This is a genomic window from Mariniphaga sp. (assembly GCF_041687215.1).
Classification (GTDB): Bacteria; Bacteroidota; Bacteroidia; order Bacteroidales; family Prolixibacteraceae; genus Mariniphaga.
In genome coordinates, this window is sequence record NZ_JAWLCI010000022.1 from 1 (window position 1) to 57671 (window position 57671).

Annotated in this window: 53 protein-coding genes and 1 tRNA gene (1 of these 54 running past the window's edge); 17 read left to right on the forward strand and 37 right to left on the reverse strand. The window is 39.0% G+C overall.

Translation table 11 applies throughout. The features are described 5' to 3' along the window. Positions 1 to 394 (forward strand): response regulator transcription factor (locus ACESMA_RS09605; protein ID WP_372948586.1); only part of this gene is annotated, 394 nt, incomplete at its 5' end. Positions 395 to 453: 59 nt separating this feature from the next. Here ACESMA_RS09605 and ACESMA_RS09610 read toward each other — a convergent pair. The 17 genes from ACESMA_RS09610 to ACESMA_RS09690 form a co-directional block, all read right to left on the reverse strand. Further along, entirely contained in the window at positions 454 to 2280 is a 1827-nt protein-coding gene (locus ACESMA_RS09610) for a hypothetical protein (protein ID WP_372948587.1), read from the reverse strand. Between the two features lie 193 nt (positions 2281 to 2473). Continuing rightward, on the reverse strand, positions 2474 to 3430 hold the full coding sequence (locus tag ACESMA_RS09615) for an MlaD family protein (RefSeq protein WP_372948588.1): 957 nt from the start codon (positions 3428 to 3430) through the stop codon (positions 2474 to 2476). A 4-nt stretch (positions 3431 to 3434) separates the two neighbouring features. Next, on the reverse strand, positions 3435 to 4214 hold the full coding sequence (locus tag ACESMA_RS09620; RefSeq protein ID WP_372948589.1) for an ABC transporter ATP-binding protein: 780 nt from the start codon (positions 4212 to 4214) through the stop codon (positions 3435 to 3437). A gap of 12 nt (positions 4215 to 4226) precedes the next feature. Further along, complete coding sequence (locus ACESMA_RS09625; protein WP_372948590.1) at positions 4227 to 5075, reverse strand: MlaE family ABC transporter permease; 849 nt, start codon at positions 5073 to 5075, stop codon at positions 4227 to 4229. A 118-nt stretch (positions 5076 to 5193) separates the two neighbouring features. Next, positions 5194 to 6063, reverse strand: coding sequence for an RNA polymerase sigma factor RpoD/SigA (locus ACESMA_RS09630; RefSeq protein ID WP_372948591.1), 870 nt, complete (start codon positions 6061 to 6063; stop codon positions 5194 to 5196). Positions 6064 to 6073: 10 nt separating this feature from the next. After that, a complete protein-coding gene (locus tag ACESMA_RS09635) occupies positions 6074 to 6463 on the reverse strand; it encodes a hypothetical protein (protein ID WP_372948592.1) in 390 nt (129 codons plus the stop codon). A 5-nt stretch (positions 6464 to 6468) separates the two neighbouring features. Next, positions 6469 to 6810 (reverse strand): phage holin family protein, encoded by a 342-nt coding sequence (locus tag ACESMA_RS09640; protein WP_372948593.1) that lies wholly within the window; start codon positions 6808 to 6810, stop codon positions 6469 to 6471. Between the two features lie 12 nt (positions 6811 to 6822). After that, on the reverse strand, positions 6823 to 7158 hold the full coding sequence (locus ACESMA_RS09645; RefSeq protein WP_372948594.1) for a hypothetical protein: 336 nt from the start codon (positions 7156 to 7158) through the stop codon (positions 6823 to 6825). A 145-nt stretch (positions 7159 to 7303) separates the two neighbouring features. Beyond that, positions 7304 to 7582: a YtxH domain-containing protein gene (locus ACESMA_RS09650; protein ID WP_372948595.1), complete on the reverse strand. Its 279-nt coding sequence runs from the start codon at positions 7580 to 7582 to the stop codon at positions 7304 to 7306. 109 nt (positions 7583 to 7691) lie between these two features. Continuing rightward, positions 7692 to 8552, reverse strand: coding sequence for a M48 family metallopeptidase (locus ACESMA_RS09655; RefSeq protein ID WP_372948596.1), 861 nt, complete (start codon positions 8550 to 8552; stop codon positions 7692 to 7694). A 20-nt stretch (positions 8553 to 8572) separates the two neighbouring features. Further along, positions 8573 to 10066: a B12-binding domain-containing radical SAM protein gene (locus ACESMA_RS09660; RefSeq protein WP_372948597.1), complete on the reverse strand. Its 1494-nt coding sequence runs from the start codon at positions 10064 to 10066 to the stop codon at positions 8573 to 8575. 430 nt (positions 10067 to 10496) lie between these two features. After that, entirely contained in the window at positions 10497 to 10652 is a 156-nt protein-coding gene (locus tag ACESMA_RS09665; protein WP_372948598.1) for a lmo0937 family membrane protein, read from the reverse strand. A gap of 287 nt (positions 10653 to 10939) precedes the next feature. Continuing rightward, positions 10940 to 11398, reverse strand: a complete 459-nt coding sequence (locus ACESMA_RS09670; RefSeq protein WP_372948599.1) for a hypothetical protein — start codon at positions 11396 to 11398, stop codon at positions 10940 to 10942. Positions 11399 to 11498: 100 nt separating this feature from the next. After that, positions 11499 to 13241 (reverse strand): ATP-binding protein, encoded by a 1743-nt coding sequence (locus ACESMA_RS09675; protein WP_372948600.1) that lies wholly within the window; start codon positions 13239 to 13241, stop codon positions 11499 to 11501. Between the two features lie 88 nt (positions 13242 to 13329). Then, the gene (locus tag ACESMA_RS09680; protein WP_372948601.1) at positions 13330 to 16449 is read right to left on the reverse strand and encodes a PAS domain S-box protein; all 3120 of its coding nucleotides are present in this window, start codon (positions 16447 to 16449) and stop codon (positions 13330 to 13332) included. Between the two features lie 59 nt (positions 16450 to 16508). Further along, positions 16509 to 17324 (reverse strand): hypothetical protein, encoded by an 816-nt coding sequence (locus tag ACESMA_RS09685; RefSeq protein WP_372948602.1) that lies wholly within the window; start codon positions 17322 to 17324, stop codon positions 16509 to 16511. A 72-nt stretch (positions 17325 to 17396) separates the two neighbouring features. Further along, positions 17397 to 17582, reverse strand: a complete 186-nt coding sequence (locus ACESMA_RS09690) for a Thivi_2564 family membrane protein (RefSeq protein WP_372948603.1) — start codon at positions 17580 to 17582, stop codon at positions 17397 to 17399. 617 nt (positions 17583 to 18199) lie between these two features. Here ACESMA_RS09690 and ACESMA_RS09695 point away from each other — a divergent pair. Together ACESMA_RS09695 and ACESMA_RS09700 are read left to right on the forward strand one after the other, a co-directional pair. Next, complete coding sequence (locus ACESMA_RS09695; protein WP_372948604.1) at positions 18200 to 19291, forward strand: hypothetical protein; 1092 nt, start codon at positions 18200 to 18202, stop codon at positions 19289 to 19291. 651 nt (positions 19292 to 19942) lie between these two features. Beyond that, entirely contained in the window at positions 19943 to 20521 is a 579-nt protein-coding gene (locus tag ACESMA_RS09700; RefSeq protein ID WP_372948605.1) for a hypothetical protein, read from the forward strand. A gap of 134 nt (positions 20522 to 20655) precedes the next feature. Here the strand turns inward: ACESMA_RS09700 and ACESMA_RS09705 are convergent, their stop codons facing one another. The 3 genes from ACESMA_RS09705 to ACESMA_RS09715 all read right to left on the reverse strand — a co-directional run bounded on the left by ACESMA_RS09705 (position 20656) and on the right by ACESMA_RS09715 (position 22394). Further along, entirely contained in the window at positions 20656 to 21612 is a 957-nt protein-coding gene (locus ACESMA_RS09705) for a calcium/sodium antiporter (RefSeq protein WP_372948606.1), read from the reverse strand. A gap of 72 nt (positions 21613 to 21684) precedes the next feature. Then, positions 21685 to 22023: a nucleotidyltransferase domain-containing protein gene (locus ACESMA_RS09710; protein WP_372948607.1), complete on the reverse strand. Its 339-nt coding sequence runs from the start codon at positions 22021 to 22023 to the stop codon at positions 21685 to 21687. Then, entirely contained in the window at positions 21999 to 22394 is a 396-nt protein-coding gene (locus ACESMA_RS09715) for a HEPN domain-containing protein (protein WP_372948608.1), read from the reverse strand. The genes ACESMA_RS09710 and ACESMA_RS09715 overlap by 25 nt, the downstream gene beginning before the upstream one ends. 536 nt (positions 22395 to 22930) lie before the next feature. Here ACESMA_RS09715 and ACESMA_RS09720 point away from each other — a divergent pair. From ACESMA_RS09720 to ACESMA_RS09735, 4 genes are read left to right on the forward strand one after another with little or no spacing between them, the layout of a single operon-like run. Further along, the gene (locus ACESMA_RS09720; protein ID WP_372948609.1) at positions 22931 to 23416 is read left to right on the forward strand and encodes a T9SS type A sorting domain-containing protein; all 486 of its coding nucleotides are present in this window, start codon (positions 22931 to 22933) and stop codon (positions 23414 to 23416) included. A 6-nt stretch (positions 23417 to 23422) separates the two neighbouring features. Next, positions 23423 to 24067 carry a hypothetical protein gene (locus tag ACESMA_RS09725; RefSeq protein WP_372948610.1) on the forward strand — a complete coding sequence of 215 codons (645 nt, stop codon included), beginning with the start codon at positions 23423 to 23425 and terminating at the stop codon, positions 24065 to 24067. Further along, positions 24064 to 24963 (forward strand): hypothetical protein, encoded by a 900-nt coding sequence (locus ACESMA_RS09730; protein WP_372948611.1) that lies wholly within the window; start codon positions 24064 to 24066, stop codon positions 24961 to 24963. Before ACESMA_RS09725 ends, ACESMA_RS09730 begins: the two co-directional genes overlap by 4 nt. A 47-nt stretch (positions 24964 to 25010) precedes the next feature. Beyond that, positions 25011 to 25958, forward strand: coding sequence for a hypothetical protein (locus ACESMA_RS09735; RefSeq protein WP_372948612.1), 948 nt, complete (start codon positions 25011 to 25013; stop codon positions 25956 to 25958). A 27-nt stretch (positions 25959 to 25985) separates the two neighbouring features. Here the strand turns inward: ACESMA_RS09735 and ACESMA_RS09740 are convergent, their stop codons facing one another. From ACESMA_RS09740 to ACESMA_RS09765, 6 genes are all read right to left on the reverse strand, one after another. Continuing rightward, a complete protein-coding gene (locus tag ACESMA_RS09740) occupies positions 25986 to 29957 on the reverse strand; it encodes an AAA family ATPase (RefSeq protein ID WP_372948613.1) in 3972 nt (1323 codons plus the stop codon). 137 nt (positions 29958 to 30094) lie between these two features. Next, the gene (locus ACESMA_RS09745) at positions 30095 to 33106 is read right to left on the reverse strand and encodes a M1 family metallopeptidase (RefSeq protein WP_372948614.1); all 3012 of its coding nucleotides are present in this window, start codon (positions 33104 to 33106) and stop codon (positions 30095 to 30097) included. A 208-nt stretch (positions 33107 to 33314) separates the two neighbouring features. Next, positions 33315 to 33650 (reverse strand): hypothetical protein, encoded by a 336-nt coding sequence (locus tag ACESMA_RS09750; protein WP_372948615.1) that lies wholly within the window; start codon positions 33648 to 33650, stop codon positions 33315 to 33317. A 174-nt stretch (positions 33651 to 33824) separates the two neighbouring features. Continuing rightward, complete coding sequence (locus ACESMA_RS09755; RefSeq protein WP_372948616.1) at positions 33825 to 35303, reverse strand: glycoside hydrolase family 130 protein; 1479 nt, start codon at positions 35301 to 35303, stop codon at positions 33825 to 33827. Positions 35304 to 35434: 131 nt separating this feature from the next. After that, positions 35435 to 36337 carry a hypothetical protein gene (locus ACESMA_RS09760; RefSeq protein ID WP_372948617.1) on the reverse strand — a complete coding sequence of 301 codons (903 nt, stop codon included), beginning with the start codon at positions 36335 to 36337 and terminating at the stop codon, positions 35435 to 35437. 66 nt (positions 36338 to 36403) lie between these two features. Then, on the reverse strand, positions 36404 to 37231 hold the full coding sequence (locus ACESMA_RS09765) for a helix-turn-helix domain-containing protein (RefSeq protein ID WP_372948618.1): 828 nt from the start codon (positions 37229 to 37231) through the stop codon (positions 36404 to 36406). A gap of 488 nt (positions 37232 to 37719) precedes the next feature. Between ACESMA_RS09765 and ACESMA_RS09770 the strand changes: the two genes are divergently transcribed. Further along, positions 37720 to 38448 (forward strand): LytR/AlgR family response regulator transcription factor, encoded by a 729-nt coding sequence (locus ACESMA_RS09770; protein ID WP_372948619.1) that lies wholly within the window; start codon positions 37720 to 37722, stop codon positions 38446 to 38448. 117 nt (positions 38449 to 38565) lie between these two features. On the opposite strand, the gene ACESMA_RS09775 is transcribed toward ACESMA_RS09770, so the two are convergent. The 3 genes from ACESMA_RS09775 to ACESMA_RS09785 all read right to left on the reverse strand — a co-directional run bounded on the left by ACESMA_RS09775 (position 38566) and on the right by ACESMA_RS09785 (position 42209). Next, on the reverse strand, positions 38566 to 39948 hold the full coding sequence (locus tag ACESMA_RS09775; protein ID WP_372948620.1) for a vanadium-dependent haloperoxidase: 1383 nt from the start codon (positions 39946 to 39948) through the stop codon (positions 38566 to 38568). 67 nt (positions 39949 to 40015) lie between these two features. Beyond that, positions 40016 to 41380, reverse strand: coding sequence for a T9SS type A sorting domain-containing protein (locus ACESMA_RS09780; RefSeq protein WP_372948621.1), 1365 nt, complete (start codon positions 41378 to 41380; stop codon positions 40016 to 40018). Positions 41381 to 41525: 145 nt separating this feature from the next. Then, positions 41526 to 42209: a response regulator transcription factor gene (locus tag ACESMA_RS09785; RefSeq protein ID WP_372948622.1), complete on the reverse strand. Its 684-nt coding sequence runs from the start codon at positions 42207 to 42209 to the stop codon at positions 41526 to 41528. A gap of 423 nt (positions 42210 to 42632) precedes the next feature. On the opposite strand from ACESMA_RS09785, the gene ACESMA_RS09790 reads away from it, so the two are divergent. Continuing rightward, positions 42633 to 44285 carry a hypothetical protein gene (locus ACESMA_RS09790; RefSeq protein WP_372948623.1) on the forward strand — a complete coding sequence of 551 codons (1653 nt, stop codon included), beginning with the start codon at positions 42633 to 42635 and terminating at the stop codon, positions 44283 to 44285. 86 nt (positions 44286 to 44371) lie between these two features. Here the strand turns inward: ACESMA_RS09790 and ACESMA_RS09795 are convergent. Further along, positions 44372 to 44445, reverse strand: a tRNA-Met gene (locus ACESMA_RS09795). Positions 44446 to 44878: 433 nt separating this feature from the next. Between ACESMA_RS09795 and ACESMA_RS09800 the strand changes: the two genes are divergently transcribed. From ACESMA_RS09800 to ACESMA_RS09830, 7 genes are all read left to right on the forward strand, one after another. Then, positions 44879 to 45247, forward strand: a complete 369-nt coding sequence (locus ACESMA_RS09800) for an START-like domain-containing protein (RefSeq protein WP_372948624.1) — start codon at positions 44879 to 44881, stop codon at positions 45245 to 45247. 144 nt (positions 45248 to 45391) lie between these two features. Next, positions 45392 to 46873, forward strand: coding sequence for an LptF/LptG family permease (locus ACESMA_RS09805; protein WP_372948625.1), 1482 nt, complete (start codon positions 45392 to 45394; stop codon positions 46871 to 46873). Next, positions 46870 to 48072 (forward strand): glycosyltransferase family 4 protein, encoded by a 1203-nt coding sequence (locus ACESMA_RS09810; RefSeq protein WP_372948626.1) that lies wholly within the window; start codon positions 46870 to 46872, stop codon positions 48070 to 48072. The genes ACESMA_RS09805 and ACESMA_RS09810 overlap by 4 nt, the downstream gene beginning before the upstream one ends. Next, entirely contained in the window at positions 48069 to 49256 is a 1188-nt protein-coding gene (locus ACESMA_RS09815) for a glycosyltransferase family 2 protein (RefSeq protein ID WP_372948627.1), read from the forward strand. Before ACESMA_RS09810 ends, ACESMA_RS09815 begins: the two co-directional genes overlap by 4 nt. A gap of 150 nt (positions 49257 to 49406) precedes the next feature. Next, entirely contained in the window at positions 49407 to 50633 is a 1227-nt protein-coding gene (locus ACESMA_RS09820; protein ID WP_372948628.1) for a bifunctional 3,4-dihydroxy-2-butanone-4-phosphate synthase/GTP cyclohydrolase II, read from the forward strand. 60 nt (positions 50634 to 50693) lie between these two features. Further along, the gene (locus ACESMA_RS09825; protein ID WP_372948629.1) at positions 50694 to 51977 is read left to right on the forward strand and encodes a PQQ-binding-like beta-propeller repeat protein; all 1284 of its coding nucleotides are present in this window, start codon (positions 50694 to 50696) and stop codon (positions 51975 to 51977) included. Positions 51978 to 52025: 48 nt separating this feature from the next. Next, on the forward strand, positions 52026 to 52316 hold the full coding sequence (locus ACESMA_RS09830) for a hypothetical protein (RefSeq protein ID WP_372948630.1): 291 nt from the start codon (positions 52026 to 52028) through the stop codon (positions 52314 to 52316). 72 nt (positions 52317 to 52388) lie between these two features. On the opposite strand, the gene ACESMA_RS09835 is transcribed toward ACESMA_RS09830, so the two are convergent. From ACESMA_RS09835 to ACESMA_RS09850, 4 genes are read right to left on the reverse strand one after another with little or no spacing between them, the layout of a single operon-like run. Beyond that, the gene (locus tag ACESMA_RS09835) at positions 52389 to 52847 is read right to left on the reverse strand and encodes a hypothetical protein (protein WP_372948631.1); all 459 of its coding nucleotides are present in this window, start codon (positions 52845 to 52847) and stop codon (positions 52389 to 52391) included. A 5-nt stretch (positions 52848 to 52852) separates the two neighbouring features. After that, positions 52853 to 53320: a hypothetical protein gene (locus ACESMA_RS09840; protein ID WP_372948632.1), complete on the reverse strand. Its 468-nt coding sequence runs from the start codon at positions 53318 to 53320 to the stop codon at positions 52853 to 52855. Between the two features lie 58 nt (positions 53321 to 53378). Beyond that, a complete protein-coding gene (locus tag ACESMA_RS09845) occupies positions 53379 to 53927 on the reverse strand; it encodes an RNA polymerase sigma factor (protein ID WP_372948633.1) in 549 nt (182 codons plus the stop codon). 50 nt (positions 53928 to 53977) lie between these two features. Beyond that, a complete protein-coding gene (locus ACESMA_RS09850) occupies positions 53978 to 54724 on the reverse strand; it encodes an NUDIX hydrolase (protein ID WP_372948634.1) in 747 nt (248 codons plus the stop codon). Between the two features lie 169 nt (positions 54725 to 54893). On the opposite strand from ACESMA_RS09850, the gene ychF reads away from it, so the two are divergent. Further along, positions 54894 to 55994 (forward strand): redox-regulated ATPase YchF, encoded by a 1101-nt coding sequence (ychF, locus tag ACESMA_RS09855; protein WP_372948635.1) that lies wholly within the window; start codon positions 54894 to 54896, stop codon positions 55992 to 55994. Positions 55995 to 56110: 116 nt separating this feature from the next. Here the strand turns inward: ychF and yajC are convergent, their stop codons facing one another. From yajC to ACESMA_RS09870, 3 genes are all read right to left on the reverse strand, one after another. After that, positions 56111 to 56428: a preprotein translocase subunit YajC gene (gene yajC, locus ACESMA_RS09860; protein WP_372948636.1), complete on the reverse strand. Its 318-nt coding sequence runs from the start codon at positions 56426 to 56428 to the stop codon at positions 56111 to 56113. Positions 56429 to 56527: 99 nt separating this feature from the next. After that, entirely contained in the window at positions 56528 to 57478 is a 951-nt protein-coding gene (nusB, locus tag ACESMA_RS09865) for a transcription antitermination factor NusB (protein ID WP_372948637.1), read from the reverse strand. A 95-nt stretch (positions 57479 to 57573) separates the two neighbouring features. Then, positions 57574 to 57671 carry the end of a potassium/proton antiporter gene (locus ACESMA_RS09870; protein ID WP_372948638.1) on the reverse strand. Its footprint extends 1372 nt past the window's final position, so the window shows 98 of its 1470 coding nt (coding positions 1373-1470); the start codon falls outside the window, past its right edge; the stop codon is at positions 57574 to 57576.

The following is a 57671-nucleotide window of genomic DNA, read 5'->3' on the forward strand; positions in this document are numbered from 1 at the left end:
CTACAAAACCATTCTTCATCAGGCTGTCACACTGGTTGTGTCGGAGGACGGAAAGATTCAAAAAGTTTTGCATATTCATACCGATGTTTCTTACCTGAACATGCAGGTGGATCATAAAATTTCGTTTGTCAGCAGTAAGCGGCCTTCATTCTATTCCCTGGACACTGACGATAAATTTCAACCGCTGAAAAATAACTGCAAAAAACAGCTTACGGGGCGGGAAACGGAAATCCTGCAAAAAATGGCGCAAGGCAAGGATATTAACACCATTGCATCGGAACTATTTATTTCTCCGCACACCGTAAAAACGCATAAAAAAAATATACTCCGTAAATCGGGTTGTAACAATATTACCGAGGTGGTGGCGCGGTGTGTGCGGGAAGGGGCAATATGAAAAGGATTCACGCCCTCTGCTAAACCTGGTTCATAAACACAATTTGTTTAGCAAGGTCATTATCGGAAAAATACCGGCGCCGGTTTTCCAATTTCAAAATCGCGGAAGCCGAAATCGGTGGTTTGAAAGGAGTTGAGTTTGAAAATATTATTTCCTTTACCGGGAATTACCGGGTAAAACGAAATGGACAGTTGAAAAGCATTCATAACCAGGTTGTCGTTTTTTATTAAAACGCCCAACCCAATTTGCGAATAGAGTTTGCTTTCGCGAAACCCATTTGCTGCATCGCCAAGCATTCCCAGCGAAAAGTTTAGATAGGGGCCAAAATGAAACCCGATAAAATTCCACGGAGCATAAGATTGGGTTTGCGATGTAAGCAACAAACGGCTGGTGCCCGACAATACAGTGCTGTTGAATCCTCTTATCCCGTATTCGTTGTTAATGGTTAAACTGTCGTAACTGGTGCGGTGGATGCCAATAATTGCTTGTGGTTTAATAAACTGCCTGAATTTCCATTGTCCGATTTCAATCAGGTTTGTAAAATAATTTGCACCAACCCTTACAACACCTTGTTCAACCTGCGCCGACCGGAGGAACGTACCCAATTCGATGTTGGAACTCAGGTATCCCCACCGATAATAATTACCTGAAGATAAACGCGCTCCGGCATAGAAACGCCCCAAACTGTTTTTTTCCTGGTAACCGCCCGTGAGGCTAATCACTTTTCCAACCGGAACATCTTCGGTTATTCCAAACTTGAAAATAAACTTGTCTTTTACATACAACCGTGTTGTTACGCCAATGCTGGCGAGGTAAAAATTCTCGTCGCTGTAAAACCGGAGTGTGTCAATGGTTTCAGGTGGTTTTTCGGTAAACCTGATGCGGATAAAACGCGCCGCAGAAATAAACCGGGTGGTGCGGCTGTATTCTGAATTTCCCCCGAAAACCGGCATGGAATTGCCCGCCCAGTAATCCTGCGCATTGTATTTAAAAGGCATGGTGTTGATGGTCCAGATTGAATCTTTGTGCAGGTGTTGCGAAAAATTTACGCCCGCCGCCCACTTGGCCAAAGGAGAAAAAAACGGCCGGTCCACAGCAAAACTTTTTATAAAATTTCCGTATTCATCGGTACCGTATTGCAGGGTGGAGTTGATATAGGTATTACGAATGTTTGGGATAAAATATTTCATTCTGTAAGCAAAGTCGCCGGTTGAATGGTTCCATACAATTCCATTTTGAAACGTGTGCCCCAGGCCAATAAAATTGTTTTCTCTGAGTTTAAAAGTAAGGCGCGAAGCAGAAATGGAACCTCCGGGAATGAGGCTCCAGCTATCAAGTTCGCGGATGAAAATATCAACAGAGTCGGAGTTTTCCGGTGCAACCTGAACGAAAAATGAGACATCGGTAATGTAATTCATGCTGCGCACCAACCGTTCCGATTCTTTAACCAACAGCGAATCGAAGGGTTGATTTTTATGAAACAGTAAAAGGTTACGAATGGTGAAGGGGTATGTTTTAATATGAAATTTATTTCCGGTTTTGGATATAAAGTTGAGCGATGCCGTTATGGTGTCGCCAATGGAATATCCAAACGGGTCGAGTGTAATAATATCGATTTTCCTGATGATTTTTCTTTCAAAAGAGCTGTAGGGTTTCTGTATCAGCCGCTTATTCAATATTTTTTGTGCCGGCGCCGGCGCTACCGGTTTAAAAAACAAGCGGAACATAAATTTGGTAAACCCGCTTCGTTCGGAATAAGTTTCTATGTTCTCGTACAGATGGGTTGAATCTTTTTGGGTTACAGTATCCTGTGCAAATGCGAAATCATTTGTTATCAGTAAAATAAAAAATAAAATTGCTGTTGTTCGAATCCACATTTTTTTCATTCATGAACATCATTTCTATTTCGACTGCAACAACTGTTGTTTTTCAATACTGGCTGGCTCGCGGCCGATGTCTGTTACTCAACTCAAACCCAGGGCGACACTCCCTCCGGTCGTTTTGCCCTGGGCTGAAATAGGTTGGCCTTTCAGGCCAAAGGCAACGCTGGTGGGGTTTTGCTGTTCGTTGACTGCCTTCTCACTTCTTCTCCACCGGCATTACCGTATCTGTTTTCAACTGCAATTCTTCCGCTTCTTTTGCCTCTTCTTTGGCCTGCCGCCTGTAATATCCCCTGAAAAGGAAATTGTGTTTGAGCGCTTCCATATTTTCGTTCAAACCTATGCTGCTTTCTTTCAGGTTAACAATGGTTTCATCAATGTTATTTACCATAACCGTATCTTTGAGCAACAATCCGATAGCTCCCTCGCCATTATTTATTTTTGTCATAATTTCGCCGAGTTCGTTGGAGGCAACTTCAGTTTTTGAGGCAGTTTTTTTCAAGCTCTCCATAAATGCAAACACATTTTCTTTGGTAACTTCTATGGTTTCATCCAACCCTTCAGAACTTTTTTTGAAGTTTTCAATGGTCAGATTCACATTTTCTGCAATGGTTTCATCCGATATCAATCTGCCCAGCATTCCCTGTCCGTTATTAATGTTCGTCATTATTTCGGCAAGTTGCAGTGTAATCACTTCGGCGCTTTCTGCAGTGGTTTTTAAACTTTCCATAATCTCATCGGTTTCAAGCGGTTCTTTCGACAAAATATGTTGTCCGTCTTCTGCCATTGGTGAATTTGTGCTTCCCTGTGTAATAATAATAATCTTGTCGCCAATAATTCCTGATGAACTAATGCTTGCATAACTGTCGGCCTTTATAAACTGTTGCACATCTCTTCTGATAAGCATGTCGATCTGTACGGTTGAATCATTAATAATACTAATGTTATCTACAATGCCAACTTCAATTCCCGAGAACCGGATATTATTCCCGGCTTGCAGGCCGCTGATGTTTCTGAAATTGGTTGTAACTTTAAATACAGGATTAAATAAGTGCTGTTGTTTGCCAATAATGAAAATAGCCATTACAAAAATTGCAATTCCTACAACAATAAAAATTCCTAAACGTGCCTTAAACGGTGGTGTATGATTTTCCATTTTTTTATGTTTTTTGTTTGAAAAAAGATTGAATTACCTCATCGGTTGAATTTTCAAATTCGTCGATGGTGCCTTCCATGTAAACTTCGCCGTTCTGCAACATGATAATTCTGTCGGCAGTGGCGCGGGCACATTCAATATCGTGCGTGATGATGATGGATGAAGTTTTATATTTTTTTTGAACATCATTAATTAATGTGCTGATTCCGTCAGAAGTCACGGGGTCGAGCCCGGTTGTTGGTTCATCGTACAGCATAATCATAGGATCGACAACTATGGTGCGCGCCAGGCTTGCCCGTTTCCGCATTCCGCCCGAAAGTTCTGAGGGCATTTTGTGTAACGTGTCGGCCAGTCCTACATTTTCCAAAACTTCTTCAATTTTTTCGTCCCTTTCTTTTTTAGACAGTTTCTTTTTTATTCTGATCAAAGGAAATTCGAGGTTTTCTTTAATGGTCATGGAATCGTAAAGTGCGCCGCTTTGAAAAAGGAAACCAATTTTTTCCCTCAGTACTGCCAGTTTTTTACTTTTTAGTTTATTTACATTTTCGCCCAATACCGTAATCGTTCCCTGGTCGGAGTTTAGCAAACGGACAATACATTTAATAAGAACTGATTTTCCAGAGCCTGATTTTCCAAGCACCACCAGGTTTTCACCGTCATATAGCTTTAACGATAAGTTTTTTAAAACCATCAGATCGGCAAATCCTTTACTCAGGTTATTGATTTCAATAACCGGTTCAGGTGTTTTTTTACTTTCCGGTTTTACCGTTTCATTTTTTACCATTTCTTATTTTTACTATAAAAGCATATCGGTAACCTGAACAGCAATCAAGTCAACAATTATTACGAGTAGTGAGGCAAGCACCACAGCGGAATTTGCCGCTTTGCCCACGCTTTCTGTTCCGCGCCCTGCGGAATAACCTTTGTAGCACCCCACCAGTCCGATTACTGCGCCAAAAAAGAACGTTTTAATTACGGCAGGTATAAAATCCATAAAATCAACCACCCTGAAAGCCTGGTTGAAAAACAGCACAAAACTTACGCTTCCTTTGATGTTGGCGCCTCCCCAGCTTCCCAAAATTCCAGCCGCATCGGCATATAAAACCAAAATGGGAATCATAAGCGTGGCAGCCAAAACCCTTGTAACCACCAAAAAACGTATGGGATGGGTGGACGAAACTTCCATGGCGTCAATCTGTTCCGACACTTTCATTGAACCCAACTCAGCGCCCATACCCGAACCAATTTTACCGGCACAGATTAATGCGGTAATAACCGGCCCCATTTCCCTGATGATGGATAATGCAACCATTCCGGGAAGCATGGATACGGCGCCAAAATCGGCCAAAACCGGGCGCGATTGGATGGTAAGTACCAGCCCCATTATGAGGCCGGTTACCGAAATAAGCGGTAACGTTTTATACCCGATTTGAAAACACTGGCGCAGGAATTCTTTAAATTCAAAATTCAGGGAAAAGGTTTCTTTTACTGTTTGCCAAAGAAACAAAAAGAACTCGCCTATCCCTAAAAAGAAAACATTGGCTTCCTGCGTTTTTTCATACGTTTTCTCACCAAGCTTAATAACCTGCTTTTTTACATCGGGAAGTTTTCTAACCTGTTTTATTACAGGATCAATAATTTTCACTTTATATTGTTAATTGTTATATCACTTCACAAAGGTTCCTGAATTTAACCAATAATACATTACATAATTCCGAAGAAGAATTACATCATTCACACATTTACAGGCGAAGCCAAAGGGATTAATAACTTATGTATTCTTTTAGCAAACTGTTGCTGTGTGTGCGAGCTTTTAATTTTTCCAGAGCATGCTCCTTAATTTGTTTCACTTTCCCCCGCGATAACCCAAAATCGACCCCGATTTTTTCCAAAGGCTGGGCAACAAAACCGTTTAACCCAAAATAGCGGCGTAAAATATTGGCTTCTCTTATGGACAGGTTAGAAAGTGTACGGTCAATTTCCTGTTGAAGCGATTCGGTAATCAACCCAGTTAGAGGACTATGCGAATCGTCACTCAAAATCAAATCATACCGGTTGTTTTCTTCTTCATCGCCAACAGGTTCATCCATCAGTAAATCAACAGTTATAATAAACAGTACATTTTCCACAGTCTCTGTTTCTATTCCCATTGCTTCAGATAATTCATCAATTGTTGGTTTACGAAAATATTCATGGCCTAACAGATTGGATGTTTTTTTCATTTTATTTTTTAAAATGATTTTATTGGCCGGGAGCCTCACTATTCTTGAATTTTCGTCGAGAGCCTGTGTGATTGATTGACGAATCCACCAAACTGCATAGGAAATAAATTTAAATCCCCGTGTTTTGTCGAAGCGTTTGGCCGCTGTTATCAGCCCCAGGTTTCCTTCATTAATTAAATCAAGTAAACCTAATCCCTGGTTTTTGTATTGGTTTGCAACCGAAATAACAAACCGGAGATTTGCTTTTACAAGTTCTGCAATTGCTTTCCGGTCGCCTTCACTAATCCGCCGGGCAAGTTCATCCTCTTCTTTTGCTGTCAGCAGTTCAACCTGGTTTACCTCGCGCAGATATAAATCCAGCGCTGTGCTTTTGTTATGAATTATTTGGCGGGTTATTTTCAGGTGCCTCATGTAAAAAATATTATTCTGATTTGATTTCCTTTTCCCTTTTGCTTAAAATATTCTGAACCAATGATTTTATCGCGTTTGGGGCATAAACAACCAGGTTTGTTATACCTAATTGTAAAATTAGGCCTAAAAGTTTTCTGGATTTATTGTTTGACCTGCCAATCATTAGCGCTCTTTTGGAAAGAAAACCTGCAACCAGACCCAGGGTAACGTTAAAAATATTATTGAAAAGATAGGGTGAAGAACCAATTTCTTTCATGGAGGTTTTGATGAGATTTGCCGGTTGAAACTTCTCCCAGGTAAGAGAAAAATTTTCCCTCATTTCCTGAAGATGAGCAGATTTTTGCTCCTCCAGCAGATGTATTGCTTCTTTTAATTCGGCAACAGTAGATATATTTTCCATGTTAGTTATAAAAACATTTGTTTAACCAGATAATTGCCAATTTTCTTTTTAATCCACTTATGCATAAAAAAGTGCGCAATCAGCCCCACAATGGCATAAAATGCCGCAATTACAAAAAATCCGTAGAAATTGTTTCCTATAATTTCACCAAGCCAAAAAGCCAGACCCAAATTGAGAAAAAGCAGAAATAAAACAAGAATTAATAAAACAACGGCATGCGGTACCAGGCTGGAAACCACATCTGACGTTTTGTTTAATGTTTTAAGCTTTAACAACTCTATTTCCGCTACGCTGTACCTGAAGGTGCTATCCAGCAGAGATTCAATTAATTTCACGTTGTCATCCATTGTATTCTTGTGTTAAAGTGCTTCATTATCAATGAAATTAATATTCGTTTGCCCCAGGCTTTCGGAAATAAGCGTTAATAGAAAAACGGTTTTTTCACCGGTTGTTAAAATGTACGGTTTTTTTTCCTGAATGGTAAGCAATTCACCCCGGCCCAGAGTAAACGATTTTTCATGGGTATGAAACTTTAATTTTCCCCAAATAACCTGAAGAATCATTTGCTCATTCTCCTGAAATGAGTTAATCTCTGTTCCCTTGTCAAATGCAGTAAGCACAATTTGCTTGTCGGGTCTGTTTAAAAGAACCATTGAATGCAAATCTCCAGTGAGCAAGGTTGGTTTATGTTTCATTTTTTCAATGAGAGTGAGCAAATTGAAGGTGTTCAATGAAGCCATAAACAACTTATTCATTTTTCGCGGAGATTGTGCTTTCAACGATTCTTTTAACATACTCCCTTTTTAACTTTTCAGAACGTTCACAAAATTCGGAACATTCCTAAACCGGAACTGTTTTTGTGTCTTTCAAAGGTTTTTCCGTTTTACTCATTTTTTTTTCGGCAAATTCGGAAACATCATCCTTTACTTTTTCCAGTTTTTCGGTAAATGCATCAAGTAATTCATTAAATGTGTCTTTTACAGCATCTAAATAATCCTCGCCTTTCCGTGTTATTTTTTTACGGGTTTTCGATCCTTTTGCAGGGGCAAATAAAATTCCTGCCAACGCGCCGGTGGCTGCTCCGGCCAGTACGCCCAAAAAAACTTTTCCTGAACTCATATTATTAATTGTTTAAATTGATTAAATAATTTCTACTCACAAAGATCAGCCATCCTGCACCGAAAAGCGTTACATAATTTCGGAAATGATTTACATCATTCACATGTTTTTATTTCGCCTGACTGTAGTATTTCATGGCTTCGGGCATAAATTGTTTCAGCTTTCTTATTCTTGTTTCGTCCGAAGGGTGGGTGCTTAAAAACTCGGGAGGTTTTGCCCCGCCTGCATTCGACATTCTTTCCCAGAAAGGAATTGCTTCCTGAGGATTGTAGCCGGCCATGGCTGCAAATATTAACCCATACTGGTCGGCTTCAGTTTCCTGCTGCCGCGACCAGGGTAAAACTGCACCAACCGTGCTTCCAATGCCATAGGCCTGCATAAACAGATTTTGAGTTTCCTGCGGTTTTTGCGACATGGCAACCTGTAAGGCCATTCCTCCCAACTGCTGTACCATGGCCTGGCTCATTCGTTCGCTGCCATGTTTGGCAATGGCATGTGCAATTTCGTGGCCAACAACAATTGCAAGGGCTGATTCTGACTGCGTTACTGGCAATAAACCGGTGTAAACAACCACTTTTCCGCCGGGCATGCACCAGGCATTAACCGCCGGATCATCTACGGTATTAAACTCCCATTTATATCCTTCAATTACCGATTGCTGTCCCTGGCTATTGTAATATTTGGTAATTGCATTTGAAATACGCGCACCTACGCGGTCAACCATGGCCGCCTCCTTATTATTTGGGCTTAATACCTTGTGTTCAGACAAAAAAGCATCGTATTGGTCGGTGGCCATTAACTGCAATTCCGATTCGGGGACCAAACTCAACTGGTTGCGGCCGGTTACCAGGTTCAAAGCGCATCCTGCCAGCAAAGTGGAAACCAGGATAAGTAACAAGTGTTTTTTAACCTGAAGGCCAATTTTTGTTACCCTGTTTTTACTACTTGTTATTTGTTGAAATGTTTTCATTTTCTTTTTTATTTAAATTATTATCTGCTTTTGTTTCTTAACCCATAAACTGTGCGGAAATGATAACCATACACCGCAAAGGTTATGGCATCAATCATTAATCCGGGCTTCCGGAAGAGTGTCCAAAACAGAAATTTCCAGTACTCACGGCGGCCACTATTGGCAATTCCGATGATGAATACAGATTTAATAAAACCTGCCAGGTAGTTCAATTGTACCTTTCCGTTTCCGGTTTTGGGGCGTTTGTAGTTGTTTAAACACTGGCGTATTCGCTGGTAATAGGGTTTTGGAGAATAAATGCCGGTGATAATTTTTTTATACCCGTCGAGCAGTTCGTTATGGTTCATTTTTGGGATAAAATTCATCGATGCATCTGTGTTATTACCCGATGACTCAACGGTCAGCCGGTTTTCGGCTTCAAGCCGTTTATAGAGCTTTGTGTTTTTGGGAGCATTTAGCAGGCCAACCATTGCAGATACAATTCCACTTTGCTGAATAAAATCAATCTGCCGCTGAAAAATGGAAGGGGTGTCGCTGTCGAAACCGACAATAAAACCTCCGGATACCTGCATGCCCGCATGTTGTATTTTTTTCACACTTTGCAGCAGGTCTCTGTTTTTATTCTGAATTTTGTGACATTCCTGAAGTGATTTCTCTTCGGGTGTTTCTATGCCGACAAATGTGGAAGTAAAACCGGTTTCCACCATCATTTGCATCAATTCCTCATCGTCGGCAAGATTTATAGACGTTTCCGTATTGAATTTGAACGGGTAATTATGGCTTTGCATCCAGCTTTTCATGGCCGGAAGCAGGTTGTTCTTTATTTCATTTTTGTTCCCGATAAAATTATCATCAACAATCAGTACCGGGCCCCGCCAGTTTAAGTTGTATAGCGCCTCGAGTTCTTCAATAACCTGCTGCGGCGTTTTCATTCTTACTTTGTGCCCCAAAAGGGCAGTAATTTCGCAAAAATCGCAGGAATACGGGCAACCCCTCGAAACCTGGACATTCATAAAAGCATAGTCTTTAGCTGATAATAAATGGTAGTCGGGGGTTGGAGTTGTTGTTATATCGGCATATTCGCTGGTCTGGTAAATACGTTGAGGCGTTTTCCCCGATTCCAGATCATGAATGAACAGGGGCAGTGTAATTTCTGCTTCGTTCAGCACAAAATGATCTATCTGGAAATAATTGTTGTACTCCTGGGTAAAAAGCGGACCGCCGGCCACAATTTTAACCTTGTTTTTCAGGCACTCTTCCAGAATTTTATTTACCGATTCTTTCTGAATATACATCGAGCTGATAAAAACATAATCGGCCCAGGCGATATCGCTGGTTCGAAGCGATGTAACATTCAGGTCAACAAGTTTTTTATTCCAGGTTGAAGGCAGCATAGCCGAAACAGTAACCAAACCCAGGGGGGGAACTGCGGCTTTTTTTGAAATAAATCGCAACACATGTGTGAAACTCCAGAATGAATCAGGATATTTAGGATATACCAGCAATATATTCATAGTATCTGCTTTTTGCGTTAATGCTCAGGAAAGATAAAAAATGAAGGCTGGATGTTTGTTATACAATTCCTGAATAATATTACATAATTCACACTTTTAACCCGAATAATCCAAGAATTATTTCTGTCTCCGACAGCGACTAAGATTACGTTAAAACTTTTTTCAAAAGTTTAACTTCATCTAAGTCGGGATTAACCTGCATTTCATTCATTACATACAAAATTTATGAATAATGCAGGTTAAAATGATATTCGATTTCGTTCAAAAAAAAATGTGGGCACAAGGCCCACATTTTAAAAACCAAACTAAACCAAACCAAATTATGAACAACTATGGACATCACATGATGTCCAAAACCCCTGTCATTTTTAGTTTCCAGAGTTTTAGCCCGAACTTTATTCATATTTTTAAAATTTATGAATAGTTCAGATTAAAAGATTCTTCTTCCCTGTAAAAGTTTAATTATAATTGCAATAACTGCAATTACCAACAGAACGTGTATAATTCCACCTGCACTGTACCCTATAAATCCAACTGCCCATGCAATTATCAGAATTACTGCGATGATGTAAAGTAAATTTCCCATGACTTTAATTTTTAATAGTTACTTATTTATAATTATTTGGAATATTATTTGCCACACAAACTTTTTTTATTTTAAAAGATTGCTTTTAATTTAATACCTGATAAATGACCCATTTCACTGATTTAAAGTGTACAACATCTTCTTTCAAACAAAAACCACAAGGGAACTTTATTTGAACCTTCCAGACTTTTGCCGTTATCCTGAGTTTTGGATCGTTGGCAATGCCGTGAAAAAATATTGACCTGGGCCTCATCATCAGAATCATTTTTTTAAATTATTCTGTTTTATTATTTGTTACTAACTGTGAAATCGGAAAATGCTTTTCCCAACTCATCCATATCGCGTTTAAACTCCAGCTTAAATGCTTTCCACTGGTCTGGTTCTCCTTCTTTATATTCAGCCAGTTTAATTTTAAGTTCGTTGTTTCTTTCTTCCAATTCAACCAGCTTTTTCTCATAAAGAACTTTGTTTTCCTTGCTTGCACCCACAGTGCTTAATTTTAACCCGGCTATGGTTTTTTCATTCGTTTTGATTTGATTTTGAAAATCTGATTTGAATTGCTCAAATTCACTGATTGAATCCTGGCGTGCCAGGGTCAAATCGATTTTTGCATCTATAACAGCCTCTTTTTTATCCTGCAAATTATCTTCGGCATTTTCAATTTTCTGCGACTGTGAATTGCAACTTGTAAAAAGAAGTCCGGCAATAAAAACTGTTGCAGCCAGTTTGAATACTATTTTTTTCATTATTTAATTTATTAATGGTGCAATTAATTTATTGCACGTTCAAAGGTATTTCTCTTTAGCGCCTAAACTGTTACATAACTTTGAGAATGATTTACATCATTCACACATTTTTAAGTTCAGGCAATACTGAAAAATATTTGTTTATCAATTTTCTTAAATGAACTCTGTCTATTGGTTTAGAAATGTAGTCGGTACAACCAGCCGCTATTGACTTTTCCCTGTCGCCGGTTAATGCATAGGCAGTTTGGGAAATTATTATCACTTCTTTATTAAATTCCCTGATTTCCCGGGTGGCTTCATAACCGTCCATTTCCGGCATATTAATGTCCATCAGCACTAAATCAATGTCGGGATTTTTCCGGCAAGCTTCAACCGCTTCTACTCCTGAAGTTGTTTTTATAATTGTTTTGGCAAGTCCTTCTACTATTTTAATTAAAAGGATTTCCGAAGTTTTATCATCTTCAACAATTAAAATTTTAAGTTTTCTGGTTTCATTTTTTGTTGATTGAGCGGGTGAAACAACCTGACTAACATGCTTCGTTTCCTTTACCGGATGGGCTGGAATAGTAAAAAAGAAAGTGGCGCCCGGCGGATTGCCATTATTCGCTGCATTGTTTTCCACCCATATTTTTCCTCCCAGCATTTCAACATAAGCTTTCGATATGGATAATCCAAGTCCGGCCCCTTCGTAGCTGCGGTTTAAAGCTTCTCTGCCCTGTCTGAACCGTTCAAAAATTATTTTTTTCTGTTCTTCAGCAATTCCCGGGCCAGTGTCTTTTACATAAAATTCTAAAAATCCGTCTTTTTTTAAGTACCCTAATTCTATTGAGCCTGTTTGTGTAAACTTTAGCGCATTTTTAACCAGGTTTGTGAGCACTGCATATACCTTTTCGCTGTCTGTTTTTATTTCCGCTTCTTTCTGAGGAAGTCCGTTTTTAAAAGAAAGGTGCAATTTCTTCTGTTCAGCTTCCAGTCTGAAAAAGTGATAAATATACTCCAACTGTTCGTTTACATTGGTATATGAAACAGTTACTTCAATTTGCTGCGCTTCTATTTTCGAGATGCTGATTATGTCGTTTATGATACTGAGCATTCGGGCGCCGCTTTTTTCAATAATGCCAATATAGTTTTGCTGCTCTTCACTTTTTAGCTTTAATGTTTTAAGCAGCTCGGTAAAACCCAGAATGCCATTCATGGGCGTTCTGATTTCGTGGCTCATGTTGGCCAGAAAAGCCGATTTTAACCTGTCCCCTTCTTCCGCTTTTTCTTTAGCTTTTATCAATTCGTTCTCGGCTTGTTTTCGCTTTGTAATGTCAACCAGGGTTACCAGGCACTTTTTCCCATTATTACTGATTATTCCGTTAACGAGTAGGTATTTTATTGAATCGTCGCCTGCTGCCAGTTTAACCTCGCAGGTTTCTTTTAATTTGGTTTTGAATATTTTTTGCAGAAAACGATTATATATGGCTCTTGTATCCAGGGTTACGAAAAAACCAAAACTGCTTTTTATCAGGTGCGAACGCTCTTTTCCCAACATACGTTCTGCACTAAAATTCAAATCTGTAATTTCACCTTCCTTTGTAAGCGTTAAATATCCTGAGGGGGCAAAATCATACAACTCAGTATATTTTTTTTCTGCATGTTCTGCCTTTTCCTTTGCCCGTTTAAGTTCTTCGTTTTGCATTTCCAGTTCCACCTGATATACTTCAAGCTCGTAAATAAGTTTTAACGTATCTGATTCGGAAACGGACGTTTCTGAACCTTCCTTTTTTTTGCTTAGCAACAATTCTGCAGCCTGACGCAGCTTATCGGATTTGTTTCCTGTTTGTTTTTGTTTATTCATAACTGAAATATTTTATCGTTTTTTTTGAGCCTTTTAAATTCTGCCATTCTGTTATCGTTCATTGTTTCTGGTATAATTGTATTCGCTTTTACAGGTGATGGGGTAGGGTAAAAAAGAATGTTGCACCTGAAGCATTTACATCCCTTTCGGCATTGTTTTCCACCCAAATTTTTCCACCCAGCATTTCAACATAGGCTTTGGAAATGGATAACCCCAGGCCTGCTCCCTCGTAGTTCCGGTTTAATGCTTCGCTTCCTTGCCTGAATCGTTCAAAAATGATTTCTTTCTGTTTTTCGGGAATTCCGGAACCGCTGTCTTTTACATAAAATTCTAAAAATCCGTCATTTTTAATGTAGCCCAATTCAATAAATCCGGTTTGCGTAAACTTAATAGCATTTTTAACCAAATTTGTGAGTACTGAAGACACCTTTTCGGTATCGGTCTTTATTGTTGAGTCTTCTTTAGGCAGTCCGTTTTTTAAAGCGAAATGCAGTTTTTTTTGTTTGGCTTCCACTTTAAAAAAACGATATATATATTCCAACTTCTCGTTTATATTCGTATCAGAACTTTTAATTTCAACCTGATGCGACTCAATTTTGGAGATACTTACAATATCATTTATAATATTGAGCATTCGGGCGCCGCTTTTTTCAATCATTTTAATGTATTCCTGCTTATCATCACTGCTCAACCCATGATTTTTAAGTAACCCGGTGAACCCGAGGATACCATTCATTGGAGTTCTTATTTCATGACTCATGTTGGCCAGAAAAGCTGATTTTAGCCGGTCGTTCTCTTCGGCTTTTTCCTTCGCAGCAAACAGTTCCTTTTCGGCAAGTTTACGGTCAGTAATGTCGCGGTCAATTCCAATGGTGTATGACTTTCCCTGCCAAGTGATTGGCATGCCCACGTACTCAATAATATTTTCCTTTCCGTCCGGTCGAATCCAGGAGTATGATCCATGATATTCTTTTCCACCAATTATGGAATTCAGTCGGTTTTCATTTGCTTTATCGTCAAGCGAAATTTGCAAATCTATTGTTCTGCCCATCCGGAGCAGTTCATCGCGACTTCGGCCAGCCATGGCAGCGTAACGGTCATTGCATTCAACGAGTATTCTCTTTAGGGGATCAGTATCGTCGGTGTAAATACTTATACCGTCGAAAACATTCTCGAATACCATTTTAAATTTTTCTTCGCTTTTTTTAAGCTCGGTTTCTGTACGTTTCCGTTCGGTTATATCGCTTGAAATGCCTATGATTCCTGTTAATTTTCCATTTGAGTTAAGCATGGGCGTGTCGGTTACAAATGCCGGAAAATTACTTCCGTCTTTTCTTTTTACAAGAAATTCACCGGCCCATGTTTTTCCTGCGCTTAATTTTTGCATGATGTCAACCGCCTGCTCATTTGTTTGCTGAGCAGGTGTTAAATGGATTATATTTTGTCCGATTGCTTCAGCCGAAGTCCACCCGTATATTTTTTCCGCTGCATTATTCCAGTAAATTACTTTGCCCGCCAGGTCAGTTGCCATAACAGCCTGTCCTACATTATTAATCAGTTCGGCCTGAAATTTTATTTCGTTTTGTATGTTTGTACGTTCAGTAGTGTCTCTGATAGTACATTGGATTACCTTAATATTATTAGCCAAATAAACATTACTAACGAATTCAACGTGAATTTCACGGCCATCAGAAGTTACAAGCGGTAAATCATCATAGCGTATATATTCTTTTTGCTGCAATTCCAGGAATTTATCTTTGTTTTCATATATATCATGAAAAGTACCTAATTCCCAAATTGATTTTTCAATGAATTGATTTTTTGAATAACCCAGCAAATCAATTAAAAACGGGTTCACATCAACAATTTTACCGGTTTCGGCATCGAGAATAAGAATCCCGTCTTTTGCCGATTCAAACAAGCGACGATAGCGGGTTTCCAAAAGGATTAACGCGTCTTCTGTGCGCTTGCGAGTTGTTATATCCTGCGAGATTGTGGCAATAATGTTTTTCCCTTCCTCGTCCAAAATTCGCGATGAATTCCACAAAACTGTTTTGATGGTGTTGTCTTTTGTTAGAATATCTATTTCAGCTACTTCCAGTTTGTCGTCGAGGTGATTTTTCAGCAATTCAAGTGTTGTTTCAATCTTATCCTTTGGAAAAAGAAAATCAATTTTTTTATCGATAACCTCAGCCAAACTATAACCACTCAGAAGTTCAAATTGGCGGTTGAAACGTTTTATAAGCATGGAGGTGTCCCATACAATAATTGGCGTATGCAAATGGTTCAGGAGAATGTTTAAAAATTCACTTGTTGCACGATGTGTTTCTTTTAAGGAATCTTCTTTGCCTTTTCGTTCAGTAATGTCCTCGATGGCCAAAAGAATAATTTGTTCTTTTCCAAATGCCCGTTTTACCTGCCTTGCATTTAAAAGCATTACCCGTTTACCAATGGTAGAAAAGTTGTGCTCCACCTCGTAGTTATCAAAGGAATTTTTTTCAGGAATGATTTCCTCCAGCAATTCTTTCAATTTTGGAATATTCCACTGGTGATTTCCCAATTCGTAGATAAGTTTCCCGATTGTTTCTTCGGCAGTTACTTTAAAAAATTTATAGAAAGAATGGCTGGCTTTTATTACCCTTAAATTTTTATCAATGGCAAGTAAAGGTTCACGCACTGTGTCAATTATATTCTCGGTAAATTCACTGATTTCATCTGCAGATTTTTTAATCTCGGCAAGTTCTTTTCCGGTTTCTGCGAGAATTGCTTCCGTTTCTTTTCTTGTTGTAATATCGCGTATTAAGCATTGAATAACCTTTTTGTCGTTTACTAAATATACGTTGCTTACAAACTCAACATGAATTCTGCGCCCGTCCGAAGTTTCCAATGGTAAATCTTCATACCTCACATATTCACTTTGCTGCAATTCCAGGAATTTCTCTTTGTTTTCAATAATATCCTGAAAAGCGCCAATTTCCCAGATTGTTTTTTCAATAAATTCATTTTTTGAATAGCCCAGCAAATCAATTAAAAACGGGTTCACGTCAACAATCTTTCCGGTTTCGGCATCGAGAATAAGAATCCCGTCTTTCGCCGATTCAAACAAGCGGCGATAACGAATCTCAGAAGCATATAATTCCATTCGCAAGATTGATTTCTTTTTCTTTGGCTTTTCGTCCTGAAAGTCTGTAAATATTGACTTACTCATGTTGATTTAAAGTATTGGCAGCGCCTGTTTGGTTAGCGCTGCAATTTTTTCAAAAAACGTTAGTCCACATTCGAACCAATATTTCCCTGACTAATAATATTGTCAAATTCTGCTGCCGTTTGATAAATGTTAATGTACCCGTTGTAAACCAACCAGTTGTCGTAAGAGATATTCATTCCGGCGTCCAGTTCCCTGATGTTGGTATAACTTTTACCGGTGGTGCCGTTCACACTGTTCAATGTTTTTGTTACCGGCCCGCCACCTATGGTTGCCACCGAACTCAGGTTAATGGTTGCAGGATATACTTCTCCGGCAATAGTTCCTGCAAGGTTGAGGGTAACAAGTGTATTTCCGTTTTCCCTTTTTTCAAACATCGTAGTTCCCGATACTCCAAAATCGCCTATGTTTTCAAGCGTGTAAGTAACATTGGTATCAGTTATCACATTTCCTCCAATATCGCCCTGGGCCAGAATAACATTGGGTTCACTGCTGCTTTTCAGTACTTTAATAAAACCGTCGTAAGCTATTAACTGATTGTATGTTAAATAATTAATACTGGTGGTACTGGTTCCGGAGGCATCAACCGGATTGAGTTCAATTTCAATTGCACCCCCTTCGGCTACTGTATTCATGTATAATGCCGCCGGATGAGTACCCGAGGGAGCACCATTGAGTTTTAACGTAATGGTTGATTCGGTAATGCTTGTTTCAATAAATGTAGCTGTACCTGTAACACCCAGAACATCCTGCACTTTTAATATGTAACTTGTTTCTCTGGCAGGTTCGTCATCTTTTTTGCACCCGCCGGCAGGAATCAGAAAAAGTACCGCAATAACTATGGAAAGTGCGGCATATAAATTTTTAGCTTTAATCATTTTTATATGTTTAAGATATTTCCCGCATCTGGCGGGTCAGTTTTTTGTAAATCAGAACAGCACAAAATGCCGTTAAATTTGTACGTTTTGCAAACTATCCAGAACTCCAAATACTTTCAGCAGCCAAACCACCAAAATGATAATTACAACTGCATTCAGAATTCCTTTAACTGTTCGTTGCATGGGAATGTAGCTGTTAATCAGCCAAAGAATCACCCCAACAACAAGAATGACGATAATGATTGTTAAAATGGGCATAATAATAAATTTAATTTGTTTCTAAATCCTACAGCTTAAAGGTCAGGTTAATCCTGCTAAGAAGTATTACATCATTTTATAAAAGAGTTACATAATTCACACATTTGGCCAGTTAAACCACCAGGAAATGTATAGAATACCTGAATGTTTGATGAAATAAAATAAGGTTTATTTTAAAACAGAATGCCTTATTTTCAATGTATTATCCTATTGTATAACTAAAGCAGAAAGCGACAGCGTCGCGATAATATTTGTAGTACAAATGCTGTTGATTTAAAAAGAAGGTGCAGCGCACCACAATATCTTTTGTGTTGCGGTGCGCTGCGCCATCATGGGTCCCTTCAAATTTCAATCTACTCAATGTTTCAAAGTTGTTTGTTTTATGCGATTTCAAAATTTGTGTCAGGGTTAAATTGTATTGATCCGAAATACATTCATTAAATCGGTGTTTCAAGGCAAATCATTCCGGCCATTCTGTAAATACTGCCTGATCCATTGGCATAAATTCCGGTTTTTGAACCAGGACACATTGCTGCCTAAACATTAACCATCAATTAACAATCTCCTAACATACAGTGTCTTGCCAACATGTTACTTTGCTGAAAAATTGATTTGCAATGGCAGGTAAAAATAACATCAGAAAGCAAACCGGATTTATAGATGTTTTCGTAAACGAATCCAGTTTTTTAATTTTTATTTTGGTGCTGTTTGTAACGGCTACTTTGGTATATAACTCGGCACAGGCGGCCATGTGGTTTGGATTTGCCATTGCAGGATATTCCGTGGTATCCAACGACAGCATTCAAACCATCGGCACTTTCCTGTCTTCCAATTCCCATCAGAAATGGTGGGTACTTTGGTTGTACATCGGCGGATTGTTTGTTCTCACCGTTACTTTAAGTTTCTTTCTGTTTGACGGCGACATCAGTTTTCAGCGGCTTTCCACCAAAGGATTTAACGAGGCTCCCGTTTCATTCGATTTTCTCCAGATTGCCGCTCCTATTGTGCTTATCATCATCACCCGGATGCGAATGCCCGTTTCAACCACTTTTCTGCTGTTAAGTTCGTTTGCCACAACCGGCGGAGCCATTCACAAAGTGCTGGGAAAAAGTCTGAGCGGATATTTTATTGCCTTTGCTGTTTCCATTGTCATTTACCTGCTGCTTTCAAAATATTTTAAATCGAAATTTAAAGGAAAGGCGCACCCGGCCTGGAACATCACCCAATGGATTACCAGCGGGGCACTTTGGTGCCTCTGGATAATGCAGGACGCAGCCAACATTGCCGTTTTTCTTCCGCGACAATTGAACTCCACCGAATTGCTGGCTGTGATTGGAATTATTTTTATTGGGCTGGGCGTAATTTTTTACCAAAAGGGGGGCCGTATTCAGCAAATTGTGACCACCAAAACCGATATAACCGACGTTAGACCGGCTACCATTGTCGATTTTATTTATGCTGCCCTCATGGCATTTCACCTTGTTTACAGTACCGTTCCCATGAGCACCACCTGGGTGTTTCTCGGACTGCTCGGGGGCCGCGAAATTGCAATGAACCTGACAAAATCGAACCATAAAAGCCTGATAAAAACACTTCGGATTATCGGGAAAGATATTCTGCTGGCTTTCATCGGACTCGTTATTTCCATTGTTATTGCAATTGCAGTAAATCCGTTAATCAGGGAAGAAATTTCAGGTTGGTTTTCGTAAAAAAGAAATCAATAAAATCAACAAAAAAATAGTTGATTCAAAATGAATGACGTGTCTGAATTCAGCATAACTTTACACCGTGAAAAAAGCGTTTAAAATATCAGGGGCATTATTTGCGGCAGTGTTATATAGCATTGCGGTTTTGCTGTTTGCGGAAAATATAACTCCGCCGGTGTCTTCTGTTTCTGAAACGCATTTTGTCGGTAACCGTATTTTATTTGAAGATAGTCCTTCACCTATTTTGGGCGTACCGTTAACACAAAAATCCGGTATTAACCTTTTTAACGGGGCAACATACTCCGGTTCAGATTTTCAGTTCAAAGATTTTTCAGCTTATTTAAAAAACGCTGAAAAATCAATTTCATCCGAATTTATTCAATACGTTTTTCAGACTAAAAACTTTCGGGTACGACATCGAAAAGCCGATTTACTTTTTCCCTTCCATTATTTTTGGTAATTCGTTTTAAAACATTTATTGCTTTGGGCAAATGTTACTGCCGGATAAATTCCAGTGCCGGAAAAAATGTATATGATTTTAAAAGTACTCGTTTGATACGCGGCAATGTTCAAGTCCAGGCATTTACAGCATTCCAACAGGATGAATTCTTCCTGTAAAAATCATAATGTTTTATACCTTAAAAATACTTTAAAATGGATTTGGGAACAATTATTATAACCCTTGTATTTATTGCTATTGTGACGGTTCCATTTATTTTAACCGGTTACAGTAGAAAAAGAAAGAAAAAGAACCTTTTCCACCGGCTCACTCAAATGGCGGGAAACGAAGGCTGTACAATTACCCATCACGAATTTTGCGCCGATTTTGTGATTGGCCTCGATGGGATGGCAAATCGTTTGTTTTTTTATAAAAAAGTTGAAACCCTGGAAATTGCAAAAAGTTTGCATCTCAGGGAATTCAAAAGCTGTAAGGTTATTAATTCAAACAGGACCGTAGAAAACAAAAAGGAAAAGTACTATGTGGTGGATAAACTGGATTTAATTTTTTACCCCACTGAAAAAGGGGCACCCGAAATTTCAATTGAATTGTACAACGATGAATACGACAGTTTAACGTTAACGGGCGAATTGCAACTGGCCGAAAAATGGGAAAAGCTGCTAAACGAGCAGTTAAAATCTCCTCCGAAACCTAAAGCAGGAACCGATAACCGGCCCAATGTAACGGCTTCTTTACCAGCAAAACAGAAACCCCGAAAATCTGTGGCAGCATAAAATTGTAAGCCGGTAGTTTTTTAAAATTACCGGCTTTTATTATTTCCGGGGCCACAAAATTTGTCCTGAGCAGAAATTAATTTTTGAATATTTCTGAATCCTGCATGCATTATACCATTTTTAGTGTCAGTGTTCTACTGTATTTCTTTGCTAATCAAATATATAACATAGCCTACGTAAATCAGTAATAAAACTCCGGCTTCCCATCTGTCTAGTTTTTTCTTCTTTCCCGAAAACATGGCGATAAAAAGCAGTATTGTTCCTGCTCCCAACAGATATAAATCAAAATTGAATTTAGTATTAAAAGCAACTGGCTTTATTAAAGCACTTACACCCAGAATGTAATAGATATTGAAAATATTCGAACCAATTATGTTCCCAATAGCGATATCGTTTTTCTTTTTAGTAGCCGCAACAACTGATGTGGCAAGTTCGGGCAAAGATGTTCCTGCTGCAACGATGGTTAATCCGATTATTGTCTGACTGATACCCAGGCTTTGGGCAATCTGCACCGAGTTAACTACAACGAGCCGGCCACCTGCAACCAGGAAAATCAGGCCTGCGATTATAAAAATCCAGATTTTCAGGTTTGACAATTCTTTGTGACTGACTTCCGGCAGTATGCTTTCGTTTTTTAACTGCCGATACACATAGTAAAGAAATATGAGAAAGAAAATCAGCAGAATAATCCCGTCAATTCTTGTCAGGCTCTCATTTTTAGAAATAAAACTATTTGCAAGGAAAAACAGCAATAAAGTGGCAAAAAGTGAAAACGGTATTTCTTTCCATACAGTACTTGATTGAACGAACAACGGAGTAATTAATCCAGCTATTCCAAGTATTGCAAATAAATTGAAAATATTGCTTCCAATTATATTGCCAAATACAATATCTGCATTTGATTGATAGGCTGCAAAAGCATTGACAACAAATTCAGGCATTGATGTGCCAAACGCAACAATTGTCAAACCTATAGCCAATTCAGATATTTTGTATTTTCTGGCTAATGCAGAGCCACCGTTTACCAGCCAATCAGCTCCTTTTATCAGAATGCCAAATCCAAGAATCAATAATAGAATTTGTGTTATCATGTTGTTAATTTGTTATTTACAAAGATATGAAAGAATGCCAATGTCTTGAGGTGATCCGGTGGGCTTAAGTGTTTACCTGGTATTTGCCCGATTAGGTGTGGGCAATATTTCAATACTTTCATTACTTATCTCCTTGATAAAATCATCACCCTCATAATAATATTTTGTTGGATAGGGGTGTGTCTCAATCACAGGATATTTAATATTAATCTTTGAATATAGTTTTAAATTATCAAAAACATTATCGCTAAACTGGTCGGAAATTAATAACAAATCAATATCAGACCACTCATGAGTTGTATTTTTTGCAGCTGAACCAAATAAAAACACCTTATGAAAAGTCAGTCCATTTGATTGACAGTCCTTAATGAATAATCTTGCTGTATTTATTGCACTTTCTCTAGTAACCATAATCTTAATTTATTTGTTTCATCAATCATCGTTTTTGTAAATAACTCATTACAAATATTATGCATTTTTGTCAAATAGTCAGGGTATCTACCCTCTAATTGAAATCGGTTTAAACTCAACATGTATTCACTTTTATCATCATTCAATTCTAATGGGGTGGTTGAAAGCAAATGAATCAAATTATGAGTCCTGGGAGGTATGTTTCCCTCATTATGCTTAATCCATAGCGTTTTACATATTTTTTCAATCACCAGATGGGCAAAAAACAATGATTGTAAATAATTTCGACCTTTGAATAAAGTATAAACGGCAGTCCAATCGTCATCAGCTTGAATTAACCAAAAATCAATATGCTCGTTTTTTGTTTTCATTTATCAAAGATAATTCTCTTTTTTAATGAAATGAAATCTTTCGCTGGGGTTTTTGATTTGCTTACACCTAATCGTTTACATACTAATTTACCCAAAATTATAAACGAATACATTTTTTTGGCAACACTTTCCCCTAAAATGACAGGCAGCGTAAAATTTAAATGAGTGAGGTATAGCCACCTGCAGGGGAAACGGCACTGCTGGTATCGATTTGCCACGAAAGGATGGCTTTGGCGTAAACGGCGACAGAAAAAAACCCGGAAAGTCCGTTATGACGGATTGGTGCATATTGCCTCGTCGGTCTTTTCGCGACAAATGCAAACCAGCCAAAGGAAATAAGTTTGTAACTCAGGAAAAATAATTCTATTAATCAGTAATGACAGTAATTTATTTTTACATCCTGAGTGATCAGTTCTTATGAAGGCACATATCAGCAATTGATTAGTATTTATTCAGCATTCATTATTCAATTTACCGCTCTGTATCTATCTACCTTGCAAGGTCATATTATTCACTTTTTTGGTACATGCCATTTAATGAAAGTTGTAACAGTTCTCTTATGTATTTTTGTTTTATTCCTCTCCGTCGTAACTGCGAACGGACAAAACGGAATAATTACCTCGGGTGGTGACTTAACCGGTAACGGTGGTTCCATAAGCTTTACAGTTGGGCAAGTGGCTTTTACTACACAATCAGGTGTAAACGGTTCAGTAGCTGCAGGCGTGCAGCAAGCTTACGAAATATCTGTAATTACTGAGGCAGAGGATACTAAAGATTTACTATTAAGTTGCTCAGTTTATCCAAATCCAACAACCAGTTTTCTGTTTTTGCAAATCAATACTTTAAAGTACAATGATTTGGTTTATCAATTATACGATGCCAATGGCAAATTGCTGGAAACCCGGGAGGTTAAAGCGGAAAAAACTACAATTTCAATGTCGGAATATGTTTCTGCCATCTATTTTCTAAAGGTGATTACAAGGCGGGAAAATGTAAAAACATTTAAAATCATTAAACATTAACCGGATATGAAAAAAATCTACTTCATTTTTATATTTTCAAATGTATTGTTGATTTTATTTCAATTCAGGGTAGCTGCGCAGGCACCTGCCAAAATGAGTTATCAGGCAGTTATCCGCGATGAGAATAGTAACCTGGTTGCCAATTCTGAAATCGGAATTCAAATCAGTATTTTACAAACCTCCGAAACAGGCGCGGTTATTTTCAGGGAAACACATCAACCTGTTTCCAATGAAAATGGATTGGTAACCCTTGAAATTGGAAATGGAATAAATTCAGTTGGTCATTTCGATAGCATTGACTGGGCAATCGGCCCGTTTTTTTTGCATACGGAAGCAGATCCAACTGGGGGATTCAATTACACCATTTCAGGCACCAGCCAGTTTTTAAGCGTACCTTTTGCCTTTCATGCCAAAACAGCCGAAAGGATTTCCGGCTCCAATCCGAATCCCGATTCAACGGCACAATTTTTCGAAAAAGAACTCACCGATAACGAAAACAACATTGACTGCGGATTCGAGCTGGCATCCACTTCGGAAATATTTATAAACGGAATTGCTCTTCCTTCCGGCGAATGGTCGGGGGTTGGGACGCAAATATTAAAATTTAAAATACAAACAAAATTATTCGATAAATTAAAAGTAAAAAAATGAAAAAGTTAGTGATTACATTGAGTATTGTCCTGATAGGGTTACTGGGTTACTCGCAGGTAACAAGCGTTGGTGAATTCAGGGTTGCAACTGCAGCTACTGAATTTGGTGTTAATCTTCCTGTTGGAACAAAAGTGTACAATATTGAAACGGGTGATTATTGGGTGGCAACCGCTGGTGTTATTTCAACGGCAACCCTTTCAGATGCATCAACTTCGTTTACTAAATTAAACGATGCAGGTACTGATGACCAAACTGCGGAAGAAGTTGTCGTGACTGCAACAGGAAATCTTGCTTCAGAAAATGTTCAGTCCGCCCTGTTAGAACTCCAGGGAGATATTGACGGGATTTCAGACACGGATGATCAAACTGCTGCAGAAGTTGATATTACGGATGCGGACGGTGATTATACCAGTACAAACGTAGAGGGAGCTTTATCTGAAATTGGTGACTCGTTTGCGGCACACCGTACTGATATTACCCAAAATGCTGCGGATATTGCAACTTTTGAAACAAACGTTTCTACAGCTCTCAGCACAGGTACAGTAGATGGTATATCTTATGGAATTACTTCAGATGGTGGTGCTGATGATGTAATTTTAGCAGCCGCTACATCTTCAACAGCCGGTGTTATGGCAGCTGCACAATACACAAAACTGGATGGGATAGAAGCCGGAGCACAGGTAAACCTGACCATGATTACCGAGAAATTTGAAGAAGATGACGGAACAGCTTCAGCACATAGTTTGTCTCAAACTGCAGTTACTGCGCAAGGTGCAATTGTTACCATTAACGGAGTAACTCTGGCCCCTGCAAATTACACATTAGCAACAACATCAATAACAATGGGAGTGCCTGTTTATCAATATGATCAGATAGTCATTACTTACTTCTATTAGAAAGTAATCTATCTTTTTACAGATACAATCAGGATAAAAAAATCAGTATGAACAAAATAGGAGTACTTATACTTTTTATTGCCGTTTCACTTTCAGCTTTCTGTCAGATTTCGGGAACGAAAGCGGTACGGATCGCAAGTGCCAACACCATTTTTTCAGAGCCGCTTTCCGAAGGAAATATCCTGATTGATTTAGATTCGGACAAAACTTATTTGATACTTCAGGGAGTAGCAGGCACTGAATCCTTATCATCGTTAACGGTGAATGTTGATTACAGCGAAATCGCAAACATCGTTGGCGATGACTGGGGTTCAGATGTGGTAGTTAGCGATGCAACCCTTTCAGGCGATGGAACTTCGGGGAATTTACTGAAAGTTGATACAACGGTTATAGCAACAAAAAACGATTTGACCGGAGGTTTAAATGATGCAGCATTCAATAATGTTTCCATTGATACTTTAAACGTAGCAACATTATACTATCCAGATACATACTGGGACGATTTGCAGGTGAATATTGCTTCAGCAAAATTGAAACCAACAGCCGAACCTAAATGGATTGAATACAAAGGTGGCTATGTTTTAAGTTTTGAAAATAGCAGCTCTCAGGAACTGTATTTTACGGCTCAACTATCGCATAAATACAAACATGGTTCAGATATTTCCTTTCATCTGCATTTGATATACCCCGATGGAAACACTGGGGATGTGGATTGGACTTTTAATTACTCATGGGCAAATGTTGATGAAGATTTTCCAACTGTATCTTCAGAAACTGCACAAACTGCTTCGCCTGTAAATCAGGATAGCCATACAATTGGCCCCATTGCTAACTTAACAGGCACAGAAAAACAAGGCAGTTCAGTACTGATTTGTTCCCTAAAAAGAAATGGTTCAGCCACTGCTGACACTTATGAAAATTCAGTTTATTTAGTATCACTTGATTTCCATTACCAGATTGATAAACCCGGAAGCAATAATGAGATACCGGATTAAACTGCGTAATTCGGGTTATGAATTTTTTTATAGTTGTTCCGCAAGGTCAGGAATGTTAAAATAAAATGTAGAGCCTTTTCCCGGTCCGCTTTCAACCCGGATTTTGCCACCATGTTTTTCTATAAATTTTTTACAGAGGATCAATCCCAGACCGGTACCCTGTTCGTTTTGGGTACCCGGAGTTGTAATGTTCTGGTCAAGCTGGAATAACTTATCCATGTTATTTTTGGGTATCCCAATGCCCGTATCGCTAACAGCCACAACCAATCCGGTTTTGTTTTTTGTTGCAGAAACAGAAATTTCTCCTCCGGGATGGCAGAATTTTATAGCATTTGAGATCAGATTCCGCAAAATTGTACTTACCATCGCTTTGTCTGCATATACAACAGTTTCGGGAGGTACCACTTTATTAATCTGTACCTTTTTTTGGAAAGCAGCGTTTTCAAACATTAAAACTATTCCATCGATGAGTTCAGCAAAATTAAAAATTTCGGGAGAAAATACCATCCTGCCGGTTTGCGACTGCGCCCATTCCATCAGGTTTAAAAGTAAGTCCATTGCCCGTTTTGATGATTGATGGATTAAAGCTGCATATTCTTCCAGACTCTGGTAATTTTTCTCCTTCGCGTTTTCAACGAGCAATTCACTAAATCCCAGAATGGAATTAAACGGACTTTTCAGGTCGTGGGCAATGATGGAGAAGAATTTGTCCTTTTCAGCATTTATTTTTTCGAGATCGCTGTTTTTAAGCTTTACCTCCTCTTCAGCCTGTTTTCTGTATGAAATTTCGGTTCTAAGTCGTTTGGTTGCACTGGCAAGCTCCTCCGCCTGATTTATGGCTTGCTGGCTTAATTTGGATTGATACAGATGAGAAGCCAGGTTTCGAATTTGGGTTAACTGTTTTTCTATGAGCCACTTTGAGAATTTATCTTTTTCAACTCCCTTTGTTTTAACCAGATCAATCGCCGGGATGCTTTTTTCCAGGTAATCAACATAGTCATTTTCCATTCGTTTCAATTTGGCGGTTGCTCCCCAGTGCTGGTAACATATATACGCCTGTTTCCAGTAATGAAATGCCAAATGGTGATTTTCCTGTTTGAACCAGAAATCATACATCCGTTCATTTGCAAACCCCTCCCATTGCAAAAAATCGTTTTCCTGAGCCGCATCTGAAGCCTTGTTGTAGTTTTGCAGGGCTTCAGCCGGATGCCCTTCAATAATGTTCAGTTCGGCAGATGCCAGTAAATATTTATGTTCAAAATTTTCAGGACAGGATTCTGCCCAGATTCGCAGTTTTTTTATTCCCTTTTTTATTTCCTTCAGCCATTTTTTTTGCTCAGGTGCTTCCTTTTCAGGATAAAGCCGGGCAAGGATAAGTATCCGTGCAAAAACATGCTCTGGCCAGGGCAGGAGTCCCTGCGTTCCTACAGTGTAAATAATGGGTTCTGTTTCGTCTGATACAACAAGTGCATCTTTATAATTGCCAAGCATAAGCAACGAAAAAGTTTTCAAAACTTTATAAATACACTTCACCTGGATATTTTTATGTGCATCAACAGATTTAAGGTAATCCCCGTCGTTCTCGATTTTTTCTATTGAATGGGGATAACTGGTTGCCGTTAAAGTTTCCATTATTTTCAATCCTCCTGTAAACAGATCGATGGCCCACTGGTTGTGCCTGGTTTTGCTGAACTCCAGCGAACGTTTTGTTTCCAGATTAAGCGCTTCTAAAGAAACTCCCTGGTAAAACCGGCAATACATGTTGTGGCCGAAAGCATAGGCTGCATATTGCAAATTGCCCGATCGCAATCCGGTTTCATACGCATCAATGTAATCCTGCGAGCTGTATTTCAAATGTTTAAACCAGTGACGAATGGAGCTTCCAATCATCAGGTAGAAAACACTCTGTGCAGAAGGATTTGTAAATTTTTCGGTCATTAGTTGAGTGGCTACTTCTGCAAATTCTTTGGCAGAGGCATAATCATCTTCAACCCAGCCAAGCAATCCGCCAAAAGCCGTATGGCTGTACCCAACCTGCGGAATGTTCCCGTATTTTATTGTCAGTCCAACAACAATAGGAACCATCACACTCCAAAGTTTCTGGTGTGAACGATAACACGGCGGCCCCATGGTTATCAGTATTTTGCAAGCCGTTAACATTTCCGGGTTGCTCATAATCGGCAACTGGATTAACGATGAAATTTCTCTGTTTTTAAGTTGCTCTTTTACTTTAGCAATTTCTATGTCGCGTGATTTATCGTAATCTTTTTCAGGCAAAATTATACCGAGCGCTTCTAATGCAGATTTCCCGGCTGCAATTGCTTCTGGATAACGTGCCTGCAATGTATATTGAACAATTAGAATATTGTATGCTTCCGCTTTTTCAACTGCGTTTTGTGCGTTTTTAACTGCCTGGTGGACGCATTGTTCTGCAATTTTCTGATCGCCCTCCAGAAATTCGCAAACCGCCCGTTCGGTTAAATAATTCATTAACAGTTGATGGTTTTGTTTCCACATCCACTCAGAAAAACCTTTTTTCTCTAAAATTTTTTCTGCCCTGCGGTAGAAGTGTAACGCTGCCGAATAGGCAATTGCGGCGTAGGCTTTTCTGGCCGACTGAATGTTTAGCCTGAATAACTCTTCACATTCGCCGGTATTTTCAATTTGGTCTATCCCGGCATTTAAATCGTTAACAACCTCAAAGAGGCGCTCGTTTAACTGCCCCGGAGATAATTTTGCCAATAGTAATTTGCCTGTTTCAGATAAAATTTTGCTGTGGTCCTCCTCTCCAATCAATTGAAATGCCGCCTGCTGCAGCCGGTCGTGGCGAAAAACATAAAAATCAGTTTCCGGCTCATCCTGACCGGTGGCCCATTTCTGAATCAATTTTAACGGAATGGCAAATTCTTTGGCTTCGGGTGAGTTTAAAATGGATTTGCATTCTTCCAAATTAAAACCACTGATAATTTCAAGGTTTTTTACATGAAACCGGTTTCCCAAACATGCCGCCAGCGAAAATAATTTTTGAGTGTGCTGGTCCATTTGCTGAAATTTGCGCACAAATAAACCGACAACATTTTCAGGAAACTCACTTCCATTTTCCAGATCGGTTTTCCATTTCCATCTGGATTCCGATTCATTGAACCAGAGTAGTTTAAAGTCTGCCAAATAGTGTATGGCAGCGTGTACAAAAAACGGGTTTCCCAACGTTTTTTTATGAATAACGGCAGCCAGTTTTTCAATATCTTTTGCGGCAGGTTGCAACGTATCTTCCAAAATGTTTTGCACGTCTGATTGGGTCAGGTTGCTAACCTTTAACCGGTTTAAGATTATATTATTGCGTTTTAATTCTTCCAGTGTTGCTGTTAACGGATGGCTGGAATTTACCTCATTATCGCGATAGGAAAGTATGACCAGAATGTACCGTAATGTTTTTCCAACCTCCAGTTGTTTAAGCAGTTCCAGTGAGGCTGTGTCTGCCCATTGCCAGTCGTCGAGAAACAATACCAGCGGATGCTCCGGTTTGCATATTACATTTAAAAACTTTCGCAAAACATCGGTGAAACGATACCGTGCCTCCTGCGGACTGATTTCGCCAAGAGGAGGTTGCGCCCCAAGCAGCAGTTCAAATTCACTCACCAAATCGATTAATACCTGGCCCTGCGAACCAACGGCATCAAGAATTTCAGTTGTATATTGTTCGCGGATGAATTCATCCTCTGCAAGAATGATATGACAAAGTGTTCTCAGCGCCTGCCGAAAAGCAAAATAGGGGATGTTTTGTTGAAACTGCTCGAACTTTCCGCTTACAAAAAAGCCGTTCTCGTTTTTAACAGGTGTTTCAAGTTCCTGGACCAGCGCAGTTTTTCCAACGCCGGAAGTTCCCGGCACAGTTAATATTTCACCAATTCCTTTGGTTATTCTTTCGAATGATTCAAATAAAATTTCGATCTCTTTCTCCCGACCATAAAGGTTTTTAGGAATTTCTATACTTTTCATTTAATAAATTGCCCATTTGTATTTACGCAATTTCAATATTTATGTTAATACTAATTTATTCAACATAAAATAAGCTAATGAGTTCATGTAAAAATTTTTTATTTGGTTTGCTCTGATTCATACATTTTTTTCATTCTCTAATTTAAAAACAATTTTCCTTTGCCAAACGAATCAAGTGAGAAAACAAAACGAATCCTGTTTTTAAATGTTTCGGTGGCGGAGTCAATGTTTTTGGACACCAGCAACGGAACATAAATTTCGAAAATATTTCCGATACCTGTCTTTAAGCCTGCTTCAAAGAAAACGGGAGAATTGTTTCTGCTGCCAAAACCTTTATCGTTTAAAAGCAAATTAACAAAAGGTTTTACGGGCAACCGGCTGGTTTTGCCAGGCAAGCTGCTTGTTAAAGACAAGGAAACCAGCCCACAGCTGTAGCCCAGGCTGTCGTTTATCGGCGACACCAAACCGCCTTCGGAAAGGCTCATTTGCCGCGACCAGAAACTGGTTGGAAAAACCGCAAAACGATCGGGGTACGTTCCCTCGTAAAGATACAATTCACGGCCACTCCGTCCGCCGGGTGAAAAAGCGTAAAAAGGAATTTCCGAATCCTCTTTCAACATGATTCCTGCAAATAACCGGATATCCAACCCGTTATCTTGTCCGTAGTAACTAAGTCTGTAATTGAGTTCAACCGAAACTTTCTGGTGCGATTTCCCGGATTCAAAATCGGCCAGCAGGGAAAATGGATTCATCAAACTGTTCCGTTCAAACTGGTAACCAAATTGCAGGTAAGAATTCATTTGAGCTTTCTCCGACTGTTCAATCTGATGCAGGCTGGAAGCGGCAATGTAATTCCCAAACACTTTTTGGGTTATCGGGGAAGTCATGTCCCGGTTTCTGAAATATAAATCAACACCGGTTTTTACCTTTTGGTAGTTTTGATTGCCCGGCGCTCCAAATTGGGTTCCTTCCAAAGAAATAGCGGCGAGCCTGATAAATTTATCATAAGATGTAATATTGAAACTTATCTTACCAAACCCCGCCAAATCTTTATTGCCAAATGCATAAAACGGCATCACAAAATATTCCACAGGTTTTGGAATGATGAAGCCGTTGTGAAACGCCATCCCCAGCATAAAACCGTTTTCCCTGGACCAATTAACTGCCGGCAAATACATCAGGGTAAGTTTTTCGGGATCATCAACGGTAAAGAGGAGTTGGGTTTGAATGGGATCAGCCTTTGGGAAAGGACCGTTTTTTTGAATATTGTTGTTCATTCTGAAAATTTCGGGCATAACATGTCCGGGGTCGATTTTTATTTCTGAATAATCACCTTCGGGCAATTCAATCCATTTTTCATTCGCAAATCCATCCACCCATTTTTCGAAATAAATTGAATCTCCGGTCATGCCGGCTATGACCAGTGGTGAAACCAGTTCTCCCTCGTTTTTTACAAGCAGTTTTTGATTCTCCAGCCGAGCCATTTTATAGTCCAGCCGTTGGGTTGTTCCCAATAAATCATCGAAAAACCAGGTTAAATCTTTGTCGGTAACGTTTTCCAATACAATGCGCAAATCGTTGGGGTGGGGGTGCATGAATTTCCAATTTTGATAATATTCGCGCATGGTGGCATCAAAAAGCGAGTCGCCGAGTGAAGCCCGCAGGTAATTAAAAGCTGTAGCGGCTTTATTGTAAAGAATGATGCCATAATTCAAATCGCTGTATCCGGTTGCCGGCAGGTTGATGGGCTGCTCGAGGTTGTTGCGGGCCTGAACCAGCCATTCCAGTTCCTGCATATGTTCCACAGGCAAATGGTCGATGTTTAAAAAGCTTGCCAGTTTCCAGTTTTTAAAATAAACCTGCCAAAGTTTCTTGAGGGGGTATTTTTCCTTCATGTACCTTGCGGTAAAAGCACTTACTATTCCTTCGTCCAAGAACGGATATTTCCTTTCATTGGTGGCCACTGCGCTATAAAACCAGTTATGTAAAATTTCGTGGACAAGCACTTCGTCAAGCGAGTAAGCATCTTCGGCAAGGCCAATTACGGTAATACCCGGATATTCCATCCCGTAACCGGCGCTCAGGGCGCTTTGAACTGCTGTGAAACTTTCATACGGATAATCGCCAATTTTTTCTGAAGCCCATAAAATCACATCATTAACATAATCCAGGGCGTCTTTCCAAAGATTTGACTGCCGGTTGGTAAACATCGTCCAGGTGGTTACTTCCCTTCCCGAACCGGGGAGGCTCACTTTTCCTTTCATTACATTAAACCGCTTATCGGCAAACCAGGCAAAATCATGCACGTTGCTGGCCATGTAATGAAGTGTTTTTAAATGTTTTGATGAAACCGGGAAAGGAACACTCCCAATGTGCGAAGCAATTACCCATGAGGTGTCGGCGGCAAGTTTTTCGAGTTTTTCAATTTCACTTTGGTTTTGAAGGTTTCCGGTTGCACCTACAATATAATTTTCAGGCAACGTAATGTTCACCTCAAAACGGCCAAATTCGGAAAAAAACTCCCCCTGATCGAGATACGACATTTGGTGCCAGCCATTCCGATCATAAACTGCCGGTTTGGGATACCATTGCGAAATTTGATAGGATTCGCCGATATGGCCTAACCTTGAGGTCACTCCTTTGGGAATTTTTACGCGGAAAGGAGTCGTAATATTGATGGTGTCGCCGGATTTCAGGGGTTCGTTCAGGTCAATCCGGCAAATGTCGGGCTGGCCGGGCAATAAATTCCACTGAACCTGTCTGTCGTTTACTTTAAAGTCCAGCGAATCAATAAATCCGCGCAATTCCGGGTCATCGAACAACTTCGACTTCCCGTTCGTCCGGAACACTTGTTTGGCCAGAGGGGTGTTGTTATTTGAATAGCCATTGGGCCACAAATGAAAATACAGAAAATGAAGCGTGTCGGGAGAATGGTTGATGTATTCTGTTTTTTCGAATGCTTGAAGTTCGTGGAGACTATCCTTGAGCGAAACATTAATTTCAAAATTAACTTCCTGCTGAAAATACGCCTGAGAAGAGGCCAAATAAAATGTCAGGAAAACAAACATGGAAATGAAAAATACCCTCCGAATGAAAAAAATGCCGAGAGGTATTTTCAGGTTATTTTTTATTGAAAGGATTCCTGCCATGGTTTTTTATTTGGCGAAGAGGAAAATTTTAATTGAATCAACCTTTTGTCAAAAAACTTAAAATGTTTATTTACAGATGTTTTGATTCCCAAGGTGTCGAATGGTTACTAGAATTAATTTTCTTATATACAATTTCTGATATAGAATAAACAAAAAAAATTTGTGCATCCTTATAAAAAGGAATTGCACAAATTTTTTACTACCTCGATTAAACCAATAAAAGTACCAAAATGATAATTAAAAGAAGCGTAGCGCCACCAATGTAAACCGTTCCGCCGGCTTTTTTCACATCTTTTTTCATTTCCTTCAGCTCACTTTTCAGTTCGCTTTTTTCTTCACCTGTCAGGTCGCTTTTATCCATTTTACGGATTTCTTCAACACGTTTGGTAATACGGTCAATTTCTTCATCAGTCAGTTTGTTTTCCGTTTTCACGGGAACAGCCAATTTGTCTGAATCAGCAGTTTTGTCGTTTTTACTGGCGAAAGCTATTGTTGAGCTCAAAACAAACACCAGTGCAAACACGAAAAAAATAATTCTTTTCATTTTGTGATATTTAAATATTAATATATCCAAAGATACCGGATAAAAACACCTTACTTGTTACACAATTCAGGATAAGAGTTACATCATTCACACATTTCAGATTTTTGAGGGTGCTGTAATTTGTTCAAAAACAGGGGGAAAATCAGGACATTTTCAGGAATAACCTTTTTGTTGTTAATTCTGTTTCGAATTTTTCAACTCATTTAAAAGCTCGCGTAAATTAACTGTTGCATAGGTTGATGCATAATCCGACATGGCATAAGGGATAACCAGTTCATCGTTATGAATCATCGACCCGCAGGAATAAACCACGTTGGGAACATATCCCTCCCGTTCTTCGGTGTTGGGAACCAGCAGGGGATTTTTTAACCTTCCGATTTCCTTCTCCGGGTTTTTGATGTCGAACAATGAGGCTCCCAAAGTATATTCGCGCATGGGGCCAACTCCATGGGTTATCACCAACCAGCCTTCTTCAGTTTCTATGGGAGAACCTCCATTGCCAATCTGAATAAATTCCCAGGGAAATTCAGGTTGCTGTAATAGTTTGGCTTCGCGCCAGATGTTGATATTATCAGAATAAGAAATGTAATTATTGGACCCATCCAACCGGCACAGCATGGTATATTTCCCGTTCACTTTGCGGGGGAAAAGTGCCATCCCCTTGTTTTGGGCAATTTCACCATGAAGCGGCAATATTTTAAAATGATAAAAATCACGGGTTTCAAGCATTTTTGGTAATATGGTGGTTCCATCGTAGGCAGTATAAGTAGCATAATAAATGATATCACCGTTATCTTCCGTGAATTTAACAAAGCGGGCATCTTCAATTCCGTTCTTTTCATTTACCGAAACCGGAAAAATGACCCGTTCAGAAATGTTGGTATCCAGTGAAAATTGAAGTTCGTAATGCGACAGAGCCAACCACATGATTTGATTGTACAGCATTTCTTTATCTGCGGCCAGATGAAGCGAACTCCTTGCATCTTTTATACAATCCCGGAGTTCTCCATAAGTAAATGTATCGTTTAGTTTATCAAGGATTAAATTGGACGGAATAAGGGAATGAAAATCTTTCATTTCATCGAGCTTGCTTTTAAAGAAGCTTTTATCGTAAATATGCTTTCTTATATGTTGAGCTTCTTCCAGCTTATTACCAAACGGTTCAACAGAAAGGTTGTTGTTTTTATCCAATACACCGGTGCGAAAAACTATGGACGAAATATGGCCTTCTCCGGTTGCCCTGAAACTGATTATCACTCTTTTTTCGTCTGTACCTGTTTCCGACTGATCGGGGTGTTCAACCACAGATGGATTAAAAAAAGCTGCCGCTTCAATGGAATACTCCATCGTAAAATAAGAGCCGATTAATATTTTTTGATATATAGTGAGTGATTCAGGGGAAACATCCAATGTTTTTAAAAGATCGGAGATTTTGTTAAAGTGTTTTTCAAATATTTTAGAGATATTTCTATGGCGCAGTGAGTAATCCCTTAAAATGGGATTTAATGCCTGTACTGCTGATTCTTCATTCATTTTGAGCACAGAACGGATGGTATTTAGTGCCCTTTCGTTGCCGGTATAAAGGAACCGGGCAATTACCCTCGATGAATCCGGAAGAAATTTAATATTCTTCCTGTTTACAGCAACTTGCATTTAATATCAGTCTTTAAATTTTTCTAAAGGTAGTTGCTTAAATTGGATAAATGCTTATGATTTAAGAATAACCGCAATATCGACGGCTGAATAATTCAGTGTTAGCAGGAAAACGCAATACTGTTTTTTCATTATTCTACGGTATCCCTATCCCAGTAACGCAAAACGTCGGCAACACTTTCACCAATTTCAGTTTCAAGAAACAACAACAATTCTGTATCTGAAAGTTTTTCGTTTCTGCTTTTTAGTGCATCCCACCATGTCCTGTTAATCCGTGCTCCGTTGGAATCATATATCTTTTCTGCGGCACTATGCCACCTGAATTGATACCAGCCATAGTTGTTCGGATATTTCTGTCCTATTTCATCGTAACGGTTCTCAATGTCTTCAAGACTGGTATAGGTTAAACCTTTGGTTCCTGTACCAAGAACCATTTTGGCAATCAGGGTGAGGGCAGGCAGTGATTCAGGTTCAACTTCGGCAACATAAGCATGGAGCAGGCTGTTTACATACAACTCCGCCAGCCATTTACGCTGCATATTTAAATTGGCCTGAAAATGAAAAGCGTGTCCGAGTTCGTGAATTGCCAGTAAATCAAAAAAGGCCTGCATGCTAAGTTCACCCGAATCGGTTCGGTAAACTGTATGAATTTGTTCTCGCAGATTATCAGGCATTTGGTCGGGTGGTGGCACAAAACTTTTCCAGAAAAGATTATCATTTGCAGCAACAATTAAAATGCTGTCGCCGTTGTAGTGGGGCATTCCGTAAACCGGAAAGTTTGTAAACTTTGGCCAATCATCTTCATTTAAAATAAGTAATGTTACTGTTGGGCTGAAATCCAGCAGTTCTTCAAAATAGTTTTTGGCCTGGTGAACACGGTTGGAAATCAGTCGGGCTCTTTGGTCGCAATCATGACTGTAATATACCCGAAAACTGTGCCCTTCAATTGTTTTTAACTGGCTGAAATCCTGTGCACTTAGCGGTTGAATCAGCATGATTGCAGCAATTGTAAAAAGAAAATTAGTTGTCTTCATCACATCAAAATTTATTTTTTCAAATTTCGATGTTTCGAATGAGAGAAAATAGTATAAAAACGACAATTATATCCTTAATTCGGCTTGCAACTTCACTGGGGCTTTTTCCAGATAGCGTTCAATAATGCCTGGGACAACGCTTGCAAATTGCTTAAAGTCGCGGATAAAATGCATTTGGTCGAAATAACCGCAGTGGTGTGCAATGGTGGTCCAACTCATCTGTGGAAAGTTTTCACGCATCCGGTATGCCTTCGAAAAGCGAATCAGCCGGGCAAAAAACTTTGGAGGAATACCAATCCGTTCTTTGCTTACCCGTTCAAACTGGCGGATACTTAAACAGGCCAGCGACGCAACTTTTTCAATGGGCATGTTTCCACTGGTGCGCATAAGTTCGAGCATGGCTTTGTCGAAAGGCAAAGCTTTTTTCAGCGCATTTACTTTTTTCAGCAAAAAGGATTCAATTACATCTTTTATTTCATCGAAGTCTTTGGCTTCCTGCAGTTTGTTGTTTACTTCTACCATTTCGCTTCCGTAAACATCCATTGCATCAAAGTGCCTGTCAATCATTTCGGCCATGGAAAGTCCCAAAAACCGGTGCAACCCACCCGGGTGAAATCCAACCCTGACAGCCTTGTGGCTCTTGTTGATATCGAGCATAACACGGGTTATCATTGGTCCAACAACCACACTTCGGGGTTGCAACCTGAATTCAGTTTCGTCCGCTTTTAAAACTTTAATGCGGTCGTTTATGTAAAAGAAAAGTGAGTTTTGCGGAGCAGGAGGGTAGGGGCAAACTACTGCTGATCCATTTGTTTCCACCTCTGCATGAATAACCATGATGCACTGGATAAAATCCTGCAGTAACGCATGCGGAGTGTAGAATTTTGTCACCATAATTGTGTTAGTTAAATCAGTGAAAAATAGAACATTTTCTTGTTAGAAAATTCTGTAAGGACTATAACATATTAGTTGTAAAAAGGTTAAAGCAGTTTATAGGAATTACAACTAAATAATTTTCTGAGCCGGCAGTTGTATTTTTATTCAGAAATTTTCTTTAAATTTAGTTCAAAATAAAAATATGACAACCAGACAATTAGATTGGGGATCTTTAACCAGGACCATTCTGTTGTATCTTTTATTTTGGATTTTCGTTGTAATTTATTTTACCTGGGGATTTGGTTTACAAACAGATCAGGTAAGGTCTTTTGTTAATGCCTCGTTTTTTTTGCCCGGGTTTTTTATTGTTGTTTATTCGCTTTTGGATATGCTGGTAATCATGTATTTATGTCGAATAAAATTTAATATAAGTTTGGAAGAAGTTATTGTTGTTAATCTCAGAATTGTATTGAAAAAACAGGATGAAGAAATGGAAATGTCTTATAGTGGATAATGAACCAATTGCGGTTAAAATTCTGAAAAGCTATATTGATGATTTGGATTATCTGGAAATTGTTGGAACATGCAACAATGCTTTTCGGGCTATTGATATTTTGAATAACGAAAATATCGATCTCATGTTTCTTGATGTTAATATGCCCGGATTGCCCGGAACCCAAATGTTAAAGACTATTCAGTGGCCCCCGAAGGTAATTTTTACTACTGCCAATAAAGATTATGCCATTGAAGCATTTGAACTGGATGCCATTGATTATTTATTAAAACCGGTGTCGTTTGAACGTTTTTTAAAAGCTGTCAACAAATTCTGCCAGAGCTACAAAACAGATTCTGTTCAGCACAATTCTGAACCTGGATTTTTATATTTCAGGACAGACCGAAAAATGGTAAAAGTATTCTTAAAGGATATTACATACATTGAAAGTTTTAAGGACTATATCATAATTCACAGGCAAAATGAGAACGAACTAAAGGTGAAATATCCTATCAGCAGTGTTGAAAATATGTTGCCTCAGAGTTTATTTCTTCGGATTCACAGATCCTACATTGTGTCCATAAAAAAAGTGACAGCCTTTTCCAATCATGATGTTGAAATAGGAAAAATTGAATTGCCTGTTGGTAAAAGTTATCCTGATGTATTTAAAAAGCTGACAGGTAACAACTCAATTCTTCCTAATCCGGGACTAAAGCCTGGCTATTTGCCTTTTCATGTGTGAAACAGTTTTTGATTCCATGTTAATCCTTTACACAACGGACTGAAATACCATAATCTTTGGTTAGCGCAATGACCAGAACTATAAGGAAACAGCTTTTCAGAATTGATTTTTCATGATTCACTTTACTAACTGATTAGGTTTCAATTCTTTTAATTTATTTTCATATACATATTTAGCCACTTCCCTTCCCATCTTATCTCCGGCAAGATAATCGTTTCTGAAATTGTGACCTCCGTAAATCCGGGAAACGCCCATGTCGGTAGCTAACTGGGAGAAACTCGTGTAGCTTCTTTCACCCGCTGTCATGTAACTTTCTATCGTAAATGATTTATTATCAGTCCCAAAATACATTTTAAACAGCTCAGCGCCTCCTCTGCCAGCAGCAGAATAAGCAGAGGGATACGAAGGTATGGCAGGTGTTACCCTTGCTGCCGTAACCGGCCCCCACGAAGGATCGCCTTCTGTATCGGGGTTATTGTCATTTTCTCCTTGCTGAATAGCGGTAAGCGGCCTCCAGAATTTGTAATGGTAGTTGCCATCGAATGAGCAGATGATGGCATCTGCAACCGTCATTTGGGTAAGGGCCAGCAGCCTGGCGGCATCAAAACCGTTCAGTTTTTCTTTAACGACCATTGCTTTTGCCACCCTGTTCAGCATGCTGGGCATATTTTCTGTGAGGAAAACAACCATTTCCGTTTGTTCTTCGGTTCGTTCCGCACTGTTGTTATTTCCCAAAAGTTTCACTTCGTTATAGTCGGCTGTGTATTCCGGCGAAGTTACTGCATATGGCGGATTTGGGCGAAACTGGTCACCCGACAGAATACCGAAAGGTTCGGTGTTCCCCCAGAATGGTGCATAAGCTGAGTTTGCGCTCCATACCGGTGGGTTGGGAAATAAAAACGGGGGTGTGGAACGGTATTCACCGGGTTCAGTTCCCTGATCAATAACCTGAAATACAGGTAAAACATCGCCTTGTCTTTTACTGAGAATAGCCGCTGCTGCTTCTGTGCCAATCTGGACTCCGATATCTTTCAACTCAGAATCTTCAATTTCAGATAAACAGGCAGTTAAAAGATTATCGACGTTTGGTTTCGAAAGTGGATATAATGCGACCAAAACATCATGTGCGGCTTGTGCCACGGCAGCATCGGCAACCGGATAAATTGTTTTTTTCGATACTTCTTTTCCGTCGTTCCAATTGTTATCCAGTGCATAGGTTTCATATTTTGGTACAACGTTGTTTAATGCATCGTGCACTGCAATGCTTACCATCGCATAAATTCTGGATTCGGCAGGTGGTGGCATTTTAGCGTCAATTGCCGTACTCAAGGCTTCATTCCATTTTAAAACCATCGTATTGTCATACGATTTTATCATGCCATTATTGGCCCGTTTGAGTTCAATAAGTTCAGGCATCGGATCCATTTCAGGTTTATCGCAGGAAAACATTGCGAACAGCACTATTAATGCGCTACCAAAAAGTTTAAAATTCTTTTTCATGATTGTGAGATTTAAGATTTAAATTAATTTTTTATATTTCAACTAGTTATGCATTTCAATCCAGTTGTTAATTTTTGATAAATTTTTTTGCAACAGTTTTATTACTTGAAGTAACCCGGATAGTATAAATTCCATTGGGAAAATTAGAAATGTTGATTTTCGTTGGCGCTGCTTGCACTTCGGAAGTTTTAATAATCTCTCCGGCAAAGTTGAATATCTCCAAAATCCCGGATTGCATTGCATTAATTGAAATGAAATTTTTTGCAGGATTGGGGTAAACCGCGAAATCATCTGAACTGTCGGATAGTTTGTCATCTAAACCAACAGTTAATCCATTTTCATTGAAAACAATTACTCCGTAATTTCCAGTTGTGATCCATTTATTTCCCAGGTCATCTATGGCGATTGAATTCATCCAATCAAATGTGTAACCCAAAGTATTGCTATCATAAACTGTCCAGTTGGTACCATCAAATTTTATAAGTGCACTTTCTATCCATGTCGATGCTCCAAACCATTTATTTCCCTCCTTGTCAATTGCAATACAATCAACACTGTAATATAAACCTGAATTATTGCTATTATAATTTGTCCAATTTACATCATCAAATTCTGTAACTCCACCTGCTGCCCCTGAGTCCCAATCTTCTCCGACTCCGAACCATTTATTTCCTTTCTTGTCAAATGCGATTGAAGTGATTCCTCCATTCCCGTTATAATAAGGTATTATGGATTTTGAATATTTGTAAGTAGTCCAATTGGTATCATCAAATTTTGCAATTTCACTTTGTGTTGCTATCCATTTATTTCCGTAATTGTCAATATTAATTGCTACAATTGGTTTTGATGAAAGATAACTTGTCCATTTTGAATCAAATTTGGCTAACCCACTCCAGGTACCAATCCATTTATTGCCCAGGCTATCAATCGCAATTCCTGTAACTGTATTATTTGGTAAACCGGAGTTTGAAGTGTTATAAACGGTCCAATTTAAGTTGTCAAATTTTACCAATCCTCCACCTTGATCGAGGGTTGGATTAAAAGAAGCACCAAACCATTTATTGTCCTGGGCATCTATGGCAATTGAACTTATTCGATATTCACCGGGTAAACCTGAATTCGTATTGTCATAAACGGTCCAGTTCTCATTGTCAAATTTTATAACTTCGCCATAAAATGTACCAAACCATTTATTTCCGTGTGCATCAATTGCGATGGATTTAACCTGATTATGAGGCAAGCCGGAGTTTTCGATGTTGTAAATTCGAACTTGTTGAGCTGCTGATTGCAGCGGATACAAACTACACAAAAGAATAAAGAACAAATTGATTCTGAATAGTAATTTTTTTGTTTTCTGCTGTCCGGATTTCGAAGCAATCGTAAACTTCATATCATCCTGACTTCTAAGCCTAAGTATAAAATTCCTTTTCATGATTTTGAGATTTAAGATTTCATGTTAATAGCACCAAACAATAAAAGACTAATTTGTCTGATATAAAATTATATCAATAAATAATCCAAGTCAATACCCGATATCGGGTATTTTTCTCGATAGCTAAGAAATGACAGGAAATGAATTAGATGAGGTTAAATACCTGTGCAAAATGAGTGCAATCGTAATTGGTTTTACAACCCAGTTTGCGTTTTATGTTTTTACGATGTGTCGCAACGGTTTCAACCGAAATAAAAAGTTCTTTGGAAATCATATCATTTGTAAAGCCAAGAGCAAAAAATTTTAGCAGTTCTTTTTCCCTTTTAGTAAGTAAATCGAATTGATGGATATGCTCATTCATGAAATTCTTTTCACTGATTATCCTTTGCGCTTTTTGGGCCATCTCAAGCAACGAATCGATAGGTATTGACATCCCAATCAAAAGTTTAGGATGTCCTTCATTATCTCTTAACAAAACCTTACAACCGGTAATAAACCAACTATAATTGATTTGCTGGGGCGGCCTGACTTCCTGGAAAAGCGAAATAATTTCTTCATTATTGTTACGTCGCAGTAATTCGAATATTTTAGGTGTATACTCAACAGAATCTTCCGGATTCAATATGCTTGTATGATAATTTACACCCATTTTCCGGATTTCATCGATTGTCATTCCTAAAAAATCCAGACCTCTTTTTGACATGTATTTCAAACTAAAATCTTCTGCATTCCAAATTATAATAACACCTGGTATGTCATTTTCGATAGCAGCTATTTCAGCTATCTTTTTTTTGATAAGCTTATTGGTTGATTCATTCGATTCATCCATTTTTAGTGAGTTTTATTTTATAGGCCAATTTTAATACAATTAAAATTAAAACATCTTTTTTATCTGATTTTGTGAAAGATGCCGAATGTTCTTTTTCTGTGGATGAAAAGTTATTGTTGGTGGACAAACGGAATTATCAGATAGATTGACAATCAATATATTGTTTAACTGGTTTTAGTAGATTTTTGCGTTATTGCCATTTCACTTTTTAAAAACAGAAATGTGTTTCTGGTTCATTTATAATGAATGAAAAAATATTTTTCTGAAAACCACAATTTTTCTTTCATTAATTTATGGATTTGAATTTTTTTTGTGATTATGCTTGAAAATTGCCGGTTAATGATAATATTTACACGCAAACTTAGTAGTGAGCAATTTTATTGAGCAATTCAAAAATTAATTCAAATAAAAAATACTTTAGTGATGAGACAAATTTTCATTTTCTTCTCCCTGTTTTTCGTTGTATGCATTATGGCCCAGGGGCAGTCTAAAAACCTCCCCGACAATGTGGTATTAACTTTTAGCAAGAACAAAACACATGTAAGTACCAGTGAAACAGGGGATTTAATAATAAATGTATCCAAAAAGGATGAACGTAAATTTAAAGCGAATGGGGTGGTCCGATACAGCGACTTCGGTGCAAGGGGCGACGGCCAAACCGATGATATGGACGCCATTGCTGCAACCCATGCATTCGCCAATCAGCACGGCCTTTCTGTAAAAGCCGACAAGGGAGCTAATTATTACATTGGCGGAAAGGACCGCACGGCGGTTATACGGACCGATACCGATTTTAGCACGGCTGCCTTTATCATTGATGATACCGATGTTGAAAATCGTAATGCACATGTTTTTATGGTTAGTTCCAGCCTGGAACCGTTCAAACCTGAAGGAATTTCTTCCCTTAAAAGAAATCAGGGGAAAATTGATATTTCATTGCCAGGTACCTGTTTGATAACCGTCACCGATTCCAATGTAAAGCGTTACATCCGGTTTGGACCGAACCAAAACAATGGATCATCTCAAACGGATATTTTTATCGTTGACAAAAACGGCCATGTGGATATGGACGCGCCAATCATCTGGGAATTTGATCAGATTACAGAAATCACCGCTCTTCCTATGGACGAAACAACGTTAAACATCACCGGCGGACGTTTTACAACCATTGCCAACAAGGCAGAATCGAAATACACCTACTACAGCCGGGGCATTGCCATCAGGCGTTCCAATGTAATTGTGGACGGACTTGAACACCGCGTTACCGGCGAAGGAGACCATGGTGCGCCTTATGGCGGTTTCATCAATGTAAGCAACTGCGCTTACGTGACGGTACAAAATACAATCCTCACTGGCCATAAAACTTACCGAACCATTGGCTCGGCAGGAGTTCCGGTCTCCATGGGAACTTACGACATTTCTCTCAACCGGGCCCTCAACGTATCATTCGTAAACTGTAGCCAAACCAATGACATTAACGACGGTACATATTGGGGACTTATGGGGTCCAATTTCTGCAAGAATCTTATTTTGGACAATTGCACCTTTTCCAGGTTCGATGCCCACATGGGAGTTGCCAATGCTACCATTCGCAATTCAACTTTAGGACATATGGGAATCAATGCAATAGGTACCGGAACTTTTACCGTGGAGAATTCTACCATCCGCGGACGGACACTCATCAACCTGCGCTCAGATTACGGCAGTACATGGGAGGGAGAGTTTGTTATCCGCAATTGCATTTTTGTGCCCGCCGGAGGCAGACCAGTCAGTGCCAGTCTGTTTGGAGGATCCAATTCCGGGCAGCATGATTTCGGATACACCTGTTACATGCCGGAACGGATTACCATCGAAAACCTTAAAATTGACGACTCCAGCCATCCTGAAAATTACCAGGGACCGGCCATTTTTGCCAATTTCAATCCAAAAATGAAAGATGAATCTTACAAGGAGGAGTTTCCCTATGTCATAACTAAAGAAGTTATTCTCAAAAATGTAACCACCGCCAGCGGGAAAGAATTAAGGCTTAGCGACAATGCATTTATGTTTAGGAATGTGAAGGTAAAAAGCGAGTAACGGTTGCCCGGTAAACTGAAATTAGCCTAAAGCTTGTACAAAATGAAAAGAGGTTGCAAAATTTTTTGCAACCTCTTGATTATCCGTAGCGAGAGGCGGACCTGAACCGCCGACCTCGTGATTATGAATCACGCGCTCTAACCAGCTGAGCTACCTCGCCATTATTTTATACAGAACTTAAATTGGTTTGCCCTGCCGGCCTTCCCGATATAAATCGGAACGCTCTAACCAGCTGAGCTACCTCGCCATTATTTTATACAGAACTTAAATTGGTTTACCCTGCCGACCTTCCCGATATAAATCGGGACGCTCTAACCAGCTGAGCTACCTCGCCATTATTTTATACAGAACTTCAAAAAGGTTTGCCCTGCCGACCTTCCCGATATAAATCGGGACGCTCTAACCTCCCGATAGTTATCGGGATGAGCAACCTCGCCATTTTCCTCGAAATTTTCGAGGTGCAAATATAGTATTTATTTCTTTTCGGCATGATTTTTTTCAAAAAATTTGTCTGAAAGCTAAACAGCAAATTATTATCTTGTTGTTTCTTAAAAACAGAATAACTATATTGCCGCAAAACTAAGATGACTAAAATGGAAAAAGTCCAATTTGAGTATGTAATTAATTGTTCACCAAAGGTTTTGTATAACCGTTTGAGTACGGCATCGGGTTTGGCCGAGTGGTTTGCCGACGATGTACGTGTACAGGGAAAACGTTATACTTTTATTTGGGAAGGGTCGGAGCAAACGGCTGAAATGACCCTGCGAAAGGAAAACCGGCTGGTTCGGTTTACCTGGGTAGAAAACGAAAGTTTGTATTTTGAATTTAAAATATCACAGGATGAACTCACAGGAGATGTTTCTTTAATAATTGTTGACTTTTCCGAAGAGGATGAAGTGGAAGAAACACGTGAGCTTTGGAATACTCAAATTGCAGATTTAAAACATATTCTCGGCTCCTGACAGAAAAATTACCCTTGTTTCAGTTTTGCAATATCCCTGTAAAGCAACTTATTGTAGTTTCTTTATACTTCTTAACCTTTATTTAGCATGTTAAATTCTTAAATTATATAGTTTTGTGCAGTTTCAAATAATTGAAAACTATTGATGAAGAGGTTACACTGGTACATCATAAAATCGTTTTTAGGTCCTTTTTTTATGACCTTTTTTATCGTGGTGTTTGTGCTGCTTATGCAGTTTCTTTGGAAATACGTGGACGACCTGGTTGGTAAAGGACTTGATATTAAGGTTCTGGCCGAAATGTTGTTTTACGCATCATTTGGTCTTTTACCTTACGCTTTTCCATTGGCTATGCTGCTGGCATCTATTATGACGTTTGGTTCGTTTGGTGAAAATTACGAACTCCTGGCCATGAAATCATCGGGCATTTCATTATACAGGATTATGAAACCCCTGATGTTTATTGCAATTTTAGTGACTTTTACTGCATTTTATTTTGCCAATTACGTTTTACCACACACCAATTTAAGGTTTACCACTTTGTTATGGAGTGTGAAACAGCAACGCCCGGAGTTGGTTTTGCAGGAGGGTGTGTTTACCAGCGAAATTGACGGGTACAGTATTCGTATTGGAAGTAAAGACAAAAAAACAAACATACTTTACGATTTATTGATTTATGACCACACACGTAACCGCACCAATGAAAGTGTTACCGTAGCCGATTCTGGGTATTTGCGCATTACCGAAGACAAAAAGTTTATGGTTTTAAACCTGTACAACGGAGTAAATTACTCGGAAGAAAACAGACAGCAAGCGCGGCGGGGTCAGGAAACTTACCCATTCAGACGGGATAATTTTGAAGAACAAACCATTAGAGTTAAGGTGCGCGGTTTTGACTTTAACCGGCGTGACGAAAATATATTCAGAAATACATATCGAATGCTGAATATTGAACAGCTTCGGTTTATGGAAGATTCTCTTGGAACAGATTACTACGGGCGGCTGCGGAATTTTATGCTGCAAATCAGGATAAATTCGCCAGTTACCCGAAAAATTCACAACCTGACAGCCCAGCACGATTCGTTAAAACGGGAAGTGGATGTTGCGGCAGATTCAATATTTAATTTCGATGAATATTTTGAAAAGCAGGATAAATGGGTAAAAGCTGAAATTACCCAGGCAGCTCTTTCCGAAGCACGAAACAATGTGCAAACGCTGAACATGTACGATGATGAGCTGTATAACCGCAAAAAGAACCTGAATAAATACACCATGGAGCGGCACCGAAAATATACCCTCTCGCTGGCTGTTCTTATTTTCTTTTTTATTGGCGCACCATTGGGCGCAATTATCCGAAAAGGTGGTTTGGGAATGCCGGTTGTTGTATCCATTCTTTTATTCATTGCCTACTACATTGTTTCCATGACCGGTGAAAAATCGGCCCGCGAAGACATTTGGGATATGTTTGCCGGTATGTGGTTTTCAACCTTCATATTTTTACCTGTCGGAATCTGGTTATCATACAAAGCTGCCACCGATGCAGCGCTGATGAGTGCCGAAACTTACAGCAAATTGTTCGGAAAACTGGGACTTGAAAAGTTGAGCAATAAATTTAAAAAACGAAAATGAAGATATTGCAGGTAACAAATAAAGTGCCTTATCCGGCTAACGATGGTGGTGCAATTGCTTGTCTGAATCTTACCCGCGGTTTTGCCCTGCTTGGGCACGAGGTTACTGTTTTTGCTATGAATACGCTTAAACACCATACCGATATTTCTGAAATTCCCGAATCAGTTAAAGACTGGGCAGAATTCAGGCTGGTTGATGTTCCTGCACGGATTTCTCCGGTTGAGGCAACATACAATTTGTTGTTTTCAGGAAAACCGTACAATGCAGTTCGTTTCATTTCAAAAACATTTACAAACGAGCTAAAACAGTTATTAAAAGCAAAAAAATTCGATATAATTCAACTTGAAGGCCTTTATATTTGCCCCTATATTCCGCTTATTCGAAAATATTCCGATGCCAAAATTGTTTACCGTGCCCACAATATTGAACATGAAATATGGGAACGTACAGCAGCGATTTCTTCAGGTATAAAACGCATCTATTTGAAAATTCTGGCCAAAAGGATTAAAAATTTTGAAAAAAGCTTTATTAACAGTTACGATTTACTTGTGCCCATAACCGAGCGCGACGGAATTCTGCTTGATAAAATGGGAAACAAACAACCAACGCACGTTTCGCCTACCGGCATTGAAACCACTGTGCTGATTCCACATTCCAAAAACCTTGAACACCCTTCACTTTTTCATATTGGGTCGCTTGAATGGGCCCCCAACCAGGAAGGACTGATTTGGTTTATTGAGAAATGCTGGCCAAAAATTCACGAGAAATTCCCGGAATTGAAGTTTTATATTGCAGGTAGAAAAGCCCCCGATTGGCTTATCAGGCGTTTTCATGCACCAAATATTGTTTTTGAGGGAGAAGTGCCTGATGCCTATCAATTTATGAATTCAAAATCGATTATGGTAGTTCCGTTGTTTTCGGGCAGCGGAATGCGAATTAAAATTATTGAAGGAATGGCGCTCGGAAAACCAATTGTTTCCACTCCAATTGGAACCGAAGGTATTTCAACACAATCGGGAAAAAATATACTGATTGCTGATAACGAAAAGGAATTTGTTGCCGATGTTGAACGACTGATTACAGACCAGAATCTGTTTCAGAACATAAGCCGCAATGCCATTGAATATATCCAGGAAAAATTTGATAACTTAGCCCTCGCCGGTGCACTCACCGAATTTTACAAAAAGAATATTGAATGATTTTGAAATTACTTTTCTGGATCTTTTTTTTTATTCTGATTTATGCTTACGTCGGATACCCTGCTATTTTATTTGTAATTACACGATTAAAAAGACTTTTTAATTCCGCAAAAACAAATGCAGTATTAGATTACGAACCTGATGTTTGTCTTTTTGTGACTGCTTACAACGAAAAAGATTTTATCCGGCAAAAAGTTGAAAATTCGTTTCAACTCGATTATCCCAAAGAAAAAGTGCAGTATGTTTGGGTAACCGATGGTTCTGACGACGGTACCCCCGATATTTTACGTAAGTATGAAAACCTCGAAGTTTTTCACCAGCCGGAGCGCCGGGGAAAAATGCATGCCATGAACCGGGGAATGCAGTTTGTAAAAGCGCCAATCGTTATATTTTCCGATACAAATACACGTTTAAACAAGAATGCTATTCGTGAAATAGTGGCTTGTTTTAGCAATCTTAAAACCGGTTGTGTAGCAGGCGAAAAACGAATTATTGAAAAGGAGGCCGATGTTGCGGCAGCAGCAGGCGAAGGACTTTACTGGAAGTTTGAGTCGTGGGTAAAACGAATGGATTCTGAACTCAATTCTGCAGTTGGGGCAGTGGGAGAGCTGTTTGCCATCAGACGTGAACTTTTTGAAGAGGTTGAAACCGATACCATTCTCGACGATTTTATCATCTCGTTACGCATTGCCCAGAAAGGGTACAAAATTGCCTATTCGCCTAATGCTTATGCAGAAGAAACTGCTTCGCTTAACGTGAAAGAAGAATTGAAACGAAAAATAAGAATTGCCGCAGGAGGAGTTCAGACATTGTTCCGGCTGAAAAGCCTGTTGAATCCGTTTCGATTTGGTGTTCTTTCGTGGCAGTACTTTTCCCACAAAGTTCTGCGGTGGACGTTGGCTCCAATATCCCTGTTTTTGCTGTTTTTCACAAATGCTGCCATTTTTCTGGAAAGTGGTTCCGGTGAAATTTCAGGTTTTTATGTTTTGTTTTTTTATTTCCAGCTATTGTGTTATCTGTTGGCAATGGTTGGATGGTATCTGGAGAACAGGCAGTTAAGATTTAAGTTGTTGTTTGTGCCCTACTATTTTGTTGCCATCAACTATGCCGCAATAAAGGGTATTTTAAGATACTTTAGGGGAAAACAATCTGCAAGCTGGGAAAAATCCCAAAGAGCCGCCTGATTTCTTTTTCAGACACATGCTGAGTTTTACTGAATTTCATGTCTCAAATAGTTAAAAAGTTCATTAAACATTCTCTCCACATGGGAAAGAATCAATTTTATTGTCAATATTTTGTTCTATTTTTGCAACTGATTTTAAAGGAAGGGGACAATGGCAGAATTTAAGCTGAACACAATTCCGGAAGCGATTGCAGCAATAAAACGTGGCGAACTGGTGATTGTTGTGGATGATGAAGATCGTGAAAATGAAGGTGATTTTATTATTGCTTCTGAACTCATTACGCCGGAAATCATCAATTTTATGACCATTCATGGCAGGGGATTGATTTGTGTGGCTTTAACCGAAAAAAGATGTGAAGACCTTAATCTTGATTTAATGGTTGGGCAAAATACCTCTTTTCATGAAACCCAGTTTACGGTATCAGTTGATGCACTTCATCCTGATGTAACAACTGGCATTTCTGCCAAAGACAGGGCAATTACAATTAAAATGCTGGTTGACAGCAAAACCAAACCCGAGAATCTGGCACGGCCAGGCCACATTTTTCCCTTAATTGCAAAAGAAAGAGGGGTTTTGCGCAGAAGCGGACATACCGAAGCCGCAGTTGATTTGGCACGTTTGGCCGGTTTGTATCCGTCGGGTGTTTTGGTAGAAATTATGAATGATGATGGCACCATGTCCCGGTTGCCTGATTTGGTAAAACTGGCGGAAAAATTCGACCTGAAAATTATTACTATAAAAGATTTAATTTCCTTTTTGTTCCAAAGCGAAAGTTTGATAGAAAGGGGAGAAGAGGTAACCCTTCCCACTCAGTTTGGCGATTTTAGCATCATTCCTTTTCGGCAAAAATCGAATGGTGCCGAACATGTTGCCCTGATTAAGGGAAAATGGGAGGTGAATGAACCGGTGCTTGTCCGCGTACACTCTTCCTGTATGACTGGCGATATTTTCGGCTCTATGCGTTGCGAATGTGGTGACCAGCTTCATAAATCGATGGAACTTATTGAAAAAGAGGGTAAAGGTGTAATTGTTTACATGATGCAGGAAGGCCGCGGAATTGGCTTGCTGAATAAAATTGCCGCATATAAATTGCAGGATCAGGGGCTCGATACGATTGAGGCCAATCTTCATCTCGGTTTTAAAGCCGATGAACGCGATTATGGCGTTGGGGCGCAAATTCTCAGAAGTCTGGGTGTTACCAAAATGAGGTTACTTACAAACAACCCGGTAAAACGTGTAGGATTGGAAGGTTTTGGGCTGGAAGTTGTTGAAATTATTCCCATTGAAATAAAACCAAACGAATTCAATCAGAGATACCTGAAAACAAAGCGCGACCGGATGGGCCACCATTTGCGGAACTTCAATTACGATATTTGATATTTCTTTTCAGATTATTCTAAAATTTACTTTTCTTGCACAGGTTTTAAAATAAAATCTATGCGATTATTTTGGCTTATACTTCCCTGTTTTATTTTTCTGAATTCTTTTTATGCTGTGTCTCAGGACTGGCCCGACTGGCGGGGCATTAACCGCGATGGAGTTTGGTCTGATGAGAATGGCATTGAGGTATTTAAAAGCAATCAGCTTAAACCGGTCTGGAAGGTTGCTGTTGGATCTGGTTATTCTGGTCCTACAGTGGCAAACGGCAGAGTTTATTTAACCGATAGATTGGAAACACCCGAAGAAACAGAAGGCGTGCTTTGTTTTGATGAACAAACCGGAAACAAAATCTGGGAGTTCCGTTATAACTGTGCGTATTCAGGAATTGGATACCCGGCCGGTCCCCGGGCTTCAGTTGTTATAAATGAAGAAATGGTATATTCGCTTGGGACCATGGGAGACCTGTTTTGTTTCGATGCCGCAACCGGAAAGGTTCTTTGGCAAAAAGATTTAAATAGTGAATACAAAATTAAAATGCCAATTTGGGGAATAGCTGCAACTCCGTTAACCGATGGAGAAAAAATAATTTTGCAAATTGGCGGCAGTGAAAATGCATGCGTGGTTGCACTTAATAAAAACACAGGTGCCGAAATCTGGAGAAACCTCGATGATGGTGCATCCTATTCAGCACCAGTTATTTTCGAAAAGAACGGAAAACGGGTTTTGGTGGTGTGGACTGAAGATCATCTTGCTGGTTTGGACCCTGAAACAGGCGAAGTTTACTGGAAATTTCCGTGGAAACTTAAAATGGCCATGGGAATTGCCACTCCGGTTTTATATAACAATTATATTTTTGTTAGTGCTTTTTACAACGGATCGCTACTTGTTGATTTAGGCAACGATTACACAACCGCAGAAAAAGTTTGGCAACGAAGCGGCGAAAATGAACGAAATACCGATGCGCTTCATTGTGTGATGAATACACCCGTTATTATTGATGGTTATATTTATGGGGTGGACAGTTACGGCGAATTGCGATGCCTCGAAATTCTTACCGGAGATAGGGTTTGGGAGAATCTTACCGCAGTTAATAAAAACCGGTGGGCCAATATTCATTTTATTCAGAATGAAGAAAAAGTTTGGATGTTTAATGAACATGGCGAACTGCTAATTACCAGGCTTTCTCCAAAAGGAATGATTGAAACCGCCCGGACTAAAATTATTGAACCTACAAAAAAGCAACTTCCGAGAGGTGTATCATGGGCTCATCCTGCATTTGCCAACGGCCATATTTTTATCAGAAATGACAGGGAATTAATTTCTGTAGAATTAGTGCCTTGATACAATAATATTTCTTTATTTTTAAGCAAAAGTTTAAACTTGTAAGTTATGGATGGAAAAACAAAAGCAATTGTCGCCCACATTACAATTATTGGCTGGATTATAGCATTGGTTATAAACAGCAGTGAAAAAGATGAATTTGCCAGCTACTACATTCGCCAATTATTGGGTATTTATCTGTTAGGATTGATTTTAACCTTTATTCCCATCATTGGCTGGCTTGCATCTATCGTGGTTTTGGTATTCTGGATTTTAAGCCTCATTGGTGCAATTCAGGGTGAATTGAAAGAAACACCGCTGGTAGGAAAGTATTTTCAGGAATGGTTTAAAGGGCTTTAATCAAAAGTTTTTTTGGATATAAAAAAAGACAGGTTTGTGGCCTGTCTTTATTTTTATTACCCTTTGCAGAGGTTAATCTCCGTTCTTTTTTCGGTCTCTGAATTTTTTAATCATATACATTCTGAATTCATTTTCTGCTTTGTATAGCCTTAAAACCTTTCCGGCTGGAAGAATTTCAAGAAATTTTTCATTGTAATCAACCAGGAGATCAGCTTCTTTTTGCAGACTGCCTGCAAATTCACGGGTGAGCTTTTTAATACTATTTTCCGACATGGATTCCTGTGCATCCTGCACTTTTTCTTCCATTTCCCTGCGGAATTTTTGAGCTTCCCAGCGTTCTTTTTCCAACTGGTTGTAAACCGGCCAGAATTTTTGGGCTTCAGCCGGCGAAAGCTCAAGGTTTGTTGTGAGAAAAGACACCTTTTCTGCACGGAATTTCTCCCATCTGTCTTCATGGTTTTTATCCTTTGACTGAGCAAAAGTTACCGAACCAAAAGCCAGCAGAACAGCAAGCAAAAATATTTTTTTCATTTTTTTTAATTTTCAGTTTGTAAATAAATTTCATAGTCAGAAACATTAGAGCTAAGGTAACTCATCAGTTCTTCATCATTAAAATCTCCATTTACTGTTTCTTCGTTAGGTTGTGACTCCTGTAAAAGAGCAAAAAATGAGTTTTCATCTAATTTCTCGATAAATGTCAGGAAAGCGTCATCTTCATTTGTTGATTCAATATAGGTGTTTGTTTTGGCCAGATAATTGGGAAGAAACGTTTTAACCGGCCAGTAAACCAGCATAAAAATCAATGCAAAGCTTGCTGCCAGTCCAAGGGCTGGTTTCAAATACCTAATAAACGGATTTTTTGGTTGTGGAAGAGCCTGTTTTTCTGCTTCCAGCCTGTAATGTAACCGGGCAGAAAAGTCATCGAAATATTTGTCGGGAACGCCAAAGGGCTGTTCCTTTTTTAATTTCGATAATTCTGGTACAATTTTTTTAAATTCATTCATTTCTTCCAAAATTTACATGTTTGACTCTCTAAATAAAAAAAAGTTTAATGACAATTATTTAGTCACTGTTTTTTATATATTCTTCTATCTTTTTTGTTGCATGATGATATGAAGCTTTAAGCGCCCCAACCGAGGTGTCAAGTATTTTCGAAATATCTTCGTACTTCATTTCATCAAAATATTTCATGTTAAAAACGATTCGTTGTTTTTCAGGTAATTTAAGAATGGCATGCTGGAGTTTCATTTGTAATTTGTCCCCATCAAAATACGGATCAGAAGTGAGGTTTTCCATCAGGTAATCGCTTACATCATTTAACGGAAGCAGGTTTCGGCGCTTTTTCGAGTTTAAAAATGTGATGGATTCGTTGGTAGCAATGCGGTAGAGCCAGGTATAAAGTGACGATTCCTCTCTAAAATTTCCGATACTTTTCCAGACTTTTATAAATGTGTTTTGAAGAACATCATCGGTATCTTCGTGGTTCAATAAAATTTTACGAATATGCCAGTACAACCGCTCCTGGTAAAGTTTAACCAAACGATGAAAAGCCAGATCCCTGGTGTTCTCCTGTTTCAGTTCGGAAATAAGTTCGCGGTCGTCATTCTCCATAAAAAATGTTTACCAGTAAGACCCGCTCAATTCGTAAAGGTTTAAACAGACTAAATCCTGAAATTCAATCCTTCTTCAACAAGCTGGCGGTAAATGTTCACATCGAAAGAATAAAGTTTGGCTGCACGGTGAGCGACATTGGTTTGTTTTTCATTGGTGTCAATCAACAAATCCATTTTTTGTATTTTTTTCCTGAAGTTTCGTGTATCCAGTTTTTTATCTAAAATTACTTCATACAGGGTTTGCAGTTGAGTCAGCGTAAATTTTTCAGGTAAAAGATGAAACCCAACCGGATGAAATTGTACTTCTTCGCGCAGTTTTTTTAATGCTTTATCAATTATTTCTTTTGAATCGAATATTACATTGGGCAAATTGTCAATATCAAACCATTTAACTGATTTTGCTAAAGGTGAAAGTTTTAAATCGTGATAATCGGGATTGATGAGTGCGTAATATGCCACCGTTATTACCCTGTAGTGAGGCACCCGGTTTAGCGCTCCAAAAGTTTTTACCTGCTTCAGATAAACATTGTCGAGGCCGGTTGCGGTCTGAAGTATTTTTTTTGCATAGCTGTCCAAATCTTCTTCAGTTGGAAGATGGGTTCCAATCAATCCCCAGTATTTATCAGATTTTAAGGCAGGGTTTTTTTCGAAAATCACTTTTATTTGTTCGTATTCTTTTTCGGTTGTTAGAAATTTCTCCAGCAATTCGGGCTCGGCTTGCCAGAGTAAAACGTTGATCTTATCGTTTTTAAAACCAAAGATTACACAATCAACTGAAATATTCTGTAAAATCATAAGTATTGAGTTTCAACAAATGTACAAATTGGAATCCGAACTTGTGCGCGAAAAAATAAAAAAAATAAAGACTATGTTGGAAAACCAGTCAAAGGAAGTTTCTTCTAAAAAAGAACTCCAAGAATCAAGAATAGATTACCTTTGCACCGCAAATTTTTAAACGAGTAAAATGGCTTTAAAATGTGGAATTGTTGGTTTGCCAAATGTAGGGAAATCAACACTTTTCAATTGTTTGTCGAGCGCGAAAGCCCAGTCGGCAAATTTTCCTTTTTGTACAATAGAACCCAATGTGGGCGTAATTACCGTGCCCGATGAACGGCTGATTAAACTGGCAGAAATTGACAATCCCAAACGAATTGTTCCAACCACAGTTGAAATTTTGGATATTGCCGGCCTGGTAAAAGGCGCCAGCAAAGGAGAAGGACTGGGAAACCAGTTCCTGGGCAACATTCGTGAAACAGACGCTATTATTCATGTTTTGCGGTGTTTCGATAACGATAATATTACCCATGTGGACGGTTCGATTAATCCGGTTCGCGACAAAGAAGTTATTGACACCGAGCTTCAGTTTAAAGATTTGGAAACCATTGAAAACCGTATTGAAAAACTGGAAAAACAGGCCAAACACGGCACCGATCCTAAAACAAAAAAAATGTACGAACTGGCTTTGCGGTATAAAACGGTTTTGGAACAGGGAAAATCTGCCAGAACATTAAGTCTGTATGATGAAGAAGCAAGACTGGCCAAAGATTTTTTCCTGCTTACCAACAAGCCGGTTTTGTATGCCTGCAATGTAGATGAAGCTTCGGCAAAAACAGGTAACAAATATGTTGATGCGGTAAAAGAAGCTGTTAAAAATGAAAATGCAGAATTGTTGGTAATTGCGGCAGCAACCGAAGCTGATATTGCCGAACTGGAGGAATACGAAGAAAAACAGCTTTTTCTGGAAGAACTGGGACTGGACGAACCGGGCGTGAATAAGCTGATTCATTCTGCTTACCGTTTACTTAACCTGCAAACTTTTTTTACAACCGGCCCCGACGAAAGCCGTGCATGGACTTTTGTAAAAGGAACCAAAGCACCCAGAGCAGCCGGAATTATTCATACCGATTTTGAAAAAGGATTTATTCGGGCTGAAGTAATTAAATATGAAGATTACGTTCGGTTGGGCTCGGAACATGCCTGCCGCGATGCAGGTAAAATTGCCATTGAAGGAAAGGAATATTTGGTAAAGGACGGAGATATTATGCACTTCAGGTTTAATGTATGAAGCCCCTCTGCTAAGGTCAACTCCCCAAAGGTGAGAGTTGAAGAAGAGGATACCCACAAAAAAACTAAGGCTGCCTTTTACCGGGCAGCCTTAGTTTTTTGAATGTTGTTAGTTCGTTAACGCTGTTGCGGTGCGTCGCTCATGTCTTTAATAATCCCGTTTTTATCCACTTTAATGTGAATGTCTTTGGCAATTTCCAGAACAATTGTAGTTTCTTTAACTTCCACAATGCGGCCGTAAATTCCACCAGTGGTTACTACTTTATCACCTTTGGCCAGGCTTTCGCGAAATTTACGCACTTCTTTCTGGCGTTTCATTTGTGGGCGAATCATAAAAAAATAGAATACGACCACGATTAGCAGCAACGGAAGGAAACTCATTAACGGATTGGCATCCTGACCTTCGGGTTGCATCATCAATAAATTGTTTATCATTGTATAAACTTTTAAATGTTAATATTCAATTGTTTGTAATATTTCCGGCAAAAATAACCATTTGTTTTGGTTTTTAACTTTTACAGTCCTTCTATTTTGCTAAACTTCACCAATAAGGCCACGGCCTGTTTTGTTAATTTTACCCGATATTTTTAAATCTTTTAATGATTTATCGAGAATTCCGTTGATAAAATTCCGGCTTTTTTCTGTACTGTAATATTTCGAAAGTTCTATGTATTCGTTTAACGAAACCTTTGTGGGTATGGACGGGAAGTAGAGAAATTCGGCAGTAGCCAGTTGCATTATCAGAATATCCATAAAAGCAATCCGGTCCAAATCCCAGTTTTTCGAGTGTTCTTTAATAAGGTCCCGCAATTCGTCGTGGTTGATAATGGATTTTCGCAGCAAATCTCTGGCAAAATCGCGGTCGTCCTGGTCTTTAAACATGGGCAAAAGACTTTGATCTGAGCCAGAATGCGGATTAAACTTTTTCAGCGTTTTGGAAATCATGGAAACAGTAAATTCCACATCGTCATTCCAGTAAATGCTCATTTCTTCCAAAGCTTCGTAAAGGTCTTCTGCAATCAGAATAATATGGGTGAACATTTTATCAACAAACTTCCGGTCGTCTAAAAACGAACGGTTTTTATCTTTCATGTAATCCTTGTAAAATTCCGATTCAATTAAAAAAAGGTAAAGCTCTTTTATCAGTTCCGGATAATTTACCCAATTTAGCTTTTGTTGATTAATGTACGCATGAAGCGCCCTGTTTTCGCGTAATTGCTGAATAATTTGATTGCTGATAAATTTGGTGTTGGGATGAAGATCTTCGTAAGTGGGCTGGTGCTTGTTTTTTTTGATTTCAATTCGTTGCTCAGCATAATCGGCAATTTCAATAACTAAAGCAAGCAAAAAATGGTATAAATCGTAGGTTTTCCGAATACAAAAAAACAACTCTTTCTCCGCGTTGTTAAGCGATTTATCTTCTTTGGAATAATAGGCGTACAACACTTGCAGCACCTTGGTACGGATAATCCTTCTGCTAATCATGCTTTAATGAACTTCTTTAGTTTGGGCGCAAAAATAGCACTTTTTGAGAAACATTTAAGTATTCCATTTAATTTCAGAAAAAGGGAAATGAAACGTTAATTTTGGTTCATATCCAGACAGTCAAAAACCTCTGAAAGCGAATCTTTGTTTTCAGATAATACAAAAAGTGCATCATTGGCTTCTAAAGTAGTTG

Excerpts from the sequence above, each read along its gene's own strand:
- ACESMA_RS09805 (WP_372948625.1), top strand. The coding sequence starts at position 45,392 with ATGAAGAGGTTACACTGGTACATCATAAAATCGTTTTTAGGTCCTTTT.
- ychF (WP_372948635.1), top strand. The coding sequence starts at position 54,894 with ATGGCTTTAAAATGTGGAATTGTTGGTTTGCCAAATGTAGGGAAATCA.
- ACESMA_RS09800 (WP_372948624.1), top strand. The coding sequence starts at position 44,879 with ATGGAAAAAGTCCAATTTGAGTATGTAATTAATTGTTCACCAAAGGTT.
- ACESMA_RS09850 (WP_372948634.1), bottom strand. The coding sequence starts at position 54,724 with ATGATTTTACAGAATATTTCAGTTGATTGTGTAATCTTTGGTTTTAAA.
- ACESMA_RS09820 (WP_372948628.1), top strand. The coding sequence starts at position 49,407 with ATGGCAGAATTTAAGCTGAACACAATTCCGGAAGCGATTGCAGCAATA.
- ACESMA_RS09790 (WP_372948623.1), top strand. The coding sequence starts at position 42,633 with ATGAGACAAATTTTCATTTTCTTCTCCCTGTTTTTCGTTGTATGCATT.
- ACESMA_RS09830 (WP_372948630.1), top strand. The coding sequence starts at position 52,026 with ATGGATGGAAAAACAAAAGCAATTGTCGCCCACATTACAATTATTGGC.
- ACESMA_RS09640 (WP_372948593.1), bottom strand. The coding sequence starts at position 6,810 with ATGGATGACAACGTGAAATTAATTGAATCTCTGCTGGATAGCACCTTC.
- ACESMA_RS09705 (WP_372948606.1), bottom strand. The coding sequence starts at position 21,612 with ATGATAACACAAATTCTATTATTGATTCTTGGATTTGGCATTCTGATA.
- ACESMA_RS09840 (WP_372948632.1), bottom strand. The coding sequence starts at position 53,320 with ATGAATGAATTTAAAAAAATTGTACCAGAATTATCGAAATTAAAAAAG.
- ACESMA_RS09715 (WP_372948608.1), bottom strand. The coding sequence starts at position 22,394 with ATGAAAACAAAAAACGAGCATATTGATTTTTGGTTAATTCAAGCTGAT.
- nusB (WP_372948637.1), bottom strand. The coding sequence starts at position 57,478 with ATGATTAGCAGAAGGATTATCCGTACCAAGGTGCTGCAAGTGTTGTAC.
- ACESMA_RS09825 (WP_372948629.1), top strand. The coding sequence starts at position 50,694 with ATGCGATTATTTTGGCTTATACTTCCCTGTTTTATTTTTCTGAATTCT.
- ACESMA_RS09665 (WP_372948598.1), bottom strand. The coding sequence starts at position 10,652 with ATGGGAAATTTACTTTACATCATCGCAGTAATTCTGATAATTGCATGG.
- ACESMA_RS09735 (WP_372948612.1), top strand. The coding sequence starts at position 25,011 with ATGAACAAAATAGGAGTACTTATACTTTTTATTGCCGTTTCACTTTCA.
- ACESMA_RS09785 (WP_372948622.1), bottom strand. The coding sequence starts at position 42,209 with ATGGATGAATCGAATGAATCAACCAATAAGCTTATCAAAAAAAAGATA.
- ACESMA_RS09620 (WP_372948589.1), bottom strand. The coding sequence starts at position 4,214 with ATGGTAAAAAATGAAACGGTAAAACCGGAAAGTAAAAAAACACCTGAA.
- ACESMA_RS09720 (WP_372948609.1), top strand. The coding sequence starts at position 22,931 with ATGAAAGTTGTAACAGTTCTCTTATGTATTTTTGTTTTATTCCTCTCC.
- ACESMA_RS09710 (WP_372948607.1), bottom strand. The coding sequence starts at position 22,023 with ATGGTTACTAGAGAAAGTGCAATAAATACAGCAAGATTATTCATTAAG.
- ACESMA_RS09680 (WP_372948601.1), bottom strand. The coding sequence starts at position 16,449 with ATGAGTAAGTCAATATTTACAGACTTTCAGGACGAAAAGCCAAAGAAA.
- yajC (WP_372948636.1), bottom strand. The coding sequence starts at position 56,428 with ATGATAAACAATTTATTGATGATGCAACCCGAAGGTCAGGATGCCAAT.
- ACESMA_RS09725 (WP_372948610.1), top strand. The coding sequence starts at position 23,423 with ATGAAAAAAATCTACTTCATTTTTATATTTTCAAATGTATTGTTGATT.
- ACESMA_RS09810 (WP_372948626.1), top strand. The coding sequence starts at position 46,870 with ATGAAGATATTGCAGGTAACAAATAAAGTGCCTTATCCGGCTAACGAT.
- ACESMA_RS09740 (WP_372948613.1), bottom strand. The coding sequence starts at position 29,957 with ATGAAAAGTATAGAAATTCCTAAAAACCTTTATGGTCGGGAGAAAGAG.
- ACESMA_RS09630 (WP_372948591.1), bottom strand. The coding sequence starts at position 6,063 with ATGAGGCACCTGAAAATAACCCGCCAAATAATTCATAACAAAAGCACA.
- ACESMA_RS09645 (WP_372948594.1), bottom strand. The coding sequence starts at position 7,158 with ATGAAACATAAACCAACCTTGCTCACTGGAGATTTGCATTCAATGGTT.
- ACESMA_RS09755 (WP_372948616.1), bottom strand. The coding sequence starts at position 35,303 with ATGCAAGTTGCTGTAAACAGGAAGAATATTAAATTTCTTCCGGATTCA.
- ACESMA_RS09845 (WP_372948633.1), bottom strand. The coding sequence starts at position 53,927 with ATGGAGAATGACGACCGCGAACTTATTTCCGAACTGAAACAGGAGAAC.
- ACESMA_RS09745 (WP_372948614.1), bottom strand. The coding sequence starts at position 33,106 with ATGGCAGGAATCCTTTCAATAAAAAATAACCTGAAAATACCTCTCGGC.
- ACESMA_RS09815 (WP_372948627.1), top strand. The coding sequence starts at position 48,069 with ATGATTTTGAAATTACTTTTCTGGATCTTTTTTTTTATTCTGATTTAT.
- ACESMA_RS09650 (WP_372948595.1), bottom strand. The coding sequence starts at position 7,582 with ATGAGTTCAGGAAAAGTTTTTTTGGGCGTACTGGCCGGAGCAGCCACC.
- ACESMA_RS09615 (WP_372948588.1), bottom strand. The coding sequence starts at position 3,430 with ATGGAAAATCATACACCACCGTTTAAGGCACGTTTAGGAATTTTTATT.
- ACESMA_RS09730 (WP_372948611.1), top strand. The coding sequence starts at position 24,064 with ATGAAAAAGTTAGTGATTACATTGAGTATTGTCCTGATAGGGTTACTG.
- ACESMA_RS09635 (WP_372948592.1), bottom strand. The coding sequence starts at position 6,463 with ATGGAAAATATATCTACTGTTGCCGAATTAAAAGAAGCAATACATCTG.
- ACESMA_RS09655 (WP_372948596.1), bottom strand. The coding sequence starts at position 8,552 with ATGAAAACATTTCAACAAATAACAAGTAGTAAAAACAGGGTAACAAAA.
- ACESMA_RS09700 (WP_372948605.1), top strand. The coding sequence starts at position 19,943 with ATGGATTTGGGAACAATTATTATAACCCTTGTATTTATTGCTATTGTG.
- ACESMA_RS09775 (WP_372948620.1), bottom strand. The coding sequence starts at position 39,948 with ATGAAAAAGAATTTTAAACTTTTTGGTAGCGCATTAATAGTGCTGTTC.
- ACESMA_RS09750 (WP_372948615.1), bottom strand. The coding sequence starts at position 33,650 with ATGAAAAGAATTATTTTTTTCGTGTTTGCACTGGTGTTTGTTTTGAGC.
- ACESMA_RS09670 (WP_372948599.1), bottom strand. The coding sequence starts at position 11,398 with ATGAAAAAAATAGTATTCAAACTGGCTGCAACAGTTTTTATTGCCGGA.
- ACESMA_RS09695 (WP_372948604.1), top strand. The coding sequence starts at position 18,200 with ATGGCAGGTAAAAATAACATCAGAAAGCAAACCGGATTTATAGATGTT.
- ACESMA_RS09780 (WP_372948621.1), bottom strand. The coding sequence starts at position 41,380 with ATGAAAAGGAATTTTATACTTAGGCTTAGAAGTCAGGATGATATGAAG.
- ACESMA_RS09685 (WP_372948602.1), bottom strand. The coding sequence starts at position 17,324 with ATGATTAAAGCTAAAAATTTATATGCCGCACTTTCCATAGTTATTGCG.
- ACESMA_RS09760 (WP_372948617.1), bottom strand. The coding sequence starts at position 36,337 with ATGAAGACAACTAATTTTCTTTTTACAATTGCTGCAATCATGCTGATT.
- ACESMA_RS09660 (WP_372948597.1), bottom strand. The coding sequence starts at position 10,066 with ATGAATATATTGCTGGTATATCCTAAATATCCTGATTCATTCTGGAGT.
- ACESMA_RS09835 (WP_372948631.1), bottom strand. The coding sequence starts at position 52,847 with ATGAAAAAAATATTTTTGCTTGCTGTTCTGCTGGCTTTTGGTTCGGTA.
- ACESMA_RS09675 (WP_372948600.1), bottom strand. The coding sequence starts at position 13,241 with ATGAATAAACAAAAACAAACAGGAAACAAATCCGATAAGCTGCGTCAG.
- ACESMA_RS09765 (WP_372948618.1), bottom strand. The coding sequence starts at position 37,231 with ATGGTGACAAAATTCTACACTCCGCATGCGTTACTGCAGGATTTTATC.
- ACESMA_RS09690 (WP_372948603.1), bottom strand. The coding sequence starts at position 17,582 with ATGCCCATTTTAACAATCATTATCGTCATTCTTGTTGTTGGGGTGATT.
- ACESMA_RS09610 (WP_372948587.1), bottom strand. The coding sequence starts at position 2,280 with ATGAAAAAAATGTGGATTCGAACAACAGCAATTTTATTTTTTATTTTA.